The sequence below is a fragment of the Antrihabitans cavernicola genome (assembly GCF_008297975.1).
In the GTDB taxonomy this organism is placed as follows: domain Bacteria; phylum Actinomycetota; class Actinomycetes; order Mycobacteriales; family Mycobacteriaceae; genus Antrihabitans; species Antrihabitans cavernicola.
This window is the reverse complement of the sequence record NZ_VLNY01000006.1, coordinates 171,665-228,492: the sequence shown is the minus strand read 5'-3', so window position 1 is coordinate 228,492 and position 56,828 is coordinate 171,665. Positions and strand designations below refer to the sequence as shown.

Sequence of the window (56,828 nt, the reverse complement as noted above, 5' to 3'; positions counted from 1 at the left end):
TACCGTCATTCGTGGTCGCCAGGTGATGTCGTGATGTGGGACAACCGCTGCGTTCTGCACCGCGCCGACCACTCCGACGTGGTCGGAAACCGGCTCATGCACCGCGGAATGGTCGCCGACACATCACGGAGTGCGTGAGGTGTTCCAAGCGAAGACCATCGGCACCCTTGCCCTGCTGCAGGTGGTGCTGCCGCTGAATCTGGCACTGACGACATTCGCGTTGTTACGTGGCGTCTTTGTCGCTCCGCCACCCGTAGCCGTTGCGGCACAGCGCAAGACGATATTGGTCAGCGGCGGAAAGATGACGAAAGCACTTCAGCTGGCACGGTCGTTCCACGCAGCGGGGCATCGGGTCGTTCTCGTCGAGTCGAGCAAATACCGCTTCAACGGACATCGATTTTCGCGCGCAGTGGATCGGTTCTACACAGTGCCTGCACCTGATTCCGACAACTACGCGGTCGCATTGCTTGCCGTTGTTCGCGCCGAGGAAGTGGACGTCTATGTGCCGGTGTGCAGTCCGGTGGCGAGCTACTACGACGCACTCGCGAAAGATCAGCTGTCACCGCACTGCGAGGTTCTCCATTGCGATGCGGACATGGTGGCCCGCCTCGACGACAAATACGAATTCTTCGCTCTGGTCGCGTCTCTCGGATTGTCGACGCCAGAGACCCACCGCGTCACTGCGCCGGGGCAGGTCGAAGAGTTCGATTTCACCGGAACCGACTACATCCTCAAGAGCATCCCCTACGACCCCGTCCACCGTCGCGACATGACAACGGTGCCTCGGCCCACAGCAACCGAAACCACGACATACGCCCGGTCGAAGCCGATCACCGAGGCGACGCCGTGGATCATGCAGGAATTCGTTCGAGGACAGGAGTACTGCACCCACAGCCTTGTGAGAGACGGCGCGGTGCAGGTGTTCTGCTGTTGCGAATCATCGGCTTTCCAGATCAACTATCGGATGGTCGACAAGCCCGAGATCGAGGAGTGGGTCGGAGAATTCGCGCAACGGTTGAATCTCACCGGTCAAGTCAGCTTCGACTTCATCCAGGGTGATGACGGCCGGTTGCACGCGATCGAATGCAACCCGCGAACCCATTCGGCAATCACCATGTTCTACGACCATCCCGACCTGGCGAGGGCGTACCTGGAACGTGGTGTCCCCGTGGTGAAACCCCTGCCGCACAGCAAGCCCACCTACTGGATCTACCACGAACTCTGGCGGCTGGTGACTCAGCGCGGTGGCAGGGCTCACCGACTCGCCGTGATCGCACAGGGTAAGGACGCCATCTTCGACTGGGACGATCCGTTGCCGTTTCTGCTGGTTCACCATCTACAGATACCGTCGTTGCTGCTGTCGAATCTGCTGCGGCGCAAGGGATGGACAGGTATCGACTTCAATATCGGTAAGCTGATCGAGGCTGCGGGTGACTGACCGATGACCGTCCATGTTCTGCACCTGGCGGGTTCGGCATCTAGCGAATTTCTCTGCGATCTGTCCAGGCTGTACGCGGCCGATTGCGTGAAGGCAGCCGCCGACGAGGATCGGTACAAGTTCAGCATCGCCTATGTGACACCCGACGGCCTCTGGCGATTTCCGACCGATCTCGGGCGTGACGCAATAGACGCGGCCGATCCTTATGAGCCTGCCGACGCGGTTCGACAACTTGTGAATTCGAGAATCGATGTAGTTGTGCCGCAGATGTTCTGCGTTCCGGGAATGACCACCTACCGTGCACTCTTCGACCTTCTCGCCATCCCATACGTCGGCAACACGCCCGCCGTCATGGCCCTAGGCGCGAACAAGGCGTTGGCAAGAGCAGTGGTCGGTGCTGCCGGTGTCGATGTGCCGACGGGACAGGTGGTGACACGAGGAGAGCGTGTGTCGATTCCCGCACCTGCGGTGGTCAAGCCGGTGGACGGTGACAATTCGGTCGGGTTGGCATTTGTGGGGGACGCCGACGCATACGACGCCGCACTCGCCGCAGCATTCGAGTATTGCGACGATGTGCTCGTCGAATCGTATGTGGAACTCGGCCGGGAAGTGCGCTGCGGAATCGTCGTTCGCGACGGCGAGCTGCTGTGTCTACCGCTCGAGGAATACCGGGTCACGAAGCGCGTCCGTGACCATGAGGACAAGATCAGTCGAGACCGGAACGGCGACCTGTCGTTGGTAGCGAAAGTGCGTGACAGGGCGTGGATAGTCGACCCCCGCGATCCTGTGACGAAACGGGTATGGGAGGCAGCACGGAAGTGCCACGCCGCCTTGGGTTGTCGCGACTACAGCTTGTTCGACTTCCGGATCGACCCGACGGGCAATCCGTGGTTCCTCGAAGCCGGACTGTACTGCTCCTTCGCCGAGAACAGTGTGATCGCCATGATGGCGAGCGCGGCCGGGATTCCGTTGAATGCCCTGTTCGGGACGGCGATCGATGCAGCGCTACGGGGCCGTTCACCCCTCCGATGACCAGCTCGGTGCAACGGATTGTCGCTGTCGCAGCGCTGACTTCAGAGCAGCTCGGTCGTCGAACGGAGTCTCGACGTTGCCGTGTACCTGGACCGGGTCGTGCCCGCGTCCCGCGATCACCACCACGTCGCCGGGCGTGGCGCGCGCGACAGCTGTGGCAATAGCTTCGGCGCGATCTGCGACTGTCATCACCTCGGCGCTTCGTGCCCGGCGCGCACCGCTCGCAACTTCTTCACGCAGGTCGTACGCCGCGTCGAAATGCGGACTTTCGTCGGTCACGATGACCACATCGGCCTGTCGAGCTGCGTTGAAACCCAACGGGTCTCGCTTACCGGGGTCACGCTCGCCCGTCGCTCCCATCACGACGATCACCCGTCCGGACGTCAGCGAGCGGAGGTAGGGGAACAGTCGCCGCTGTCCCGCAGTGTTGTGAACGTAATCGACAAGGGCGACGAACGGCTGCCCTTCGTCGACGGGTTGAAGTCGTCCGGGTACGAGGTCCAACTTTTCGATGCCGTCGATCGCCGACGGCACGTCCACACCGCCCGCGTACAGCGCAGCGATTGCCGCGGCAGCGTTATCCGCCTGATGGTGGCCCAGCAATCGGAGCCGAACAGGAAGCGTGCCCAGATCGCAACGCAGAGTGAAGGAAGTACCTGCGCGGTCTGCTCGCACATCGTCGACGAAGAAGTCCGCGCCGGCGTCGGACGTCGAGAATGTCGTGCTGGGAACGTCGACCTCGGCCGCCAACCGACGCCCGAATTCGTCGTCCGTTCCGATGACGGCGCTATCGCATCGTCCCGGTGTGAAGAGGCTGGCTTTGGCCGAGTAATAGGCGTCCATGTCGGCATGAAAATCGAGATGATCTCGGTCGAGGTTGGTGAAGACCCCGACCCCGAAGTGCGTGCCCGCAGTGCGGTACAACGCCAGCGCGTGACTCGACACTTCCATCGCCACCGCAGAAAGGCGTTGTGCTGCAAAGGTTGCCAGTATTTGCTGGAGATCGGACGCCTCCGGGGTCGTGCGCACCGCCCGCCGCGGTTCGCCGCGTCCACGAACTTCGACGCCAGTGATCAACCCGCTGGTCACGCCCGCGGCTCGCAAACCGGCATCGATCAGGTAGGCGGTGCTCGTTTTCCCGTTGGTCCCCGTGACACCGTAGACATCGAGTGCGCGCGAAGGATGATGATGGAACCACGAAGCCAGCGGCCCGAGTACGCGTCGCGGATCCGCGACGACGATGGTGGGCAATGTATGCGAGTCACGGTCGCTCAATATGGCGACCGCACCGTTTCTCTTGGCTTCGTCTGCAAAATCGATTCCATGATGACGAGAGCCCGATAACGCAACGTACAGGTCGCCCGGCTGAGCCGTTCGCGAATCCTGGCTTATCCCAGTCAGACTCGATTCGATCTGGGAAACAAGCGAGCTGTCACCTAACAGAGCAGCGACTTCACGCACTGTCGTCATCCGCATTCGATCACCACCGGCCCCCAACGGCGCACATCGGCCCCACTGCTGACTCACTCGACTTCGTTCGGATCGGGGAGTTCTCGCGTGTGGGCGCTGCGCGCATCGAGGCGATGCAACACCCTGTCGGCGACAATGGCGTCTCCGCCAGGCTCGTCACGTGCCGAAACCACCTCCTGCCGAGCGGCTGTGAGCATTTCGGTTTCGAGCTCTTCGACTCTCCACGCGTGCCGCAACCGCGTGTGGGCGGTCCGATGATCGTCGTCCAGTGGCCCAGTTCCCAGCTTGCGCCACATGACAACCGCCGAATCCTGCACCTGATCGATCAGTTCGTCTTCGATGTCGCCATCGGCTCGGATCTCGCGAAGGCGGTGGAGACCGGCCTCTCGTGCGCGTTCGGCCAAAGCGCGTTCAGCGTCTCGCTCGTCGTTGCGCGACGCTAGGACACCGAGACGGCGAACCAGCGGGGGCAGGGTGAGCCCCTGAATAAGCATGGTGGCGAGCACGACGAAAAATGCGATGAACACCAACCTGTTCCGCTCAGGGAACCCGTCGGCCGCAGCAGGCAATCCAAGCGCTGCGGCCAATGTGACCACTCCGCGCATGCCGGACCAGGATGCGATAGCCATCTCCTGCCAGCCCACCGGTTCGGCTCGGTCGCCTCCTCGCTTGCGTACGTTCTCGTCGATCGAGGTCACAGCGAAGATCCATACGATTCGCACCACGATTACCAACGCGGTGATCGCAGCTCCCTGAACGATCGCAGTCCGTAGATCACCTGAAACATCGTGTGCGACCGCACGCAATTCGAGCCCGACGAAAGCGAAAGCCGCTCCGGTGACGAGTAGTTCGATGATCTCCCAGGTCGCGCCGGAGACCAACCTGGTTTGTGCGGATTCGGTGTCGGCATAGCGGCTGAGCGCAAGCGCCAGCGTGACGACCGCAAGAACTCCGCTGCCGTGGGCGTAGTCCGCGGCGGCGTAGGCAGCGAAGGGCACGACGAGAAGCAACGCTGTACCGGCCGGATGCGCGGGTAGCTTGCCGAGCAACCACCTCGTCACGAAAGCGACGGCCAAACCGACGACAATTCCGAGTGCTATCGCGAGAAGCAAGGTTCCGCCGGCTCGCCACGGCGAGAAGGCCCCGGTGACGGTGCTGGCAACGGCGACCTCGTAAAGAACCAGAGATGTCGCGTCGTTGGACAACCCTTCACCTTCGAGCACGGTTTTCAACCTGCGCGGTAAACGCAGCTCGCGAGCGACCACAGTTGCGACAACAGGATCCGGCGGTGCGACCATCGCACCGAGGGCGATGGCAGCCATCAGCGGCAGGCCTGGAACCAACGCCTGCAGAAGGACGCCGACGGCCGCTGCGGTGACCGCGACGAGCGCAACTGCGAGCAACCCGATAGCTCGGCGATTGTCGTAGAACTCGCGCCACGACGTTCGACGAGCGGCGGCGAACAGCAATGGCGGCAGAACCAGTGGCAGAATCAATTCGGGGGCGATGGTCGGCAAAGGGACGCCCGGCACGAATGCCACCGCCAAACCGAAGATCAAGAGCAGAACCGGATACGGCAGCTTCAATCGATCGGCGGTAGACGCGAGAACGATCGTCGCTGCAAACAACACGAGCAGCAGCGTCAGTTGCGCCAAGATGACCCCTTCCCGAAATGCCGAACGGATTCGGATACCCCTGGGGCAGTTGCTCAAACCGATACCGAACAGGACTACTCGGCATGTTTCGGCCGACGGCTCAGCGGTAACCACCTCGCGACCGGTTCGAACCCTGCTGCACAGAAAGAACTCGGAATGGGTGAGATGAATGTCGCGGTGACATTGTCGATGGAACCCGACACTGCGTGGAACATAGCGTCGGACCTGACTCGGCTCGACGAGTGGCTGACCATCTTCGATGGATGGAAGAGCGAGGTCCCGTCGACTGTCGAGAAGGGGACGCAGGTGTCCATCACCGTCAAGGTCGAGTCGTTCCGCAACGTCATCGACTGGCTGATCACCGAATACGATGCCCCCAGTCTCCTGAAGATGTCAGGCTCCGGGCGCGGCGGGGTGAAACTCGACCTGACCGTCCACGTAAGCCCTCACGACGGCGGTTCACTGCTCGAACTCCGCGCCGGTCTGCACGGTGGGCTGTTGGGTGGACCGATCGGGCGTCTGATCGCGCGCGTGCTGAAGTCCGATGCTCAGGACTCGATCGAGAATCTTGCCGCCCTCCGCTGATGCCTGCCTGCGTGCATAGGTGTCGTCGTGACGTGCAATGCCGGTTTGGAGTGAAACTCAGACGGGTACAAGCGATATCGAAGACACGTTCAATCGATCGGCAGGGATGATATGCAGAGCGCAAACGAAAAGGATGGCACGCTCACCGACGACACGAGAGCTGAACTCGAAGATGAGGTGCGCAGTCTTCGGCAGCGCCGCGACGAAATGCGTCGCGAACTCGATGAGAGCGACTCCGTGGGCGACGGTGCCGATCGGGCGGAAGTGCTGGAGCGCAGCGACGGACTCGCCGCGTTGGAGGATCGAATCAACTCGATCGACGACCGTCTTGCAAATCGTGTAACGACCGACGGCGATGCGCTGCCCGACGGCACTCAATTGACCGTGCAGGCGCCGGACGGGACACGAGAAGACGTCCACATCGTCAGCGTGGTGGAGCAGATCGGTGAGAACGACGAAGACGCTGTCACAGCGGACAGTCCGCTCGGCGCCGCACTGGCGGGGCGGAGTCCCGGCGACACGGTCACGTACACAACGCCGGACGGCGAGCGTGAGGTCGAGGTCGTCTCCGTCGAGATCCCTGAGTAAGGCATCGACTCAGTACGTCCGGCGGGAGGGGATCACCTTTTACGCATCGGGGTGCTTGGCGGCCAATGCGCGCCGACGCACTCGGCGTGCAGCCGCGACGAGGTTCCGCAGTGACGGCTCCAGCTGCCAGTAGTGCCGAGTCTTGAGCCCGCCGTCTGGGTTCGCCCACAGCCTGTCGAGATCGATGATCGCCGCCGCTTTGGACAGCAGCTCGTCCAGCTCGTCGATGTCCGGGATCCGAGCCGACCGACTTTCGTAGATGCCTGGGCCGACGCCGTGCGTCAGTCCGGCACCCTCGGACACGTCACCCTTCAGCGCGTCGATCACCCAGTCGATGGAACGGGTAGCGACGATCGCCGTGACGTCCGCGTCGAGTTCCTCGATGGCATCGACGACCAGCTGTTGGCCGGAATAGCTGATGTGCGTGTGGATTTGGGTTTCCGCCTTGACGCCCGAGGTCGCAAGCCGGAACGCTCCGACTGCCCAGCGGAGGTACTCCGCCCGCCCCTTGTCACGCAGCGGTAGCAGTTCACGGATAGCGGGTTCGTCCACCTGGATGATGCCGATACCCGCTCGTTCCAGGTCGACCACTTCGTCACGAATCGCCAACGCGACCTGATCCGCGGTGTCGAACAACGGCTGATCCTGGCGGACGAAGGAGCCTGCGATCATGGTCACCGGGCCGGTCACCATGCCCTTGACCGGCTTGTCCGTCAGCGACTGTGCGTACTTGACCCACTCGACCGAGATGGGTCCCGGCCGAGCGACATCGCCATAGAGAATCGGCGGCCGGACACACCGCGAACCGTAGATCTGCACCCAGCCGTTGTGAGTGGACGCGAAGCCCTCCAACATCTCTGCGAAGAACTGAACCATGTCGTTGCGCTCGTGCTCGCCGTGCACCAACACGTCGAGGCCGATGTCTTCCTGCAACCGGATGGTGCGTTCGATCTCGCCTTCGACCGCCACCTTGTAGTCGTCCCAGTCGAGGCGGCCCTGCCCCAACTCGTAGCGCGCCTGCCGCAGCTCGGTGCTCTGCGGGAACGACCCGAGGGTGGTGGCGGGAACCAACGGAAGACCGAGCTTCTCCTGCTGCGCGCGCTTGCGCACGTCGTACGGTTCGCGTGTCCGCATGTCGTCGGTGAGGGCGTAGACACGTTGGCGCACAGCATGTTTCTGTTTGAAATGCACTTCGGTGGGGCGCTGTCGCCACTTGTCCGACGGCCCTTCGGTAAGCGCCTTGGCCAGCGAAACCACTTCGCCGACTTTCTGTTTCGCGAAAGACAGGCGATCGGCGACGTTGCCGTCGATCTCGTACTCGACAAGCAGGTCGTAGGGAACATGCAACAGCGTCGTACCCGTCGAGACCACCAGGTCCGGGCAGACCTTCGCCAACTCGCTCAGGTAGGTCAACGTCATGCGGGGTTCCGCACGCCATACATTGCGGCCGTTGATCACACCGGCGTACAGGCGTTTTCGCCTGATACCGGGGATTTCGGCAAGGTCGTCGGGGCGGACGCGGTACGACGCAAGGTCGAGCCCGATCGCCTCCACCTTGCTCGCGGCGAGTATCCGTAGCGCCTCGCCGAAGTCGCCGTACTGGCCGGTGACCAGCAGACGCGGACGCAGGGCAGACGTCGAAAGTCGTTGGTACGCCTTCTCGAACGCGGCCAGCTCTTCCGGCACGCGATCGCTGGTGAACGACGGTTCGTCGAGCTGCACGCACGTCGCACCACGCTTGGCGAGGATCTCGAAAAGCGCCTCGTACTGCGGGAGCAGCTTGTCCAGCAGGTCGAGCGTGCCGAAGCCCTCGGCGACCTCGCCGGGAATCGAGCCGACCTTCGACAACAACAGCAGCGACACCGGGCCGATGACCACCGGCCGTAGCTCGATGCCGCGGGCCATCGCCCGATCGAACTCGTCGAGCAGATGCTCTGCGTGCAAAGAGAACTCGGTGAACTCATCCACTTCAGGCTGTCGGTAGAAATAGTTGGTGCCGAAGAACTTCACCAGTTCGAGCGGGTGGACGTCAGGTCGACCGCGACACATCGTGAAATAGAAGTCGAGCGGATCGAGCTGGTCCTGCAGCGGCGTGAATCGGGCCGGGACGGCGCCGAACAGCAACGCGTTGTCGAGCACGTGATCGTAGAACGAGAAGGTGTTGCCGGGTACCTGCGTCAAACCGGTCGCGGCGAGTTCGTCGAATGTTCGCTCTTGAATATCGCGACCGACCTGCAGCAGTTCTTCCTTGCTACTACTGCCGTGCCAGTAAGCCTCGAGTGCACGCTTGAGCTCGCGGTGCGGGCCGATCCTCGGGTAGCCGAGGACGCTGGATCCGTATCCGTCCGCGCTCTGAGCCATTGCGTCTCGACCTTTCGGACTGTTGCGCTACTTCGCTGCGCGTCCATTCTTGTCGGCGTACTGGTAGAAGCCTGCACCGGCCTTCTTTCCTACCAGCCCAGCCTCCACCATGCGCGAAAGCAGCGGCGGCGGTGAGTACAGCGGCTCCTTGAACTCTTCGTACATCGAATCGGCGATCGACTTGACCGTGTCGAGTCCAACCAGGTCGGTCAAAGCGAGCGGACCCATCGGGTGGGCCAGGCCGAGAACCGTTGCCTTGTCGATGTCTTCCTTGGTGGCGAAGCCCGATTCGACCATGCGGATAGCGGAGAGCAGGTACGGCACCAGCAGTGCGTTGACGACGAAGCCGGAGCGGTCGGCCGAGCGAACCACCTGCTTGCCGAGTACTTCGCCGGCGAATTGCTCTGCGCGCTGCGTCACCTCGGCGCTGGTTTTCAGGGTGGTGACCAGCTCGACCAGCGGGAGCACGGGCACCGGGTTGAAGAAGTGCATGCCGATCACGCGCTCGGGGGCCTTGGTCGCGATGCCGAGCTTCATGATGGGGATGGAAGAGGTGTTCGACGCCAGCACGGCGTTGGGGTCCGTCACCACCTCGTCGAGTTCCTTGAAGATCGCGGATTTGACCTTCTCGTCTTCGAGGACGGCTTCCACGACCAGCTGGCGGTCGGCGAAGTCGCCGAGATCGGAGGTGAAGCGGAGTCGCCATGCGGCCTGCTCACGCTCGCGCTCGGTAATCTTGCCACTGCTCACACCGCGGTCGAGGGATCGCAGAATGCGGGAGCGTCCGGCGGCCGCGAGTTCGCGGGTCTGCTCGAACACGAGCACGTCGATGTGGGCGCGAGCGCACACCTCGGCGATTCCGGCACCCATCTGACCAGCACCGATAATGCCAACACGTTGGATCTTCTCAGTCACAAGGACCACCTTGCCTTTTACTTTGGTGACAACAGATCAGGCGAGAAAATGGGTAACTCACCGGGAACGCCCAGGAGCTGATCGAAATAAGACAGGCGGCCCGCAACGCGAATCGCGGGCCGCCTGACTAGTGCGCTGAACCTCGGAGAGGCGGGACAGTTCCTAGTGGAACTGGCCTTCCTCCGTCGAGCCCTTGAGTGCTGCGGTCGAGGTGTTCGGGTCGACCGTGGTGGCGATGCTGTCAAAGTAGCCTGCGCCGACCTCACGCTGGTGCTTGACGGCGGTGAAGCCACGCTCTTCTGCAGCCTTGAACTCGCGCTCCTGCAGGTCGACGAACGCGGTCATGCCCTCGCGGGCGTAGCCGTGCGCCAAGTCGAACATGCCGTAGTTGAGCGAGTGGAAGCCTGCGAGGGTGATGAACTGGAACTTGAAGCCCATCGCGCCGAGCTCCTTCTGGAACTTCGCGATGGTCGCGTCGTCCAGGTGCGCCTTCCAGTTGAACGAAGGGGAGCAGTTGTAGGCCAGCAGCTGGTCCGGGAACTCGCTGCGAACCGACTCGGAGAAGTGCTTCGCAACCTCGAGATCCGGAACACCGGTCTCCATCCAGATGAGGTCGGCGTACGGGGCGTAGGCCTTGGCACGCGCGATGCAGGGCTCGACGCCGTTCTTGATGCCGTAGAAGCCTTCGGCCGTGCGGCTGCCGTCGAGGAACGGCTTGTCGCGGTCATCCACATCGGAGGTGATGAGGGTGGCGGCTTCGGCGTCGGTACGCGCGATGACGACGGTCGGGACGTCCGCGACGTCGGCCGCGAGGCGAGCCGAGGTCAGGGTGCGGATGTGCTGCTGGGTGGGGATGAGCACCTTGCCACCGAGGTGGCCGCACTTCTTCTCCGAGGCGAGCTGGTCTTCCCAGTGCGAACCGGCGACACCGGCGGCGATCATGGCCTTCTGCAGCTCGTAGACGTTGAGCGCGCCACCGAAGCCGGCCTCACCGTCAGCGACGATCGGGGCGAGCCAGTTGGCGACCGAGGTGTCACCCTCGACCTTGGCGATCTCGTCGGCGCGCAGCAGAGCGTTGTTGATGCGACGAACGACGTTCGGGACCGAGTTGGCCGGGTAGAGGCTCTGGTCCGGGTAGGTGTGACCCGACAGGTTCGCGTCACCGGCGACCTGCCAACCGGACAGGTAAATGGCCTTGAGGCCGGCGCGAACCTGCTGCACGGCCTGGTTGCCGGTAAGGGCACCGAGCGAGTTGATGTAGTCCTCGTTGTTCACGAGGTCCCACAGGATCTCCGAACCGCGACGAGCGAGGGTCGCCTCTTCGACGACGCTGCCCTGCAGCTTGACGACCTGATCGGCGGTGTAGCTACGGGTAAGACCCTTCCAGCGCGGATTGGTGTCCCAATCCTGCTGGATCTCAGCGGCGGTTTTCGGGGTGCCGGTAGTCGACATCTCAGCTCCACTCTTCTTTGTATTTTTCGCTCCGCCGGGGCCCGGCGGATCTTCGCAGCCTTGCGAGGCAGATGCTCTGTACTTCAAAACAATGACACAGACGAAAAGTGCCGTCTACCTGTTGCTAATGCCAATCTTCGCTAGCTTTTCAACACGGCTTGCTAAGGTTGCTAATTCTCAGATCGCCGCCGCGACGAGAAATGCGCGCTGGCCTCGCCGTTTACGACGACAAAATCGGACGCGCGTACTGCTGGATTTCGCGCCCCCAACCGAGCCCCCGAAGACCTTTGTGACAGCAATCACAATCGGAGCTGCGTTCCCTGTGCGTGAAGTTGGGTGTTCTGGCACCGAAGTTCGCGCACGGTTCCGCGTCTCATGTTTGGCAGTTGTCGGCCACGGGGTATCACTCCCGGTGACGGGGACACCTACCGCACCGACTCGCCCGAGGAGAACCGATGAAGCATCGCAAGACGAATATGGCCCGAGTCGCCGCAGTTGCCGCCGCTGCAGCGGCCGTCGGAATCGCCATGCCGTCGATTGCATCGGCTGCCCCGGCAGGGTTCAGTGTTTCCGGCAACCTGCAACCCATCGCCGGCTTCACCGCGTTGCATATCGTCGCGAACGGCCAAAGGGCCGCTGACGGCACGACCTCGGGTGCGTACCGCGCCAACGGCCAACTCCAGAACCTGTCGTTGCCGCTCGCAGTCGACGGACCGATCACGTGCTTGGAGGTGACCGGATCGACGGTCTCGTTCGTCTACCCGATCGAGCAGACCGAACCCGCCCTGGTTCCCGCGCCGCTCAGCAATGCCGCAGCGATTCAGATCACCGTGACGAAGGGCGCCGACGGGCAACCCAACCACGTCGGTCTCATCGGACCGATGGCAACCGGCGCGTTCAACGGCTGCGCACCCGGACCGACCCCATTCGTGTTCGATGGTGACGTCGATCTCCAGGGCGGCTGATTCGATCAGGCCCTGCGCGCTTGCGAATCGACTCCGACAAAGAGTGCGTTGCTGGAGTCGGGTCTCGGAGCCGTATCGGCAAGGATGCCGATTTCGCGGTCCGGGCGGGAATCATCATTGTCGCTGGGCTATCCGCAGGCTCCGGACCCGAGCGCTTTCACAAGATATGTCGCTCCAGAGATGTGCTGCGCGATCCCGAGCGGGTCGGGCGGCCTAGCGACATAGCCTGCCGACGCGTACATCCGGAGGTTCCGCTCGCTGCGACTTCCAGCGAACAGTTCGAGGCGCGTCGCAGCCAACGGCGCATTCCTCTCGGCCAGCTCGAGTAGCCACCGGCCGAGTCCGTACCCGCTGAGATCGGGAGCCACCATCAGTCTGCCGATCTGCCAGCCGCCGTCGACCAGCACGGCCCGCACCGAACCGACCAAACGACCGTCGACACGTACGACCCACACGCTCATGTCGTCGATCCAGCGTGCGACGGTCGCGAGATCTTCGTGCAGGGGCGGAACGGACAACGTGTCGTTGGCGATGGCCTCCGTCACCCAGCAGCAGCGCTGGAGAACCAGCAGTTCGGCGGCGTCGGCGTGCGTCGCGAGTTGGACGGTTGATCCCGAAAGTGGTGGGCAGGTCACGTCCGGATCGTGTCAGGAGGGGCGGCGGCGACGCCAATGGATTAGCGAACGCTACAGTCCCTGCCGTCCAGGACGGTGCGCGAGGACGCACGGCGGCCGGCGAGCGAGATCATCCACGACCTCCGCGCTGACACACGTCAGCTGTCGGGCGCCAACTCCGCGTCGTTGCGGAAGATCAACGAACCGCTGTCGAGCGCAATCGCCCAGCGCCGCTTGTGCGCCCAGTCGCGGCCGTACTCACTGTCGGCGGGATCGGCACCGTCGCCGAAGTCGTCGACTATGACTCCGCTGACAACTGGCCACTGCTCCGGCGCCAGATCGGTGTCGCGCGAGTGTCGGGTACGCACCCGTGCGCCCACCGACCACGCAACAGGTCGGCGATCGGCTGGTGTCGATGTCATTTCGTCATTGTGACCCGCAATCCCCGAGTCGGCACCTGTTCGGCGCAAGACGGCGAAAATAAAAGTCTCACAGATCGTTTCGGTCCCGACAACCATACCGGTCGCGCGCTTTTTACCGACGTGGCGACAGTCTCATTTGACGCTTCCCGCGGTCAGCCCACGCACCAAACGTCGCTCGATGATCGCGAACAGGATGACCACCGGCACGATGGACACAGTGGAGATGCCGAACACGAATTGCCATGCGGTGTCGTACTGCCCGACGAATTTGGTGAGTGCGACCGACAGCGGCTGATTCTTGTCCGTCGTCAGAATCACCAGGCTGGCAGCGAACTCGTTCCAGCAGGCGACGATCGTGAAGATGGTCGCGGTGATGACGCCGGGCCACACCAGCGGCAGGCTGATCTTCCGTAGCGTCTGCCAGCGCCCCAGCCCGTCCAGTTGCGCCGCCTCCTCGATCTCCACCGGAACCGAGGCGAAGAAGCTGTGCAGGATCCAGGTGGCGAACGACAGGTTGAACGCCGCGTTCACCAAGATCATGGCGAGCCAGGTGTCATTGATGCCGAGCGACAAAAATTCGCGAATCAAGCCGGTCGCCAACACGGTCGGCTGCAACATCTGCGTGATCAGCACCAACAGCAGAAAGGCCATGCGGCCCGGAAACCGCTTGCGCGCTGTGTAGTACGCAGCAGGCACAGCGACCAGTAGCACCAGCACGGTCGCCGACATCGAGATCACGACGGTGCTCACCATGTTGAACGGCAGCGGCGTCTCCGGCGTCGACCACATGTCGACGTAGTTCTCGGGATGCCACGATTTCGGCAGATACGTCGGCGGAATACGCAGAATTTCCGCCTGCGTCTTCAACGATCCCAACACCATCACGATGAACGGAATCAGAAACACCAGTGCCAGAACGACTCCGATGGCCGTCAAACCCCAGCGTTTGCGCGGGCGCGTGTTCCAGACCTGCTCGGTCATCGGTCGACCTCGTCCATCGGACGCACGGCCTTCACATAGATCGCGATGATCACCAGGATCAGCGCAAAGTTCAACACGCTCATCGCGGCGGCGGTATCGACCTGCCTGCTCTGCCGAATCAGTTTGAACGTCAACGTGGTTGTGGTGTCGGCGCGCACGCCCGCGATGCTGCCGGTGATCACCTGCAGAATCGGCAGCGAATTGAACACGTTGATGATGTTGATGATCGTCGCGACCGCGATGGCCGGACGCAGCTGCGGCAGCACGATGTAGCGGTAGCGCTGCCACGGACTCGCACCGTCGACTGCACCGGCTTCCACCACCTCCGTTGGAATCGACTGCAGCCCCGCCAACAGGGTGTACGTGGTGAACGGGATCGAGACGAACACCGCGACACAGATTGCCACGATGAACGCTTGGGTCGGCTGCTTGGTGAACCCGAAACCGCGGTCCAGCAAGCCGATGTCGACGAGCAGTCGGTTGGCGATGCCGACGTCCGGATCGAGCATGTAGTAGAAGATCGTCGTCGTCATCACCACCGACGCCGCCCACGGCACCAGGATCGCCAACCGCACCAGCTTGCGCCCGGGAAAGCTCTTGTCCAGGAACTGTGCAAGCGCCATCGAGAGCAGCAACGTGATGCCGACGACCGCGACCACCCAGATGATGGTGTTGATCAGAACCGTTGCAAGCCCGTCTAGTTGGAACAGTGTGTGGAAGTTCGACAGGCCGGCCGAACCACGATCGACACCGTAGGGCGACAGATCGCGCGTAGACGTCCACAACATGTAACCGGCAGGGAACAGCACGATTCCGGCGATCAGTACGATCGCGGGAGCTATCCATGGAAGCGCCGCAAGGCCACCCCGACTACGACGGCGTCGGGGGGCCCGCGGCGTGGTTGCCGCACTCGGCATCTCAGTTACCGCTGTTGGCAGCCTGGTTGATCTTGCCGATCACATCGGCCAGGCTGGCGCCTTGATCGATGGTTCCGATCGTCTGCTGGATCGCACCCTGTGCGGCAGGCCATTTCGGGTTGTTGCTCGGGTAGAACTTCGCGTTGGGCAGCGTCGCGAGGAAGGGCTTGGTGGTCGGCTCGTCCTTGAGCACCTCGGCCGCACTGCTGGTGATCGGGATGAAGCCTTCGGTCTTGACGAAGTTGGCGTAGACGTCGGGCGAGTAGAAGTAATCGAGGAACGACTTGACGGCGTCTTTTTTGGACCCGTCCTTCTTGAACGCCATCAGATGATCGGCAACGCCGAGCGTGACCGGATCACCTGTCTTGGTCGGGATCGGCGCTGTCGCATACTTCAAACCGGGGTTCTTCTGCGCAATCTGCGCGACCGTGGGCGGCAATCCCTCGATCATGCCGAGCTTGCCCTGGATGAACGTGTTGATCAGCGGCGTGCGATCGCTGGCACCGGGGTTCGGCTGGGTGGCCTTCTCGTCGATCATCCGCTTCATCGCCGTGACACCGTCGACGTTCTCCGGGGTATCGATGGTGAGATCGGTTCCGTTGCTCCAGTTTCCGCCTGCACCGAAGGTCCAGATGGACGTCTCCCCCTGTGCTTCCTCGGATCCGAGCGGCATGCCGTAGCCGGACACGCCATTACCGAGTGCGCTGATCTTCTTCGAGGTGTCGAGCAGCTCGTCCCAGGTCTTCGGCGGCGCCGTGATGCCGGCCTGGTTGAACAGATCCTGGTTGTAGAACAGGGTGCGCGTCGATGCGAAGAGAGGCAGCCCGAACTGAGTCCCATTGAGGGACGCGTTCTTCACGAATCCCGGCTGGAAGTCCTTCAGCACGCTGTCAGAAACGACGTCCTTGGCCTCGTAGAGCAGGTTGTCGGTGGCGAAGCTGGCGTACGCGTCGATGTTGAGGATGTCCGGGGTGGTGTCCTGCGACTGCAGCTTGGTGCGGACCACGTCGTTGATGTTGTCCCAGGACTGCATTTCCAGGTTGACATCGATGTTCGGGTTCTTGGCCTCGAAGTCCTTGATGATGCCGTCCCACAGCGCCTTGGTGCCGTCGGCGCCGTCGCGGTAGGTCGGAGCGAGGAAGCTGATCGTGGTCTTGCCGTTGGAACTCGACGAACTGTCGTCGCCGCCGAAGCCGCAGGCGGACAGTGCGAGGGCAGAGGTCATCAACACCGCACTCGCGGTGAGCGCTGTGCGGTGGAGTCCTCGCCTGGATTGCCGTTTCACGTGGCCGCCTTTCGTTTCGACTGCAGAGAGTTGTCAGCTGCAGAGCCCGTCAATAGTTGCGCAGACGTCGCGGCGTCGGGGTGAATTGCGCAAATTCGATAGCTGCTTTCGGAAGTTTGACACCGTTGCACGTGGTCAGCATTCTGTGAGCGTGACCAACTCGTTCCTGGCCGAGGAAATCGCGAGCCAACCCGACGACTGGACGGCCGCCGCGGACGTTGCGCGTAACTTTCGAGACCGGTTGCCCGCCGACGGCGAGCAGGTTGCGGTGATCGGCTGCGGTACGTCGTTGTTCATGGCTCGCGCGTTCGCCGCGCTGCGCGAGTTCGGCGGTCACGGCGTCACCGACGCCTGGTCGGCGAGCGAGATCCGGCGCAGCCGCGACTACGACAGATACCTCGTCATCTGTCGTTCCGGCACGACGACCGAAGTAGTCGACGCCATGCGTTCGCTGCCGGCAGGGGTGCCGCGGACAGTCATGTGCTCCAGTCCGGGTACCCCGGCACTCGAGTTGGCCGACCCGATTCTGATCGATCAGGTGGACGAGCGATCCGTGGTGCAGACCCGTTTCGCGACAACGACGTTGGCGATCTTGCGCTGGCATCTCGGCGAAGACTTGGCACCGGTGATCGAGCAGGCGCGGGCGGTCCTCGCCGAGGACGACCTGGAGGCAGTGCGCGCCGCTGAGCAGATCAGCTTTGTCGGCATGGGGCTCGGTGCTGCCTTGGCAGAAGAAGCGGCGCTGAAGCTCCGCGAATCGTGCCAGTCGTGGGCAGAGTCGTATCCGGCCACCGAGTACCGGCACGGGCCGATCAGCATCGCGGCACCCGGCCGCGCCGTCTGGTCGTTGGGACCGCTCGTCCCAGGTTTCGCGGACGACATCGCCGCGACCGGCGCACACCTCGAGCATCGCGACATCGACCCGATGGCCGAACTGGTGCGGGTGCACGGACTGTGCGTACTACGCTCGGCCGACCTAGGCCTCGACCCGGATCACCCGCGCAGCCTCAGCCGATCCGTCATTCTCGACGAGTGACGAATCCCGCAGGCCCCGTCCTCGGCATCGATGTCGGTGGCACCACCGTCAAGGGCGAGGTGACCGCAGTCGACGGGACGGTACTCGCGCAGTCGACGGTGGCAACCCCGCGCGGCGATGCTGCGATCGAGGCGATCGCCGAACTGGGCGCCGATCTGATCGCACGCAGTCCTGTCGAGCGCGCTGCCGTCCTGCTACCCGGCATCGTCGATGCGGACCGCGGAGTCGCCGTGTTCAGCGCCAACATCGGCTGGCGTGATCGTCCCGTACGGGATCTGCTCGAGGCGCGCTGGGGCATTCCCGTCGTCATCGACCACGATGTCGCAACGGCAGGCTGGGCGGAATGGCGCTTCGGTGCGGGACGCGGACACGACGACGTGTGTGTGCTGATCGTCGGCACCGGCATCAGCGGATCGTTGGCCGTCGGCGGCAGGCAGGTGCGCGGCGGTCGCGGTCAGCCCGGCGAATACGGCCACATCCCGGTGCGACCGGACGGGATCGCGTGCGCGTGCGGCAACGTCGGGTGCATGGAGACCGTGGCATCCGCGGCGGCGATCACCCGGGAGTACACCCGCAGGTCCGGCCGTGAGATCGACGGCTCGGCAGCTGTTTTCGCGGCGCTGGAGACAGATCCCGTTGCGCGCGAGGTGTGGTCGGACGCCGTCGAGGCGATGGCGGACGGCATGATCGGCGTGATCCATGCCGTGTCACCCGAGTTGTTGGTGCTGGCGGGCGGCCTCGCGGGCGCAGGATCTGCGGTCACCGAGCCCCTGCGACGCGCGCTCGATGCTCGGTTGACGGTGGTTCCTGCACCGGACGTCGTCGTGGGAAAATTCGGTGCCCGAGCAGGTTTGGTGGCCGCCGGTCTGCTCGCCCGGCTCGGCGAGAGGAGCGACACCGCATGAGTTTCGAGATTCGTGGTCGGATCGTGACACCGCACCGACTGATCGACGACGGGGTTCTCACCGTTTCCGACACCGCGATCACCGGTGTTCTATCGACTACCGAATGGTGCATCGAGAACCCCGGCACGGCTGTGCCCAAGCATTCCGGGACAGTCCTACCCGGACTGGTCGACGTGCACTGCCACGGTGGCGGCGGATACTCCTTCACGACGACCGATTCGGCGGAAGCGACAGCTGCGGCCCGACACCATCATGTACGAGGCACGACAACCCTGCTCGGCAGTCTGGTAACCGCGCCTGCCGCAACACTTCTGGATCAGGTGGCGGTGCTGCAGCCCTTGGTGACCGATGGCCTGCTCGCCGGCATTCACCTCGAAGGCCCGTTCCTCTCGCACGCCCGATGCGGAGCGCAGGATCCGCGGTATCTGATCGAACCCGATGTCGGCTTCACCGAACAATTGCTCGACGTGGGTGGTACTGCCATTCGGGTGATGACCCTGGCACCGGAACTGCCCGGCTATCGCGATGTCGCCGATCTCTTACTGCAGCACGGTGTTTCGATTGCATTGGGCCACAGCGACGCGTCGTACGAGGTCTTCCTGGAGGCGCTCGCGGACGCAGCTCTGGTGACGCACCTCGCCAACGGAATGCCGCCGCTACATCACCGCTCGGGCGGACCGGTGGCGGCCTCCCTTGTTGCCGCGGCGGCGGAATCGGTTGTGGTGGAACTGATCGCGGACGGTTCGCATATCGACACCGGCTTCTGCGCCATGGTCTTTGCAGCGGCTGCCGGTCAGGTTGCGCTGATCACCGACGCGATGTCCGCGGCTGGAATGCCCGACGGTGCGTACGTACTCGGGCCGCAGGAAGTCACGGTCTCGTCGGGGGTTGCCCGGCTGGCCAACGGATCCATCGCAGGCGGAACCAGCCATCTGCTCGACGTGGTGGCACGATCCGTGCACGAATCGAGGGTGGACCTGGTCGACGCCGTGCACGCCGCGAGTGCGACGCCTGCCGCGGCAGTCGGGCTGGGTGACGTGTGCGGATCGCTGCAACCGGGACGCTTCGCGGATGCCGTGATCGTCGACGACGACCTGCGCCTGCTCCGAGTATTGCGGCGAGGCACGTGGATCGAATGATCCTGACCGTCACCCTCAATCCGGCGTACGACGTGACCTATCGCGTCGAGCGGCTGATTCCGGGCGAGGTGCATCGCGTCTCGTCGGTCGAGGAACGGCACGGCGGAAAGGGCGTCAACGTCTCGCGGGTACTCACACAGCTCGGTATACCGACGTGCGTGATGGGATTCGCGGATGCATCGTTCGCGAACACCGTCGGATTGCCGCACGATTTGGTGCCTGCGCTCCCCCACGTTCGGCGCACCGTGGTGATCCACGCCGACACGGCGACCTCTTTCTGGGAGCCAGGGCCGGTCGCTGCGGCGGGCAGTGCGCATGCGCTGCTCGACCGGCTGACGGCACGATTGCCGTCGGCTACCGGCGTCGTGATCTCCGGAAGTCTCCCCGGCGGAATCGATTCCGACCTCCCTGCGCGCATTGCTCGTGTCGCGGTGGACGCGGGCCTGCCGGTCGTCTGCGATCTGGACGGAGACGCACTGCGCTGTGCCGCAGATGTTTCCGGTGTGGTGTTGATGCCCAACAGCGACGAGTTCGGTCGACTCGGGCGGTCGGTCGAGGATTTGATCGCGGGCGGTGTGCGCGCTGTAGTCGCTACGGCGGGACCCGAGGGCATGACCGTCACGACTGTCGAGGGTGCATGGTCGGCGAACGTGCCGGAACCGTTGACGGGCAATGCAACCGGTGCAGGCGATGCCGCTGCGGCCGCGGTGATCACAGGCCTTGCCGCGGGCGTGTCGTGGCCGTCGTTGCTCGTCGACGCCGTTGCCACCGCCGCGGCTGCAGTCGTTCGACCGGTCGCCGGAGAGATCGACCTGGACTTTCGCGACCGCTTGCTCCCGACCGTCGTGGTTCGATAGAAGACCGTGCTTCGATAGGAGTCATAGTGCCGCTTGTTCCGATGTCCGCCGCTGTCGCCGCTGCCCGACCGGGCGGGCTCGGCGCGTTCAACGTGATCGTGCTCGAGCAGGCGGAGGCGATCGTTGCCGGCGCGGAGAACGCGAACCGTCCTGTTGTACTTCAGATTTCGCAGAACACCGCCGTGTATCACCGCGGAATGAAACCACTGGCTGTGGCGTGTTTGCAGATCGCCGCCGACAGCGGTGCGGACGTCGTCGTTCATCTCGATCACGCCACCTCCGCCGAATTGATCCACGAGGCAGTCGATCTGGGCATCCGTTCGGTGATGTTCGACGCATCGGTGCTCGCCCACCAGGACAACATCGACGCAACGGCTGTCATCGCGAACTGGTGTCACGATCGTGGTGCCGAAGTCGAGGCGGAGTTGGGTGAGGTCGGCGGCAAGGACGGCGTGCATGCGCCGGGCGTGAGGACCGACCCGGACGAGGCCGCGGCCTATGTCGCCGCCACCGGAGTCGATGCGCTCGCGGTCGCCGTCGGTTCGTCCCATGCGATGCTCACCCGCGACGCTGTCCTGGACGACGAGTTGATAGCCCGATTGGCCGCCGCGGTATCGGTGCCGCTCGTGCTGCACGGTTCGTCCGGCGTCGCCGATTCCGGTCTGGTGTCGGCCGTGCAGCACGGTATGCAGAAGATCAACATCGCGACGCACCTGAACAAGGTGATGGCAGGCGCTGTGCGCTCGGCGCTTGCCGACGAGAACGTCGTCGATCCGCGAAAGTACTTGGGGCCTGGTAGGTCTCGGGTCGAGGCCGAGGTAGAGCGGCTGCTCAGGTTGCTCTCGCGCTGACGGCCTCTATAGTAGGTGCCCTACACAGATCCGGGGGGGGTTCTCATGATGAAGCGTGTGACGTTGGGGTTGTTCGGGGCGTGGCTGCTGCACGACGCCGAGGAATGGTTCACTCTCGCTCCGTTTTCGGCGCGCAAAGCAGCGTCCGGCGGCGGGCAGGTCGGACTGCCGTGGATGCGCCGCGAGATCTCGGAAGCGCACGCGCACACCGCCGTTGCGTTGGTGGGTGTGGTCATTGCTGCAGCCAGTGCACGCGGTTATCGGACCGAGGGGCGATCGCGTTTCTATCAAGCCGCCTTGGCGGGTTTCGGTCTGCACGGGTTCAGCCATCTGGGGATGACGGTGGCCGAACGCGGCTACACGCCGGGTGTCGTGACCGCGCCGATCGTCGTGCTGCCGTTCGGCTATTACGCGCACCGCGAACTTGCGCGCACGGGTGTCGCACGTCCGGGCTTGCGGACCGCGCTGGAAGGGATCGCCGTCGCGGGTGGCGCGTTGGCGGCGTCGCACGCGCTCGCCGGAATGCTGCATCCCGCTACTTCGGCAGCAACGCCCTGACCGCGTCGATGGTGTCTGCGTCGGCGGCGTCCTTGTCCGGCCGGTAGCGTAGTACGCGCGCAAATCGCAACGCGACACCGCCGGGATAGCGGGTGCTGACCTGCACGCCGTCGAGTTCGATCTCCACCACCAGTTCGGGTTTCAGGTAGACGGTGTGCTCATCGCGATCACGTTCGTGCAGAGGGAATTCCGCGGTTTGCCATTCCAGCAGCTTGTCGGTGAGACCCTTGAAGGTCTTGCCGACCATGATCGGATCGCCGCCGTCGGGATCGCGGGCACCGAGGTGCAGGTTGGACAGATAGCCGGTGCGGCGGCCGTAGCCCCACTCGGCGCCGAGGACGACGAGGTCGAGGGTGTGCTCGGGCTTGATCTTCTGCCAGGACTTGCCGCGGCGGCCCGCCGCATACGGTGAGGTCAGCGACTTCACCATGATGCCCTCGTGACCCTCCGCCAACGCCGAATCGAACTGTGCCGCAGCATCGTCGGCGCTCGGGCGCAGCAGAGCCGGGATGCGGTGTTGCGGCGCAACGCGATCCAGGGCAGCAAGACGTTCTTCGAGGGGCGAGTCGAGCAGGTCGTGGCCGTCGAGGTGCAGGCAGTCGAAGAAGTAGGGGTGCAGCAGCAGGTCGCGCTCGGATTCGGCACCGAAGCGGCTCATCGTTTCCTGGAACGGGCGCGGCCTGCCCGAATCGGTAAGCGCCAGCGTTTCACCGTCGAGAACCACGCTGGTGCACGGCAATTCGGCCACCAACTGCACGAGTTCCGGCACGCTGCCGGTGATTTCGCGCAAGGTCCGGGTGAAGATGTGGACGTCGTCGCAGTTGCGGTGGACCTGAATGCGGGCACCGTCGAGCTTGTACTCGACGCTGACATCCCTGCCGAGATCGGCGAGCGCGGCCTCGAGCGATTCGCCCGGCGACGCCAACATCGGGCGGATCGGGCGGCCGACTTCGAGGCGGAACGCGGTCAGGAGATCGACTCCCCCATCGAGTGCGGCCACCGCCGTCGCCGGCAACCGGCCGGAAAGCATGAACGCGCGGCGAACTGGATCGACAGGGATTCCCGCGGCCTTGGCGATCGCCTCGGTCATCACACCCTCCAGCGCGCCCTGGCGAAGTTCGCCGGTGAGCAGGCGGATCAGGAATTCTTGCTCGTCGTGGGTGGCGGCACCGAGCAAGTCGGCGAGCAGGTCCCGGCGTCTGCCTGCTGAACCGGACCCCGAAGTCCCCACCAGCTCGGTGAGGGTCGCATCGATGCCTGCAACGGTGAGCGTGGGATCAGCGGCGGGCGTCGAACGCGCCGCAACGAGCGTGCGCCAACCGGTCCCCGTCCGGCCCTGCAGTGGCTCGCCGGAAAGCCAGGCGACGACGGCAGCGACCTCGGCGGGTTCGACGGCGGCGATCAGCTCGGCGAGCGCCTCGGTCTTCGCCTTGCGGGAGCGGGTAGCGCCGACCGCGTGCGATACCTCGACCACTTTCGACAACAGCACAATCGAACGCTAGTCGTAGCGACCGACACTTCCCCGCTCGATGGAGTGAACGGACCGTTCGTCGCGTCAGGCGACGGTCAGGTTCTCGAAGATGGTTGCGTTGGCCATGCCGCCGCCCTCGCACATGGTCTGCAGCCCGTAGCGAAGGCCTTCGGTGCGCATGTGGTGAACCAGGGTCGTCGCCAATCGTGCGCCGGATCCGCCGAGCGGATGACCCAGCGCAATGGCACCACCGAGGGCGTTCACGCGCGAATCCGCGACGCCGGTCGCCCGCAGCCACGCGCCGACGACGCTGGCGAAGGCCTCGTTGACCTCGAATGCGCCGATATCGTCGAGCGTCAGATGTGCCCGCTCCAGCACTTTCGCGGTGGCGGGAACCGGACCTTCCAACATGGTGACCGGATCGCAGCCGACGACGGTCGCTGCGTGGACTCGCGCGATCGGGTTCAGCCCCAGTTGCCGCGCACGTTCGCTCGACATCACCAGCAGTGCTGCGGCACCGTCGGAGATCTGCGATGCGTTGCCCGCAGTGACGCGCCCGTTCTCGGGGACGATCGGGTCCAACTGACCCAACTTGTCCAGGGTCGTGGCCCGACGGATTCCCTCGTCGAATTCGAGCTTCGCCCCGTTCGGCAGTGCGACCGGAACGATCTCGCCGGTGAACCGGCCGTCGTCCACGGCTGCCGCGGCACGCTCGTGCGAACGCAAGCTGTATTCGTCGAGCCACGTGCGGCTCAGGTCGTATTTGGTGGCGAGGACTTCGGCGCCACGAATCTGATTGAACTCGATGCCCTCGTAGCGCTGCTTGATCGCGTCGCTGTTCGGATCGCCGAGGCCGACGCGACGGGCCGATCCCATCGGAATGCGGTTCATCGACTCGACACCACCTGCGACGGCGATGTCGTACTGCCCCGAAATGACGCCCGCAGCTGCGAAGTGCAACGCCTGCTGGCTGGATCCGCACTGCCGCTCGATAGTGGTGCCCGGCACCGATTCCGGCCAACCCGCGGCAAGAACGGCGTTGCGCGCGATGTTGCCCGCCTGCTCCCCCACCTGGCCGACGCAACCCCACACGACGTCGTCGACGACGCCTGGTTCGACGCCCACTCGATCGAGCAGCGCGTTCAGAACGGTCGCGGACAGATCGACCGGGTGGACTGCTGCCAGGCCGCCCTTCCGTCGCCCGATCGGGCTCCGAACGGCTTCGACGATGACTGCGTCACGCATGATGTTCCTGTTCTTTCGGTCTGGTTGGTTACGTCGCGGTCCACACGGGGGCACGGCGTTCGGTGAACGCAGCCGCACCTTCGCGGGCATCGTTGGAACCGAATACCGGCATCACGATCTGGCGAGTTCGCTCGAAGGCCTCGGCCGCAGCCCAACCCGGCGATTCGTCGATCACCCTCTTGCTGGCTTGCACGGCCAGCGGACCGTTTGCTGCGATTTCCGTGGCAAGTTCGATCGACGTCGCCAGCACCGCACCTTCCGGCGCGAGCCTGTTGACGAACCCGTGCTGGTGCAGTCGATCCGCCGTCATCGCCTTGCCGGTGAGCACCATCTCCAACGCGATGCCGCGCGGAAGTCGGACCGGGAGCCTGGTCAGGCCACCCGCAGCGGCGACGAGGCCTCGACGAACCTCGGGGAGACCGAAGGTGGCGGACGGCGCGGCAACGACCATGTCGGCCGCAAGGACGATCTCGAAACCACCGGCAACGGCAGCACCGTCCACAGCTGCGATCAGCGGTTTCACCGGCGGCTTCTCGACCAGCCCGGCAAATCCGCGCCCTTCGATGTTGGGACTCTCGCCGCGGAGAAACGCCTTGAGATCCATTCCGGCGCAGAAGTTTCCACCCGCACCGGCGAGCACGCCTACCAACAGATCGGGATCGGAGTCGAGCAGCTCCACCGCAGTAGCCAGGGATTGGGCAACCTTCCGGTCGACCGCATTGCGCACCTGCGGACGGTTGAGCGTGATCACCAGCACCGGCCCCACCCGCTCGGTCAGCACCACCGCCTCGTCGCTCACCGGGGCGCCATCCGGATTGCGCCGTCGAGTCGGATGGTTTCGCCGTTGAGCATGCCGTTCTCGATGATGTGGGTTGCGAGGGAGGCGAATTCGGACGGATCGCCCAGACGCTGCGGGTGCGGCACCGACGCGGCCAACGCATCGCGAATGTCGTCGCGGGCGTTGAGCAGCAGCGGCGTCGCGAAAACGCCGGGAGCGATGGTGCAGACTCGGATTCCGACGCCGGCCAGGTCGCGCGCCGCAGGCAGAGTCATACCGACAACACCGGCCTTGGACGTCGCGTAGTTGATCTGTCCGATCTGGCCCTCGTACGCCGCAACGGATGCGGTCAGCACGCACACGCCGCGGTCGCCGTCGACGATCTCGTTGCGCGCCATCGCTTCTGCTGCGTAGCGCAGCACGTTGAAGGTGCCGATGACGTTGAGCCGGATCACCGACTCGAACGGCTCCAGATCGGCTGCCTTGCCTTCTTTGGTGAGGATGCGCATCGGCCGACCACGACCGGCACAGTGCACGACCGCACGCACCGGGCCGCGTTCGGCAGCTGCGGTGAACGCCGCCGCGACCGCGTCTTCGTCGATCACGTCGGTCGGTACGAAGCGGGCTGCCCCGCCGAGCGCCTCGGCCTGCTCAGCGCCGGGCGAGTTGGGGAGATCGAGCAAGGTGACGGTGGCGCCGGCCTCGACAAGTCGGGTTGCGGTGGCGAGCCCGAGACCGGAAGCGCCGCCGGTGATTACGGTGTTGATGCCTTTGATCTGCACGTCTAGAGTCCCATCGACTTGGAGATGACGCTCTTCATGACCTCGCTGGTGCCGCCGAAGATGCGAGTGACGCGGGCGTCGGCGTACAGCCGCGCGATCGGGTACTCGCTCATGTAGCCGTAGCCGCCGTGCACCTGCAGGCACTTGTCGATCACGCGCGCCTGCACCTCCGTGCAGAACAGCTTGACCCTGGCCGCGTCCGCGGGAGTGAGAGTGCCTGCGTCCAACGCGATGAGCGCCTGATCGATCAGCGCCTGCCCGGCCTGAATTTCCGTCGAGCACTCGGCGAGAACGAATTTGGTGTTCTGGAAATCGGCCAGCGGCTTGCCGAAGACCTGTCGTTCCTTGGCATAGTCGATGGCGAGATTCACTGCGGCAGTGGCGGTTGCAATGCCGGTGATCGCGATCGAGAGCCGTTCCTGCGGCAGGTTGTGCGCGAGCATGCCGAAGGCCGCACCCTCCGCACCGAGCAGATTTCGCACAGGCACACGGACGTTGTCGAAGGTCAATTCGGCTGTGTCGGAGGACTTCATACCGATCTTGTGCAGGTTGCGGCCACGGATGAATCCGGCCATGTCACCTTCGACGACCAACAGCGACAAGCCTTTACGACGATTTTCGGGATCCTTCGACGTCCGCGCGACCACGATCACCAGGTCGGCATTGATGCCGCCGGTGATGAAGGTCTTGTTCCCGTTGAGAACGTAGTCGTCACCGTCGCGCACTGCGGCGGTGGTGGTGACGCCGGCAAGATCGGAGCCGATGCCGGGCTCGGTCATCGCAATGGCGCTGACCAGTCCACCGTCGGCGAAGCTGGGGAACCAACGACGACGCTGCTCGTCATTGCAGTACTCCAGGAAGTAGGGCAACACAGTGTTGAGGTGCACCTGGAAACCACCGAGCGACGCTGCGGCGTAACCGATCTCCTCGTAGACGACGGTGTTGAACAGGAAGCTGTCGATACCGCCGCCCCCGTATTCCTCGGGCACCTGTAGCCCATTGATGCCGATCTCGGCTGTTTTCTTGTAGAAGTCGCGAGGGATGAAGCCCTGGGCCTCCCACTCGGGCAGATTCGGGGTGATCTCCTTGGCGATGAACTGGCGAACCGAGTCCCGGAAAGCGTCGTGGTCTTCGGTGAAGATGGTGCGTTGCATGGTGTTTCCTTAGTGCGTGCGTGAAGTTGATCGCTAGCGGACGCCGACGACCTTGTCGGCCGTCAGTGCATCGACTGCGGCGCTCGAGTAGCCGAGCTCTGCCAAAACGTCGGCGGTGTGTTGACCGAGGGCAGGGTCACCCTGGCTGGAGAACTTGGGCAGGCTGCCGAGATGCCACGGTGACCCGAGGGTCGTGGTCGACATCCCGTCCGTGTCGTTGACCTCGATGAACAGACCCGTTGCCTCGACATCGGCGCTGCGCATGACCTCGGGGTAGGTGTTGATCTTTCCCGCGACCACCCCGTTGGTCGTCAGCAACGTCATGGCCTCGTCGCTGGTCATCGTCGAGAAGGCGGCGCGCAACTCTGCAAGCATCGCCGGCCGGTTCTGCACGCGCAGCGCATTGTTCGCGAATCGCGGATCTTCCGCGACGTCCGGGCGACCGATGAGTCGGCACAGCCGGACGAAATGCACGTCCGAGTAGGCCGACAACACCAGACTGCCGTCTTTGGTCGTCATCACATCCGCGGCGGGCGCAATGGCCGCCTGGCCGTTGCCCTTTCGCATCGGCTCCTTGCCGGTGATCAAGTACTGACCCCAATTGGTGGCCTGCAGATGGATCGCGACCTCGAGCAGCGACACCTCGACGGTGTCACCTTCGCCGGTCCGCAGCCGACGGATGTACGCAGCGAGAATTGCCTGAGCACAGACGTAACCGCTTGCGGCGTCGACGATCTGAGATCCCACCTTCTGCGGTTCGCCGTCGGCTTCGCCGGTGACCCACATCATTCCGCTCTCCGCCTGGGCCGCGATGTCGAGCCCGGGACGCAACTTCGACGGGCCGTGCAGGCCGAAGCCACTGACGGTCGCGTAGACCATCCAGGGATGCTCTGCCAGGACCTCGTCGGCACCGAGCCCGAAGGACTCCATCACGCCGGGACGCATGTTCTGGACGACGACGTCCGCACTCGCGATCAGCTTGCGAGCGATCTCCTGCGCCTTAGGATCCTTGAGATCCAGTGCGATGGCACGCTTTCCGCGGTTGTAGTTCTGGAGCATGGCCTCGCCGGCCGGGCCGATGCCGCGGGCGGACTCACCGTGCAGCGGCTCCACCTTGATGACGTCGGCACCGAGATCCGCGAGGACCTGGGTTGCTGCGGGGGCGGCGATGAACTGACCGAAGTCGACGACGCGAACACCGTCGAGTGGCTTGTCGATGATCATGCCGACACCGCGACCTGGTCACGAACGTGGGCGATATCGCGGTCGGGGTCGATAATGAATCCGGCAACCACACTGCCGACGACCATCAGGACGCCGCTGATCAGGAAGCCTGTCCCGTAGCCCGCAGCGGCACCGGCAGCACCGCCGACGCAGAAGCCCAACAGCAGCGGGGCGACCATACCGGACACACTTGCGACGGCACCGAGACCACCGAGAATCATTCCCCGCTTACGCGATTGGACGACATCTGCGACCGCAGAGAGCGCTACGCCGTAGGCGGCGGTGTTCAGCGAGAAGGCCAGCGAGATCGTGATGATCTGCAGTGCTCCGCCCTGCATGACTGTGAACGCCGCCATGCAGACACCTGCGCCGGCTACGAGCGCGGTGGAGAGGTAGCCACGCGCGACTCGGCGGGAAATCCCCCGTGCGAGCATGCGATTCGATGCCCAACCGGCTGCGATTGCACCGACAGCTGCAAGGCCGTACGGAATCATGACGAGTCGGCCGGTTGTGATCGTGCTGTAGTGCAGACCGTCGGTGAGGTACACCGGCAACCACGCCACCTTCAACGCTGTCGACCAGTACGAGCAGAACATCAGCAGCGCGATTCCGATGACCGTTCCGGTCTTCAGGATCACTCGGTACGGTGCGTCGACCGACTGCTGGACCGTTGTCGGCGCACTTGCGACTGTCTCGTCCGGGCCGCCACGTCCCAGCACCAGCCAGGCGACCGTCCAGACGAGGCCCAAGGCGATCAGTGCGTAGAAGGCTGCGTGCCAGGTCCAGGTCACGATGATCCAGGTGATCACCGGTGCTGCAAGGAGCGTGCCCACCGACGCACCCGCGGAGACGACGCCACCTGCCAAGGCGCGCTTCTCGGCCGGAAACCAGGAGTGGACAGCGTGATTGGCCAAGGCGAACGCCGGCCCTTCGGCGAAACCGAGAACCACCCTGCACGTCAGCAGCACACCGAATCCGACGGTGCCGAGGAGTGGAATCATGGTCAGCACCCAGGTGAGCATGAGGCCGGCGAGCAACCACCGGGTGCTCACTCGTGACGAGAGAGCACCGAAGATGAGAGCGCCCGCGGCGAACAACCAGAAGAAACCGCTCTGGATCACGCCGAACTGCTCGGGCGAGATGCCCAAATCCCTTTGGATCTGCACACCGCCGAAGGCGATGACCGTCTTGTCGGCGTTGTTGATGAGCATGAACACGACGAGCAGGCCGGTGACGATCCAGGCACGTCGCATCCGTGCCGGCCGCACAGGTCGCATCGACCTGTCCGTCTGCACAGCTGTCTGAGTCATGGTGGTTCCTTCGGTGACGAGAACGGGACACCGGCGTGGGTGGCGAGCAGGTCGACGGCCGAGAAACCGACTGTGATGGATCCGACGTGCACCCTGGCGATGTGATGGGGTACACACCATTCAAGTGAAACGAACCCATTGGGTCAAAGACTAAAAAGGTTGCAGAAATACTGCAATTACCTATGCATCTCTCGCGTGAGCTCCCGCATCACACGATCGCCCTCGTCGCGAGTGACCTTCGCGGCGTCGACGAGCGACAAACCCTGCTTCATGTAGTCGTCGACGGATCGTGCGAAGTCCGCGATGGAAGCCTTTGCGCAACTGACGAACTCGGCCGAGGCAACCGTGATCCGGCCCGGCCGGTGGACCACTCCCATGCTTCGGGTCAATCCGGGCGCGAGTTCACGCACCACACCACCACGCATCATCGCGTCGAGACCGCTGCGCAGCGCGACGATCGACACCCCGCCGCCCGCGAGGACGATCGGCAGCACTGCACCGCGTTGGCGGACCTCGACCGCGATCTCGGGTTCGATTCCACGCTCACGCAAGGATTGCTCGATGAAATCTCTTGTTGCCGTACCTCGTTCGCCCATCACGAACTGCACTCGCGAGAGACTTTCGATCGGTACCGGACTCGGCCAGCGCTCTTCCGTTCCGGGTGGACACACCAGCACCAATTGCTGATCGATCAGCGCCTCGCCCTCGAGTTCGTCGGTGGGCAACGGCAACGACAGGATGCCCAGCTCGCAGGCTCCGGAACGGACGAGCGACACGACGTCGGACATCTCGTCGCGATCTTCGATTCGGAAGCGGACGTCCGGGTACCGCTGGCGAAACTTGGCGACCCAGACCGACAACGGATCCGACGACAAGTCGGACAGAGATGCGATGTCGATGCTGCCACCGCGCATCGCGCCGACGTTGCGCACCGCGTTCTCGGCGGACTCGACGTCGCGCAGGATTGCCCGCGCAGGGCCGACGAGCGCCTCGCCCGCGGGCGACAGTACCAACCCACGTCCGACCCGATGGAACAATTCGGTGCCGAGACTCTTCTCGAGCTTGCGGACCGCCTGCGACAACGACGGTTGCGCCACCTGGAGGTGCGCCGCAGCACGAGTGACTCCCCCGCAGTCGACGACCGCGAGGAAGTACTCCATCTGGCGCAGATCCATGACTCGAACTTAGTTTGCTAATGCTGCAAATCTACTGTTGCGAACGTCGACAACCGGACCTAGCGTTGACCTGTGTCCAAGACCTTCGTCGGTGCCCGATTGCGCCAATTGCGGACCGAACGCGGGATGAGCCAGGTCGCTCTCGCGCAGTCGCTGGAAATCTCGGCGAGTTATCTGAACCAGATCGAGCACGACGTGCGTCCACTGTCCGTTCCGGTCCTACTCAGGATCAGCGAGGTGTTCGGCGTCGACACCACGTTCTTCTCGTCGCAGGACGACACCCGGCTGATCGCCGAGCTGCAGGAGGTCGCGCTCGATCAGGAGATGGGCATCTCCTCCGACGCGCAGGAAATCGCCGAGATGGTGTCGTCGCACCCCACGATGGCGCGCGCAATCGTCAACATGCACCGTCGCTATCACAACACCACCGCTCAGCTGGCTGCTGCGACCGAGGAACGCTTCGCCGATGGCAGCGGCAGTGGGTCCATCAGCAGGCCGCACGAGGAAGTCCGCGACTACTTCTACCAGCGCCAGAACTACTTGCACGAATTGGACACGGCGGCAGAAGATCTGACAACCCGGCTACGGTTCCACCGAGGCGATATCGCCGGCGAGATCGCGAAGCGCCTGCGCTCGGTGCACGACGTGCAGATCGTACAGCGTATCGACATGGGCGAGTCCGTGCTGCACCGATACGACCCGGACGAGCGGGTTCTCGAGATCTCACCACACCTGTCCGGCGGGCAGAAGTTGTTCAAGTTCGCTGCCGAACTCGCCTACCTCGAGTACGGCGACCTGCTCCAGCGACTGGTCGACGAGGGCAACTTCGCATCCGAGGCCTCCCGCAGGTTGGCGTTGCTCGGACTGGCCAACTACTTCGCCGCCGCCACTGTGCTTCCGTACGGCCAATTCCACGAGGTGGCAGAGGATTTCAAGTACGACATCGAGCGACTCTCCGCCTCGTTCGCACAGAGCTACGAGACGATCTGTCACCGACTGTCCACGTTGCAACGACCGAAGCTACGTGGCGTGCCGTTCTCGTTCGTTCGCGTCGATCGCGCAGGCAACATGTCGAAACGCCAGTCGGCCACAGGTTTTCATTTTTCGTCGAGCGGCGGCACATGCCCGCTCTGGAACGTGTACGAGACGTTCGCTTATCCCGGCAAGATCATGACGCAGATCGCGCAGATGCCCGACGGTCGCAAGTACCTCTGGGTGGCAAGGACCGTCGAGCGGCGCGCCGCGCGATACGGCCAGCCGGGCAAGACATTTGCGATCGGACTCGGTTGCGAACTGCGGCACGCCGGTCGGGTCGTCTACGCCGACGGCCTCGACCTCGACGACGCCGCAGCCACACCGATCGGTGCAGGCTGCCGCGTCTGCGAGCGCGCCAACTGCCCGCAGCGAGCCTTTCCGCCGCTAGGCAGGGAGCTCGACATCAGCGAGCACCGAAGCTCGGTGTCCCCCTACGTATTGGGGACCTAGCGGGCTCCGGTCTACTTCGGGGCCGGGGCAGGCGCGAACGGTGCGTTCACCGCGCTGAAGTACTGGAACGCCGACACAGCGACGATCGGCGCACCGACCACGATCGCACCCGCAATCGTCCCGACCGGACCAAGCAGCACCGCGCCGGCAGCACACCCGGCGATCGGACCCGCTCCCAACAACGCAGCCAGTGGAATGGTCGCCGCAGTCAACGCCGTCGCACCCAACAGGCATCCGGTCACGCCGCCGACAACGGTGCCGATCATCGCACCCAACGCCGCCGCCAACGTGGTCTGTTGCACCAACGTCGTGAAGGCCGCCGCATTGCGGGCGTCCACGGACGGATACTGCTGCGCGACCGGATGCACCTGTGCCGCAACCGGAGTCGCGCTCGGCGTCAACGTGACGGTATTCCCCGAGATCTGCGCGGCAATCGGAAAGTCCTGCTGGTCCATCCGGTACGTCAACGGAACGCCGGCAACAAGGTCACCGTTCGCACCGAGGATCTCGAACTGGCCGTCGCGAGTGGTCAACCTTCCCGCGTCCGTCGTCACAACTACCGAGTGATCGACAATGCTTGCGGTGTAATGGATTCCAGGCAGCAGATCGGTGCTGATGGTGGTCCCATCGTTGGCCCCGCCGTCGACCGGAGCCGCGTTGGCTGTGCCGGACACGATGCCCAGCGCCGCAATCGCCGCAACCGCGACGACACTCAGTTGTGTGACCTTCATGAATCTGTCCTTCGATTTCGTGTCGATGCGTGCCACCCACAAACAGACACGGTAGATGCGACTTACCTCACATGCTTTACTTGACGAGACACACGACACATCATTTCGGGACATTGGGCAGGAGGTAGAAGCGTGAAGCCGCTGGGTCGATACGCGGCGTTGAACCGATACGTCGAGCTCTGCGAGTCGGTCGGCCTGGACGCGGCGTCGCTGATGCAGGAGGTCGGCCTGAGTCCGGCGGGCTTGGCCGTCCAAGATCGATGGATCGCCGCGACGTCCATCGCCCGACTCTTGGAACTCTCTGCGGCGGCCTGTGGCCGTGAGGATTTCGGCATCCGGATGGCCGAGCTCCGCCGACTTGCCAACATCGGTCCGCTCAGCCTGGTGATCCGGGAAGAACCCACAGTCCGCAGCGCGCTCGACATATTGATTCGATACGAACGCACCTACAACGAGGCGCTCCGGATCCGCCTCACCGAAGCGAATGGACTGGCTACTCTGCGCATCGGTCTCGATCACGGCGAACCGGTCGCGGATCGACAGGCCATCGAGCTCGCTGTCGGTGCCACTCATCAGATTCTGCAAAGCTTCCTCGGTCGGCGATGGCAGCCTGCATCGGTTGTGTTTGCGCATTCGGCACCCGCGGATACGACGACGCACCGGCGGATTTTCGGCAACACAGCGGTCTTCGACGGCGAATTCACCGGGATCGTCTTCTATTCGAGCGATCTGGATGCGCACAACAAACTGGCGGACGAGCTGCTGCGTCCCTACACCCGCCAGATCCTCGACTCGCTTCCCAACTCGGTCGGCGCGACGATGCCGGCTCGGACCCGTGAGCTGATCGAGGCGTTGCTCCCCACAGGACGGTGTTCGGTGGAGCAGGTCGCGCGCAGCCTCGGCATCGACCGCCGAACGGTGCATCGCCAGCTCGCCGAATCCGGTGAAACCTTCACCTCGGTACTGAACTCGGTGCGCGTCGCTTTCGCCGAACGATTCGTGGCGAACGAGCGGTACTCGTTGACGGAGGTCGCAAACCTGCTGGGCTTCTCGTCGCTCGGCAGCTTCTCGCGCTGGTTCCGAAGCCAGTTCGATCAAGCTCCGAGCGCGTGGCGCACTAGAACGCTGCTTCGTCCAGATCCATGACGTCGGTATCGATGGTGGTGATGATGCCTCGCGTCGCCGTCAACTTCGGAAGCACGTTCTTCGCGAAGAACGACGCAACCGCAACCTTGCCCTCGTAGAAGGGTTTGTCCTTCGCAGTCGGCGAACCCGCCAGCGCGGCGCCTGCAACCTCGGCCTGGACCAGCAGCCGCCAGCCGATCACCAAATCGCCTACGGCATAGAGGAATCGGACCGACGCAAGCCCCACCTTGTACAGCTCCGTCGGTGTCTGCTGCGCCGCCATCAGGTAGCCGGTGAGCGCCGCAGCCATGGCTTGCACGTCGTCGAGCGCGGTTCCGAGAAGCGCACGTTCCGCCGTGAAGCCACCCTCACCCTCGACCGTCGCCTTGATCGCAGTCGCCACATGCGCCAAGGCCACGCCGCGATCGCGCGCGATCTTGCGAAAGAAGAAGTCCTGCGCCTGAATTGCCGTCGTGCCCTCGTACAGGGTGTCGATCTTGGCGTCGCGAATGTACTGCTCGATCGGATAGTCCTGCAAATAGCCGGACCCGCCGAGCGTCTGCAGGCTTTCCGTCAGCAACTCGTAAGCACGTTCGGAGCCAACACCTTTCACGATCGGCAGCAGCAGATCGTTGACCCGCTCCGCCAAGTCGGAATCGGCGCCGGACACCAACTGGGCAACGTCGGCGTTCTGGTGTGCCGCGGTGTAGAGGTAGACGGCTCGCAGGCCTTCGGAATAGGCCTTCTGCATCATCAAGCTACGACGCACATCCGGATGGTGGGTGATGGTCACGCGCGGCGCCGCTTTGTCGGTCATATGTGTCAGGTCGGCACCCTGCACGCGAATCTTTGCGTACTCCAACGCATTCAGGTAGCCGGTGGACAACGTTCCGGTTGCCTTGGTCCCCACCATCATTCGGGCGTTCTCGATGACCTTGAACATCTGAGCGATGCCGTCGTGCACACCGCCGACCAGCCAGCCGACGGCGGGAACGTCGGTGCCACCGAACGTCACCTCACACGTCGGCGACGACTTGAGGCCCATCTTGTGCTCGACGCCGGTGACGTATGCACCGTTGCGCTCACCGATTTCCATCGTCTCCGGGTCGAAATGGAACTTGGGGACGTAGAACAGGCTCAGGCCCTTGGTGCCTGGCCCGGCACCTTCCGGCCGTGCCAGCACCAGATGAAAAAGGTTTTCCGCCGTGTCACCGACGTCGCCGCCCGAAATGAACCGCTTGACGCCTTCGATGTGCCAGGTGCCGTCATCCTGCTGGATCGCCTTGGTGCGGCCCGCCCCGACGTCGGATCCCGCGTCCGGCTCGGTGAGGACCATGGTGCCTGCCCAGCCGCGGTCGTAGCCCTCTTTGGCCCAATGTTTCTGCTGATCGTCACCGACGCCGTAGAGCACGTTCCCCATCACCGGGCCCAGGTTGAAGAAGCTCAACGCGGGGTTGGCGACGACGATCATTTCGGCGATGCTCCACACGATCACCGACGGGGCGGGCACGCCGCCCATGCCCTCGTACATGCCGACGCGCGACCAGTCGCCGTCCTGGACGGCGCGGAGCGTCTTGCGGAGTTCGTCGGGCACGGTGATCTCGTGGGTGGCCGAGTCGAACCCGACCGGGTGACGATCCGCCTCGGCGAAGGTCTCCGCGATCGGACCTTCGGCGAGCCGAGCGACCTCCGCCAGCATCTCGCGTGCGGTGTCGGTATCGAGGTCTCCGTAGGCGCCGCCGTCGAGCAACGCCCCGACACCGAACACCTCGAAGATGTTGAACTCGAGATCGCGGACAGCGCTCTTGTAGTGCCCCACAGGACTCCTTCGCGAAAGGCAGATTTCCGCGAGCTTGCACCATCGTTGAATCAATACGCAACCGTAGGTTGGCGATGGCCTGCGTTAGCCTCGAATCATGACCCGCTCACCGCGCATCACGCCAGGCCGATTCAAAGATTTGGGACCGATCAACTGGGCCATCACCCGGGTGGTCGCCAAGGTCGGCCGCGTCGACGACGCGCATCTGTTCAGCACCCTGGCCCGCACTGGGCTCCAGTTCACCGGCTGGCTGCACTACAGCTCCACCCTGATGCCGGGCGGCAAGTTGTCGCGGCTCGACACCGAGCTGACCATCCTCCGGGTTGCCCACCTGCGCACATGCGACTACGAGATGGACCACCACATTCGCATCAGTCGCCACGTCGGCGTGACGAGAGAGATGCTGGAACAGGTACGTCAGGGTCCGACCGACCCAGCCTGGTCGGATCGCCACCGCGCGCTGCTCACCGCCGTCGACCAGCTGGTTCAGACCAAGGACCTCGACGATGTGGGGTGGAAGGCGCTGGCCGAGCACTACACCGAGCGCGAGTTGGTCGAGTTCTGTCTCATCGTCACGCAATACGACGGCTTGGCCACCACGATCGGCGTCCTCGGCATCGAACGAGACTTCGACCGGTAGCGATGCCGTCGTCGTATGTCGAATGGCGAGTTCCAGGATGGCGACACGTCGCCGTTCTGTGGCAGCAAAGCGTCGACAACGACCACGACCAGCTGGTGCTGCCCGACGCGTGCGCGGACATCATCGGCTACGACGATGGAACCGCCCAGCTGGTCGGGCCGACGATGACGCCGGAAGTCGCACACCTGGCTGCGGGTACGACGATCCACGGCCTGCGCCTGCGACCCGGTTCGGTCCGCGCCGCCCTCGGAATTCCGGCGAACGAGCTGCGCGGCCAGGTGCTGCCACTTGACGACGTAGTGGACCGAGCAGCGTCGGAGCTGTTGACCCGAGCCGCTTTTCGTAATCGGAGGGCTGCGGCGGCCTTGCAGAATCGATGGGCCGACTCCGATCGGCGCATCGACGGTGTCATCGCGGACCTCGGCCGAGACGACGCACCAGACATCGACGACGTCGCCTCGGCGGCCGGGCTGTCGGGTCGGCAGTTACGACGATTGGTCGTCGAGCATGCGGGTGTCGGGCCCAAGGAACTCCAGCGCGTCCAGCGATTGCACCGATTTCTCCGAGCGGCCGCGAGCTCCGACTCGTCACTCGCCGACCTCGCGGCACAGCTGGGATACGCCGATCAAGCGCACCTCACCCGCGATGTGAAGCGGCTGACCGGACTGACTCCTGCCGCACTCTTGCACGCCCGTTCCGGCTGATGGCCGAAAAGGTCAAGACCGCAGGCCACGGGATCTCGCAGACTGAGCCCATGCCCATCGACCTACGCGCCGCGACCGATTTCATGACTACCCATGCCCGCATGATCGACCGGCGCAGATTCGACCATGTGCTCGGTCGTGGCGATGTCGACGCCACCCTCGCAGCGGTCGACGCCTATCGCAATTCGGACGGCGGCTACGGATGGGGACTCGAACCCGACCTGCGCGCGAAGGAAAGCCAGCCCGGCGGTGCGCTGCACGCCTTCGAGGTCTTCGCCGAGATCGCACCCGCCCTCACCCCACGTGCCGCGCAACTGTGCGACTGGCTCGAATCGGTGACGCTGCCCGACGGCGGGCTGCCGTTCGCGCTACCCATCGCCGAGCCCGCAGGCTGTGCGCCGTTCTGGGCTCAGGCCGATCCGACGACGTCGTCGTTGCAGATCACGTCGGTGATCGCGGCCAACGCCCACCGCGTCGCCGCAGTCGATCCGGCAGTCGCCGACCACCCCTGGTTGCAACGGGCCACCGAGTACTCGTTGCAGGCCTGCCGCAGCGTCGACGAGCACACGCACGCAATCGAATTGGCGTTCGCCGTGCAATTCGTCAGTGTCGTCCACGACACCTATCCGGAGGCGCCGGAGATCCTGGCGCACCTCGGATCGTTCGTACCCGGCGACGGCATCAAGCAGGTGGCGGGCGGCGCCGCCGACGAGGTGATGCGCGCACTCGACTTCGCACCGATGCCAGGACCGGGCCGCAAGCTTTTCGCGCCTGCCGTGATCGACACCGAATTGCGGCGGCTCGCCGACCAGCAGCAAGACGACGGCGGGTGGGAAGTCGATTTCGGCAGCTTCTCCCCTGCCGCAGCACTGGAGTGGCGCGGTTACGCGACAGTAAGGGCCGTACGATCCCTGCAATGAGTTCCGTACCCACCATTCACGGCGACGTCGCGCCGGGCTTCGAAGGAGTCGCGGACGAATTTCGACGCAACTTCGCCAGGCGCGGCGAAATCGGCGCGTCTGTCGCCGTCTACCGCGGGGCAGAGCCGCTCGTCGACCTGTGGGCCGGAACGCGCAACACCGCGACGCGCGCACCCTGGGAGCGCGACACCACCGTCATCGTCTACTCGACGAGCAAGGGCATCGCGGGGCTCGCCATCGCCGCGGCGGTCTCGGCGGGCGTCCTCGACTACGACGCGCCCGTCGCGCAGTACTGGCCCGAATTCGCCTCGCACGGCAAGGCGTCGATCACCGTTCGCCAGCTGATCGACAACCAATGCGGCCTGCACCATCTGCGCGGTCGCAAGATTCGGACGGCGGACCTGTCCGACCACGACTTGGTCGACAGTGTTCTCGCCGAACAGGTTCCGGCATGGGAGCCGGGGACGCGGCAGGGCTATCAGGCCATCTCTGTCGGACTGTACGAGGACGCGCTGTTTCGTCGAGTCGATCCGAAAGGTCGCTCGCTCGGCGCCTTCGTGCGAGAAGAGTTCGCTACACCGTTGGGAGTCGACTTCGGCTACGGCCTCGCGGCTGATCGCGACATCGAGGAGGTCGCGCATCCCTACATGTCGAAGCCGCTCGGCGTCCTGTTGCACGAGCGCAGCATTGCGTGGCCGATCGTCATCGGAACCGTGACGGGGCGCCATCCGTTCATCGACGCCACCAGCAACCCGCCGATGGGCCCGGCGTGGACGATCCGCCGACGTTCGGTGCTCGACCAGGAGATTCCGAGCATCAACGGCGTCACCAACGCCCGTGCCCTGGCGCGGATCTACGGTGCGGCGGCCGCCGATACCGGGGAGTTGCCCATCTCGACGCGGGTCCTCGAGCTCATCACCGGTGACGCGCCGCCGCCCCGTCGCGACGCCGTACTCGGCATCGACACCCGCTACCACCTCGGCCTGCGGCGATCGTCGCCGCGGTTGCAGTTCGGGTCGCCCGACGGCCGAGCCTTCGGCACCCCTGGCCTCGGCGGTTCACTTGCCTTCGGCGACCCGAGCACCGGAATCGGCTTTGGGTACACGGTGAACCGCCTCAGCCTGGCCCTCGAAGACGAGTACCGCTGCAAGAAACTGCAAGCCGCGGTCGACGAGGCTCTTACAGCGCAGCCAGGAACTACAGGGCAGCCCGGAACACGTCGGCCACCGGCGTAGACGGCCTGCCGATCAGCCGCTGCAGGTCACCGCTCGTAACGTCGAGGGCGCCGACCGCGATGCCGGCATCCGAGTCGGCGAGCACGGCCGCGTAGTCGGCGGGAAGACCGGCTTCCTGCAAGACATTCGCGTAGGCGTCCTTCGGCAGATCCCGGTATTCCACGGTCTTGCCTGCGACTGCGGAAAGCTGTTCGGCCAGTTCGGTATACGTCAGTCGCTGATCGCCGCCGAGCTCGTAGGTCTTGCCCTCGTGCCCGTCGGTGGTGAGCACGGTTGCCGCGGCGTCGGCGTAGTCGCGGCGAGCGGCGGCGGCAACCCTGCCGTCGCGCGCGCTGCCTGCCAGCACACCTCGCTCGACGGTTCCCGCCAAGTCGCCTGTGTAGTTCTCCCAGTACCAGCCGTTGCGCAACAGCGTGGTCGGCAGCCCGGACTCGGCGAGCAGTTGCTCGGTCGCCTTGTGCTCACCGGCGAGCAGCAGCGGCGTGGTGGTCGCGTCCGGAATGCTCGTGTACGCAATGTGCCCGACGCCCGCGTCCTTGGCTGCGGCGATCACGTTGCCGTGCTGCGCCACGCGCTTGCCCATCTCGTTGCCGGAAACCAACAGCACTCGGTCGACGCCGGCGAGCGCCTCGGTCAGCGCTGCTCGATCGTCGTAGCTCGCGGTGCGGACGACGACGCCACGAGCCGCGAGATCGTCGATCTTGGCTGGTGTGCGCACGATGGCAACGATGTCGCTGGGCGTGACACCGCGATCCAGCAGTGATTCCACCACCAGTCGTCCCAGCTGGCCGCTTGCTCCGGTGATTGCGATGCTCATGTGCGCTCCTGAATCGTGGTCGATTAGCTTCCGTTTCAACATACACTTACTTTTAGTAAGTGCAATAGAAACAGGTAGTACCCTGGTCACATGGAAGAACCGACGCCCGAGGACGACACCGCTCTCGCCTTCAGCGTATTCGGAAGCGCATGCACGTCGCGGCAGGCGCTGCAGAACGTCACCGGACGGTGGGGCGTATTGGCTATCGCCGCGCTCAGCGACGGGCCCTATCGGTTCAACGCGCTACGACGCCGCGTCGAGGGCGTGAGCGAACGCATGCTCTCGCAGACGCTGCAGGCACTCGAGCGGGACGGAATGGTCGATCGTGCAGTGCTGGAAGCGATTCCACCGAAAGTCGAATACAGCCTCACCGAACTGGGCACCGAAGTCGCGGTCGCTCTCCGCGCATTGATCGACGTCGTCGAAGCCGGCATGCCCACTGTTACAGCGGCGCAGGAGGAGTACGACTGCAACCGTGCGTGATCTTCGGTGTTGGGGCACTGAAAATCACGCACGGGCGGCGAAGCCGCACCTACAGGTTGATCATGTGGCCCGCGAGGCCGTGGATCGCTTCCTGCAGCGCTTCGCTGAGCGTCGGGTGGGTGTGGACGTTGCGGGCGAGCTCGTTGACCGTCAGGTCCCACTTCTGGGCGAGCGTGAGCTCGGGCAGCAGTTCGGAGACATCGGGGCCGATCAGGTGGCCACCGATCAGCTCGCCGTACTTCTGATCCGAAATCAGCTTCACGAAACCGGTGGGATCGCCGAGGCCGTGCGCCTTGCCGTTGGCCATCATCGGGAAGGTGGCGACCTTGACGTCGTAGCCCTCGTCGCGGGCCTGCTGCTCGGTCAGACCGAAGCTTGCGACCTGCGGCTGACAGAACGTGGCACGCGGCATCATCCGGTAGTCGTCGATGGGCAGCGTCTCGGCGCCGCCGATCGTCTCCGATGCAACGACACCCTGCGCTTCGGCGACGTGCGCCAACTGCAGCTTCATCGTCACATCGCCGATCGCGTAGATGTGCGGGACGTTGGTGCGCATCTGGTTGTCGATGGCGATGCCGCCACGATCGCTGAATTCGACGCCGGTGTTCTCGAGCCCGTAGCCCTGCACGCGCGGCGCGAACCCGACGGACTGCATCACCTTGTCGACCGTGACCGTCTCGATGTCGCCGGACTTGTTGTCCTTGATCGACACCGACACCTTGGAGCCGTCGTCTTCGATGCTCTGCACCGCGGCGCCGGTCTTGATCTTGACGCCCAGCTTCTTGTACTGCTTCTCGATTTCTTTCGAGACGTCCGCGTCCTCGTTGGGCAGCGCGCGATCGAGGAACTCGACGATCGTGACATCGACACCGTAGTTGGTCAGCACGTAGCCGAACTCCATGCCGATCGCGCCTGCGCCGACGATGATGATCGACCCGGGCAGCTCACGGGTCATGATCTGTTCTTCGTAGGTAACCACGTTGTCGCTGAGCTGCGTGCCCGGCAGCAGCTTGGTGGTGCTGCCCGTCGCGATGATGACGTTGTCGAACGTGATCGTCTCGGTGCCACCGCTCGTGAGCTCGACGTTCAAGGTGTTCGCGTCGGTGAACGAACCCTTGCCCTCGTACTCGGTGACCTTGTTCTTCTTCATCAGGAAGTGCACGCCCTTGACGCGACCCTCGGCCACCTTGCGGCTGCGGTCGTAGGCGGCACCGAAATCGAACGACGCCTCACCGGAGATGCCGAAGGTCTTCGCTTCCTTGGTGAAGAGGTGCGCCAACTCGGCGTTGCGGAGCAGCGCCTTCGACGGGATGCAGCCGACGTTGAGGCACACGCCGCCCCAATATTTCGGCTCGACAATGGCGGTGCTCAGCCCGAGTTGGGCCGCTCGCACGGCGGCAACATATCCGCCGGGGCCTGCACCGAGAACAACGACGTCATAGTGAGAAGTCACGTCGCTCAGGGTAGTCGACGGGAATCTGCCGATGCGGGCGGATCGGCGCATCGCGGCACCCATTTACCCCTACCAGCGAGTAACAACGCCGACGCCGATCAGCGCCACACCGCACGCGCGACCCGCTCGAAGTTGCCGCGCAGCACAGCGGCAACCGACGCATCGTCGAATCCCCTGCCGCGCAGCACATTCCCGAGCGTCAGCACATCTTCTGGAGGCACCCATCGCAGCGGACCCCACGCCGTGTACGCCGCCGAGAACGCCTGTGGATTCAGTGCGATTTCGGCGTTGAATTCTTCGTTGTCGAACGAGTAGTCCGAACCGACACCTACGTGGTCCACCCCGACCAGATCGACCCCGTACTCGATGTGATCGGCCATTGCTTCGACACGCTCACGCTGCTGCTCCGGGCCGTTGATTCCGAGAAAGATTCCGACGCCGTTGACGCCGATCACGCCACCGGTTTCGGCGCAGGCTCGCGCTTGCTCGTCGGTGATGTTGCGCGGATGCGGGTACAGGGCGGCGAAGTTGCTGTGGCTGTAGATCATCGGCAGTGAACTTGCCGCCGACAGGTCCAGTCCTGTCTGCATCGAGCAGTGCGATCCGTCGACGAACATACCCACCGCGTTCATCTCGCGCACCAGATCGCGACCGTAAGCGGTGAGGCCGGTGTCGTTGAAATCGAGACAACCGCAGCCGGCGGCGTTGGCGTGGTTGTACGACGGCAACATCGATCGCACACCGAGGTCGTAGAAGTGCGCGACGTTGCCCAAGTCGCCCTCCAACGGCCCGGAGTCCTCCAGGTCGAAGGCGAGCGCAATGCGATCGGTCACGTCGATGTCGTCGATGCTCCGGACAAGTCGAAATCGACCGTCTGCCGTCGCAGCGTCGCGAAACGTTTCGGCCAACGCGGTCGACTCCGCCGACGACTGCGGCGAATAGCCGATGTTGATCGACAGGTAGCTGCCCAATGGATATCGCGCGAGTTCGGTGATGTCCGCCTGGTGGTGCAGCGGCAGGCAGCAATGCTGTTCCCACAGGCGATCGCGCATCGGGCAACGATAAGCCGGGCGCTCGTCGTTGCATCGCCGCACGCGCTGACCAGTCTGAATTCGTGACTGATCCGAAGCACAGGTATGACGACTGTGACCGATCGACCAACGCGAACGCGTCATCGCTTCATCGCGCGTGCGGTGTCGGGTGTCATTGCCGCGGCGTCGGTGATCGGCTTCGGCGAGTTGATCGCCGCACCTATCCAGCCGAACAGCTCGCCGTTCTTCGCCGTCGGTACGACGACAGTGGATCGCGCGCCGGAGTGGGCTCGCGAGTTCGCCATTCACACCTTCGGCACCAACGACAAGCCTGCGCTGTTCATCGGCATGAGCATCGCGATGGTGCTGATCGGCGCCCTCGCCGGTCTGGTCGAGCGTCCGCGTCGCCCGATCGGCAGCGCGATCCTCGTCGTGCTGAGCCTGGTGTCGATCTACGCCGCGATGCAGCGGATCGGCGCCGACTGGACTTATGCGCTGCCCACCGTCGGCGGTCTGATCGTCGGCGTCGCGGTGCTACGACTGCTCAACGCCAATCTCTTCGGCACGCAAGCCGAGCAACCACGGATCGACAACTCCTTTCTACCGCGCCGCAAATTTTTGGTGCTCGCCGCAAGTGCCGCGGCCGCAGCGGCTGCCGCGGGTGCAGCAGGCCGCTACATCGGTCAGCGCATCGCAGGCATCGTGGAGGACCGCGCCAACTTCCGACTTCCGCGTGTGACCGACCGGGCAAAGGCGATCCCTGCGGGGACCGATATCGGTGTCCCCGGCAGCACGTCGTTCGTCACTCCCAACGACACCTTCTATCGGATCGACACCGCGCTGCAGGTCCCGCAACTCACCACCGGCGACTGGCAGCTGCACATCCACGGGATGGTGGACCGTGAGATCACCATCGACTGGAACGACCTGATGGGCCGCGAACCGATCGAACGAGTGATCACGCTGACCTGCGTTTCCAACGAGGTGGGCGGTCCGCTCGCTGGCAACGCCACCTGGATCGGCTACCGCATCAAGGACCTGCTCGACGAGGCAGGCGTGCATCCAGACGCCGATATGTTGCTCTCCACCAGCGTCGACGGGTTCACGTCCGGCACACCGGTCGAGGTGCTGCGCGACGGGCGTGACGCCATTCTCGCTGTGTCGATGAATGCGCAACCCCTGCCGCTCGAGCACGGCTACCCCGTTCGCCAGGTAGTGCCTGGTCTGTACGGCTTCGTCTCGGCCTGCAAGTGGGTGGTCGATTGGGAACTCACCCGGTTCGACAAGGCGCAGGCGTACTGGACGAAGCGCGGGTGGGGCGACAAGGCCCCGATCAAGACGGCGTCACGGATCGATGTCCCCGCAGCACTCGCGCCGATGCAGCCGGGTCCGATCGTCATCGCCGGAACGGCCTGGGCGCAGCATCGTGGAATCGAGAAGGTAGAGGTGCGCATCGGCGACGACGAGTGGAAGCCTGCCACCCTCGCGCCCGAGTACTCGATCGACACCTGGCGGCAGTGGACGTGGGAATGGGACGCACCGACCGGCAACCACATCGCCCAGGTTCGTGCGACCGATCTGGACGGCAACGTGCAGGTGGAGGAGCGCACACCGCCCATTCCCGGTGGTTCGACCGGTTGGCATACGCGCACCTTCATAGTCCGCTGATTTTCCGCTCGGCCACAATGGGCTGGTGAGCGATCCTTATCTGTGGTTGGAAGATGTCACCGACGAGTCCGCGCTGGACTGGGCGCGCGAACGCAACGAACGCACTGTTGCGGCTCTTGCGTCGAGCGAGCGCTTCACGACTCTCGAGAAGCAGATCCTCGACATTCTCGACACGGACGCGCGAATCCCCTATCCGGGCCGACGCGGTCAGTACTGGTACAACTTCTGGCGCGACGCCGAGCACCCGCGCGGGTTGTGGCGGCGCACCACGCTCGACCAGTACCGGCTCGACAAGCCGGAGTGGGACGTTCTGCTCGACCTGGACGCTCTCGCCACCGCGGAGGACGAGAACTGGGTGTGGGGCGGTGCATCGGTTCTTCGCCCCGGCCAGCAGCACGCCCTGATCAGCTTGTCGCGCGGCGGAGCGGATGCCGGGGTCGATCGCGAATTCGATATGGAAACAAGGACTTTCGTCGAAGACGGCTATTTCGTGCCGGAGGCAAAGACGTCGCTGAGTTGGATCGACGCCGACACCGTCTATGTCGGAACGGATTTCGGTGAGGGATCGCTGACCGACTCCGGCTACCCGCGCATCGTCAAGCGCTGGCGTCGCGGCACCCCGCTCGAAGCTGCCGAAACCGTGTTCGAGGGCGAGACCTCCGACATATCGATCGGCGCCGGCTACGACCGGACCCCAGGTTACGAGCGGCATTTCGTGCGTCGCGGCACCGACTTCTTCAACACCGAGAAGTATTTGCTCGCCGACGACGGATCACTGACGTCGATCGACGCACCCACCGATGCATCCGTCAGCTGCTACAAGGACTGGCTGCTGATTCGGACCAACAGCCCGTGGACGGTCGAGGGCGTCGTGTATCCGGCCGGCGCGTTGCTGGCCACGAATTTTCCCGCGTTCCTCACCGGCGCAAGACAATTCGACGTGCTGTTCGAGCCGGACGCGCACACGTCCCTGCACCAGTACGGCTGGACCGAGAACCACCTGCTGCTGGTCACGCTGTCGGATGTCCAGACCAAGTTGTATTCGATGACTCCCACCGACGCGGGCTGGACCACTGCGCCGCTCGCCGACGCACCGTCGATGGCGACCACCGAGGTGATGTCGGTCGATCCGCTCGAGAACGGCGACGAGTTCCTGCTGGCGTCCAGCGGATTCACCACTCCGGCGTCCTTGCTCTACGGGGCGGTGGGCAAACCGATCGAGTTGCTCAAGCAGTCGCCCGCGTTCTTCGATGCCAGCGGCATGGTCACCGAGCAGTTCTTCGCGACGTCGCTGGACGGGACTCAGGTGCCTTATTTCGTCGTACGCAAGGAAGGCGCGACCGGGCCGACGGTGTTGTCCGGCTACGGCGGTTTCGAGAATTCGATGACCCCCGGCTACGGCAGTGTCAGCGGCGTGGCGTGGCTCGACGACGGCGGCATCTCGGTGACGGCGAACATCCGCGGCGGCGGCGAATACGGGCCGGACTGGCATACCCAGGCGCAGAAGGCAGGCCGCCACAAGGTGCACGAGGACTTTGCCGCTGTCGCACAGGATTTGGTGACGCGCGGCATCACAACGCCCAAGCAGCTCGGTGCGGTCGGCGGCAGCAACGGCGGACTGTTGATGGGCATCATGCTCACCAAGTACCCAGAGCTGTTCGGCGCGTTGGTCTGCCGGGTGCCGCTGCTGGACATGAAGCGCTATCACCTGCTGCTCGCGGGCGCGTCCTGGGTTGCGGAGTACGGCGATCCCGACGACGCCGAACAGTGGGCCTACATCGAGCAGTACTCGCCGTATCAGAACACCAGCGCCGACGCGTCGTACCCGCCGATCCTGTTCACCACGTCCGCGCGCGACGACCGGGTCCACCCCGGCCACGCCCGCAAGATGGTCGCCCGCCTGGAAGAAGAAGGCCACCAACAGGTTTGGTACTACGAGAACATCGAGGGCGGCCACGGCGGTGCCGCGGACAACAAGCAGGCCGCATTCCAGACCGCACTCGCCTACGAATTCTTCAACGAGCACCTGCGCGGAGGCGTTTGGCACTGATCTTTCGAGCCCGCAGCACCGCGTCGTGGATGACGATCTCCTCGTCGTGCACGTGGGCGGGTCGGGGTGCGGCGGTGTTGGTCACCACCTCCCATTCCGTCGGATCGAGCAGGGCGACGATGTCGTCGCCGGTGAAGAAGAGGTCGGGAACATTGGGCCGCTTCATCAAGGTCTCCATGTCCGACGGATGATGCCCCACGATCAGCAACGTTCCGTTCGGTGCCACCGCAGCCGCCAACGTCCGGAACAATCTGGTCCGCTCGACCGTCGGCAGGTGCATGTACTGAGCCGAGATCAGGTCGTAGGTGTGCGGCGGATCCCACGGCTGCATCAGATCGGCCTGCAGCCAGTCGATGCCGGTGACGCCTGCCTGCTCGGCATGGTCGCCTGCCCGCTGGAGCGCCACCGTCGAGATATCGGTTCCCGTTACCCGCCAACCACGTTGAGCCAGCCAGATTGCATCCGCACCTTCACCGCTCCCGACCTCCAGAGCGGTTCCCGGCGCAAGATCGGAGGCCTCGGCCACCAGGTTGACGTTCGGTTTGCCGCTCCAGATCGCAGGCTGGGAACCGTAGCGATCGTCCCAGAATTCCTTGTCGAACTGCTCAGACATCGAGTGCTCCCTTGCGTCGGTATTGGGCCACAGCCAATTGTGTGTCCTCGTTCATCAGATCGGCGTTCACCACGGCGCCCGCCCGAGCACCCGCCGCGGCCGCGGCACCGACCTGCAGCATCGGGTCGGCGACATTTCCAGCCGCCCACACGCCGGGTACGACCGTGGAACCTGTTGCGTCGGTGACGATGTAGTCGCCGATACCCATCTCGTGCGGGGTGGGTACCAGTCCGAGCTCGGTGAGAAATGCCGCGCGTACCGCCACCCGTGGCATGACCGCGAGCGCGGTGATCTCCAGGCGGGTGCCATCGTCGAGTAGCGCCGCTGCCAACGCGTCGTCGTCGATCTCCAGCGCCGCGACCTTGCCTTCCACTACCGCAATACCCCGGGCAGCGAACTGCTCGGCCTCTTCTGCGCTGGGCTGATACGCGTCGTTCAGCAGCAGCGTGATGGTCGGGCTCCACTGACGGAACATCAGCGCCTGATGCACGCCGAACGGACCGGTTGCCAGGATGCCGATCGCCTGATCGCGAACCTCCCACCCATGGCAGTACGGGCAGTGCAGCACGTCGCGTCCGAACCGCTCGGCGAGGCCGGTGACGTCCGGCAGCTCGTCGACAAGGCCGGTGGTCACCAGCAGTCGGCGAGCTCCGAACGTGACGCCGTCGTCGAGCACGACGACGAACCGGTCCGCGTCTCGCCGCACTGTGTGGACCGATCCCGAGACGATGGTCCCGCCGTACCCGCGCACCTCGTCCTGCCCGATCCGCACCAGCTCTGCGGGCTTGATGCCGTCGCGAGTGATGAAGCCGTGCACGCCATCTGCCGGCGCATTGCGGGGTTCACCGGCATCGATCACGACTACCGAGCGCCGAGCGCGCGCCAGCATGAGTGCACCGTTGAGGCCGGCGGCGCCACCGCCGATGACCGCAACGTCGTAGTTCTGTGTCTTTTCGTTCATGAGATCACCATGCCTGCCCGCATTCAGTTTTGGCAAACATTGTTGCCGATATGGCAAACTAGCGTCATGGACGAACTCGATGATGTGCTCACCGCCGTCGGCCCACGACTGCGTGCGTTGCGCCAACAGCGGGATGTCACCCTCACCGACCTCGCCGCGGAAACGGGAATCTCGGTCAGCACGCTGTCCCGCCTCGAAGCGGGGCAACGCAAACCGAACCTGGAGCTACTGCTCCCGCTCGCGAAGGCATATGGCGTACCCCTCGACGAGTTGGTCGGCGCGCCGGACACCGGCGACCCCCGCATCCACCTGCGACCGATCCACCACCACGGCCGAACCTTCGTCCCTCTGACCCGCCGCGCGGGTGGTATCCAGGCGTTCAAGCAAGTGATCCCCGGCAGCACTGGCACCGAGGTCCCGGACCCGCGGACACACGAAGGCTACGAGTGGGTCTACGTGCTCAACGGACGGTTGCGGCTGATACTCGGCGAGCAGGACCTGGTGCTGCTGCCCGGCGAGGCAGCTGAGTTCGACACTCATGTGCCGCACTGGTTCGGCGGGGCGGACAGCGAGCCGGTCGAATTTCTCTGCCTCTTCGGCAAGCAGGGCGAACGGGCTCATGTCAGGGCGAAGCCGAGTGAGTAACCCCCGAGCTGATCACGAGCAAATGGTCGAGAAAGGCGCGAATACGCGACCGCATGCTCGTCATCAGCGGCAATATTCCAGCTCATAGGGGTGTTTTTCGCATCTCGTACGTGCGTATAGTTGAAATGTGTCTCGTCGATCAGCAAACGGTAAGCCAACTCTGAGCAAGGATGCCGTAGTCGAGGCCGCCTTGGACATCGCACACCGAAACGGCGTGGCGAAAGTGACCATCCGCAAGCTTGCGGACACCCTCGATGTGTCACCGATGGCGATCTACTGGCATGTCGAGAACAAGGACGAATTGTTCGAAGCGATGGGCGATCGCGTGTGCCGCGATTTCGTGCTCGCGAACGATCCCGCGGCCCCGTGGCACGAACAGTTGCGCACGATCTACACCGACCTGCTCGACGTGCTCACGCGCTATCCCGGCGCGGCCGCGATCGTCGTTCCGCGAATGCTCTACTCGGAAAACGGGCGCGCGATGACGGAAACGTCGCTGGCCCTGATGCGTTCGGCCGGATTCGACGTTCGCGAAGCAACCCAACTCGCCCGCCACGGCACGCGCGTGGTGATCGGATTGGTGGTCGAACCGTTGTTCACGGACACCACCATCGAAGCGGTACGGCGTGCACAGATTCTGGACGGGTACGAGAAGATGCTGAAGACGTTGCCGCACGACAAGTATCCACACATCGTCGAATCTGCGGCCGTGATCGCAAAGGTCGAAGACCGCGAAGAGTTCAACAGTCTCGGTATCGACACCTACATCAACGGGCTGATCGCACTTGCGGAGAAGAAGGCGATCAGCGATCGTGCAGCCACGCCTCGATTCGGTCGACCGTAGTCACCGGTTTACGAATCCAGCCGTTGTGCCCCAACGGTTCCGGCTGCAGCCAGGTGGTGACATCCGCGTCCGGGAGCTTCTCGACGAGGTGGTCGGCGGAACCACTGGGAGCGACGTCGTCGCCGTCGATGGTGATCGACAGGACGGGAAGTTTCAACCGGGCAATCCGCTCCTCGTAGTCGATGTCCGCTCCGTCGGGATCGAACTTGCCTGTTCGCGCCAAGCGTGACCAATCGGAGATCAGCACCTTGGACTGCCTTCCGAATCCCCCGATGCCGATGCGATCGCCAGGCCAGAACCCCGCGATGTTCGCCGTCAAGGACATGGCTGCGGATCCCACCAGCAGACCGGGCGACTTGACACCGGCGAAGCCGCGGTAGTACGGCGTGCCGGACGCGACAAGGATGAGCCCACCGAGTCGACCCCGGATCCGCGCGGCGTACAGCACTCCCAACTGCCCACCCATGCTGTGCCCCAACAGGTATGGCGTGCTGTCCGGGAAGCGTTCGCGGACCACCTCGAACATCGCGGGGAAATCGACGGACACCAGCTCGTGGTAGCCGAAGCGACTCTCCGCACTGGGCCGTGGCCTGCTGTCTCCTTGGCCGCGCAATTCCCCTATGGCAGCGTCGAATCCGCGAGCGGACAATTCCTTCGCGAACAGGTCGTAGTAGCCGCCGGGAATACCGAGGCCGGGCACGATCACCACGACCGGGCGGGGTGCGTCGGGCGTCGCCTTTCGGCTACGAGCCTCGTCGGCCGGAATCAGTCGGACGGGCGAGGTGCTGCCGTCGGGCATCTGGATCGGAACCGTCTCCACAGGAGTGGAGATTACGCCGTCGCCGGTGCAATTCTTTCTCTTGGCAAACTTGTTTCGTTGATTAGCTGAGGCTAACCTACTTTGCGTGACAGCCGAGCTAAGCGAAGCGCCCAGCAAGCGCCCGCCGACCCGACGACGGGTCCGTAAACGCCCGCTTCGACGCGCATGGGACTACACCCACCGCTGGTCGGCGCTGATCCTCGGAATGTTCCTTGTGGTGGAGACGACGTCCGGCGCGATCCTGCTGTACAACGCGGAACTCTTCCGGGCAACGCACTCGACGTTCTATCAGCACACCGCGAGCACCACGCCGATGGACGCCGAGCAAGCGATGCAAGTTGTGCAGCGCGCCCACCCCGACTTTCCGGCAGGGTGGGTGAGCCCCGACGGCGGAATTCTCGCCGTGGGTTCGGCGGACTACTCCTCCGCCTACGCCGTTGACCCCGGCACAGGCCACATCAACGGGTTTGCCGACTTGAACGGTGGCGTGCTCGGCTTCTTGGTCAACATGCACGACTGCGCCTTCACATGCGCGGGCAGTCCCGGCACCGTCGGCACGCTTTCCCATCCTGTGCCTACGCTCGGCACCACCTGGCTCAACGGGATCACCTGGGGGGCACTGATTCTCGGCACGCTCGGACTGTTCATGGTGCTGCTCGGCATCTCCGGGATCATTCTGTGGTGGCCCACGTTCGCCCGCTTCTCACACGGCTTCCGGCTGCGTCTGAAGAAAGGACGCTATGCCCGAGATCTGGACCTGCACAACGTGATCGGCATCGTGTCCATCCCCTTTCTCCTGATGTGGGGCATCACCGGCGCCGCCTTCGAATTGCCGGTTGTGGAAAAGGCATGGCTGGCGATGACCGGCGGTAACTCCACCGTCGACGAATCGCGATTCACCTTCACACCGCGGGAAGGAGCGGCGGACCGGCCGACGCTCTCGGTCACGGAGGCCGCCGACGTCGCGCTCTCCCATGCCGCAGGACGGGTCAGCTATCTGACCGTCCCAACCCCGGATGCCGACTACTACTCGGTGGCGGTCGCAGGCGACTACGCGCCGTACGGCGGACGCGCGTTCTACAGCGGGGACGTGATGGTCTACATAAACCCGCACGACCGCGACGATGTCAAGGTCACCGACGCCAGCCACGATCAGCCGCTGGCAAACACGTTCTACGACAAAGTGTTCGAGCCCGCGCACTTCGGTTGGCTGGTGAGCGGTTGGTGGCGCTCCATCTGGTTCGGCTTCGGCATGACGCCGCTGATACTCATGGTGACCGGTGTGTCCACGTGGTTGTTCAAACGCGGCGTCGCCAAGCGGCGCAGGGCCGCCACCCGATGACCGACCGACTCGGTTTCCTGGTGACGACGGCCTGCTTGATCGGAGCCCTGTGCGTCGTCGCGCGCAGCCGGACGTTGCCGATCGTGATCGGCGTGGAAGTACTACTGGCAACGCTTGCCACCGTCGATCTGATCGCCATGGCGGCGGGTCATCGTCCCATCGAACCAGCGACACACGCGGCCTACCTGGCGACGCCGGTGCTGGTGCTGCCGGTCGCAATGACCCGAGTCGGCAAGGACGACGGGCGCTGGGCGCGACTGTTGCTCGGGGCCGCCTTCGTCGTCTGCGCCGTTGTTGTCGTGCGCATGACTGCGACGGGGCGGTGAAACGGCTGGGCCCGGGCGACGTCCTGCTGTTCTGCTACGGCGTGTTCGTCATCGCCGCGGCATCACGGAGCATCGTCCAGCTTGCCCTGCACGCGTCGCATGCCCCTGTCGCATACGCCTTTTCGGCGCTGGCCGCCGTCGTCTACGGAGTCGGATACGCGGCGCTGCGAGCGGCATCGCGAGATCCCACCGCCGTGCCGCTCGCGCGTACGTGGTGCGCGATCGAACTGGTCGCCGTTGTTGCGGTGGGCACCCTGAGCGTCCTGTGGTCGGAGCTGTTTCCCGACGACACCGTCTGGTCGGGATACGGCCATGGCTACGGATTCGTTCCGCTCGCGCTACCGGTGCTGTCGCTGGTCTGGCTGCGCGGCGTCGGCGCGGAGGACTAGTCGTCCAGGATGTCGCGGCCGCGCGCGAGGATCCGCGGATCGGTCTGGCCGACCAGCTCGTGATCCTTGTTGTCGTACTCGAACAGTCCGAGCACGTGACGCATCGCGTTGATCCGGGCGCGCTTCTTGTCGTTGCTCTTCACGACCGTCCACGGCGCGTGATCGGTGTCGGTGGCGCGAAAGTTCTCTTCCTTCGCCGCCGTGTACCGGTCCCACTTGTCAAGGGACGCAAGGTCCATCGGCGACAGCTTCCACTGCCGAACCGGGTCCACCTGGCGGATCGCGAAACGGGTCCGCTGCTCCAAGGGGGACACCGAGAACCAGAACTTCACCAGATCCACTCCGTCGTCGACGAGCATCTGCTCGAAGAGCGGGACCTGCCGCAAGAAACGCTCGTGCTGCTCGTCGGTGCAGAAGCCCATGACGCGTTCGACACCCGCACGGTTGTACCAAGACCGATCGAAGAACACCATCTCGCCTGCCGCGGGCAAGTGGTCGATGTAGCGCTGGAAGTACCACTGCGTCGATTCGCGCACCGAAGGCTTCACCAGTGCGACGACGCGGGCGCCGCGCGGATTCAGGTGCTCCATGAATCGCTTGATGGTGCCGCCCTTACCTGCTGCGTCGCGGCCTTCGAAGACGAGCACGATCCGACGACCGGTCGACTTGGTCCAGTTCTGCAACTTCAGCAGCTCGATCTGCAGCAGGCGCTTGGTCATCTCGTACTCGGCGCGCGACATCCGCTCGTCGTACGGGTAGCCCTCGCGCCAGGTGTCGACGATGTGACCGTCGGGAACGGTGAGCAGCACCGGATCGTCGTCGTCGCTGTCGTCGACGGTGAAGCCCGACGTGTCTCGAAGGTCCACCGCGGTGTGCAGATCCGTTATGGCGCTGAGGAATGCTGGGCTGTCATCGATGCTGGTCACCCGGCGAAAACTAGCCCCCGAAGATGGCGACGCGGTGACGCGAGGGTGAACGCGGGGCGCTGCGAGGGCGGGCGAAGATCAGGGTAGAGATCGGGGAAGATCCCGATGTGCCGAGGGCCGCGCTCCGACAACACTGAGCGACATGACAATTCATTCCGACGCAGTAACCGAACCCACCCGATCGTTCGCCCGCTCCAAGTCCGACTCCATCGTCGGCGGTGTCTGTGGCGGCATCGCCGAGTACTTCGACTGGGACGTGAACCTGGTTCGGGCACTCACCGTCGTCGGCGCGTTCGTCTCCTTCGGCACCGTCGCGCTGGTGTATCTGGCGGCCTTGATGTTGCTGCCGCAGGAGTAGACCGAACCGATATCCGCGCCTTACGACGCCCGCGGATTCCGTCCGCCCATCGCGCCGATCAAGGTCTGCCCGAGAACGCGGATCACATCGTCCATGGGGGGCCGCGGATCGGCGATGGTCCAGTCGTAGACCACGTAGTTGACCGCGCCGAGCACGGCGGTGACCCGCATCTGGTAGTCGCCGGCAGGGATGTCGCCGTGCGTTGCGGCATCCTCGGCGACCGCCTGGAGGAGGCCGGCCCACAGCCTGCGCTGCTGAAGCCGGTACTTCTCCATCGTCGGGCTGGCACCGATCGCCTCGACCAAGCACACGCGAGCTCGACGCGGATCGGACCCGACTGACTCGATGTACGCGCGGGTGCACGCCTCGATCATTTGCGCGAACCCGAGCTCGCCGGCCGCCGTCAAAGCGTTGGAGACGGCCTCGCGGGAGTCGCGTTCGATGAGGTCGAAGAGTTCGACGAGCAATGCTTCACGCCCGTTGAACTCCTCGTAGAACTGCCGAGACGAGAGTCCGGCGTCCTTGCAGATGGCCCCGACCGAGCTGCTTGCGTACCCGTCACGGGCGAAGACGGTCAGCCCGGACTCGACAAAGCGCGCACGTCGTTCTCGCTGTCGGTCCTCGACCGACTGACCGGCGTAGGTGCGACCACCTGAGTCCTGTGACATAACGCTGCCGACAGTACTCGAGAGGACGCGGTCGGTCGCGTTCGGGCCGCGCATGGCGCAGGGTCGTTACGCGGAGCCCGAGCCCAGCGAGGTGAACAGCAGGAGGAGGTTCGTGATCGTGTCGATATCCATGGGACCAGAGCGTATTGGTGCCTTCGCGAAAACCCGTAATCAGCCGCCGACTGTTCACTGTCCGTTCACCGCATACCGAAAGGCCCGATCCGCCGAGGGGGCGGATCGGGCCTTCTTCTCGCGTACTGCGGCGGCTCGCTCGCTGCGGCACCGCTGAGCGCGGGGTCCCGCTTGGTGTCGGTTACTTGGTGCCGGATGAGCCCGAGTTGCCGAGAGCCGTAAAGAGGTCGAGGAGGGCCGACAGCACGCTGAGGTCCGAACTACCCATGGAATTGCTCCATTTCTTCGAATTGTTCATTCAGGGGGTTTTTATTACGACCGAAAGCCGCACTTCCGAAGTTACAAAGTGCGGCCACACACTTCCAGCAATAAAGAGAAGTTTTTTAGTATTTTATGGCGCGGTAAACGGTGACTTCCAAGATCATTTTCAAGGCTTACGACCGGCGAGTGTGCAGTGCCGACCGACCGCAACCGGACCATCGCCGCGAATTGATGCGATAAACCCGACCGAGTACCCGAGAAACAGCACAAAGGCCGACCCGCCTGAGCGGATCGGCCTTTGCAGTACCAGGTGAAGCAGGGGCGGGACTTAGAAGTCCATGCCGCCCATGCCGCCGGTCGGATCGCCCGCGGGCGCTCCGGCCTTCTCCGGCTTGTCGGCGACAACGGCCTCGGTGGTCAGGAACAGAGCCGCGATGGACGCTGCGTTCTGCAGTGCCGAGCGGGTGACCTTGACCGGGTCGTTGATGCCTGCAGCGAGCAGGTCCTCGTACTCGTTGGTCTGCGCGTTGAGACCGTGACCTGCGGGCAGGTTACGGACCTTCTCGGCAACCACGCCGGGCTCGAGGCCGGCGTTGAAGGCGATCTGCTTGAGCGGAGCTTCGAGCGCGACGCGAACGATGTTCGCACCGGTGGCCTCGTCACCCTCGACCTTCAGATCGTCGAGTGCAGGCGATGCCTGCAGCAGAGCTACGCCACCACCGGCGACGATGCCCTCTTCGACGGCTGCCTTGGCGTTGCGCACGGCATCTTCGATGCGGTGCTTGCGCTCCTTGAGCTCCACCTCGGTGGCAGCTCCGGCCTTGATGACTGCAACGCCACCGGCCAGCTTGGCCAGACGCTCCTGCAGCTTCTCGCGGTCGTAATCGGAGTCGCTGTTCTCGATCTCGGCACGGATCTGGCTCACGCGACCGGCGATGGCATCGGAATCGCCCGAGCCCTCGACGATGGTGGTCTCGTCCTTGGTGACGACGACCTTGCGGGCCTTACCGAGCAGCTCGAGGCCTGCGGTCTCCAAGGAGAGGCCCACCTCTTCGCTGATGACCTCGCCACCGGTGAGGATGGCGATGTCGGCGAGCTGCGCCTTGCGACGGTCACCGAAGCCGGGGGCCTTGATGGCAACCGACTTGAAGGTGCCACGGATCTTGTTGACCACCAGGGTGGACAGGGCTTCGCCCTCGACGTCCTCCGCAATGATG

Annotated in this window: 56 protein-coding genes (2 of these 56 running past the window's edge); 27 read left to right on the top strand and 29 right to left on the bottom strand. The window is 64.3% G+C overall.

Going from position 1 to position 56,828, the window contains the following annotated elements:
• The 3 genes in view from FOY51_RS14950 to FOY51_RS14940 are tightly spaced (at most 3 nt apart) and all read left to right on the top strand, a layout consistent with a single transcriptional unit that may run on beyond the window.
• Nucleotides 1–138, top strand: the 3' end of a protein-coding gene (locus tag FOY51_RS14950; RefSeq protein WP_149431034.1) for a TauD/TfdA dioxygenase family protein. The gene continues 642 nt to the left of window position 1, outside the view; 138 of the gene's 780 nt are visible here — the last part of the coding sequence; its start codon lies beyond the left edge, outside the window; the stop codon is at nt 136–138.
• A complete protein-coding gene (locus FOY51_RS14945) occupies nt 131–1,438 on the top strand; it encodes an ATP-grasp domain-containing protein (protein WP_149431033.1) in 1,308 nt (435 codons plus the stop codon). The genes FOY51_RS14950 and FOY51_RS14945 overlap by 8 nt, the downstream gene beginning before the upstream one ends.
• A gap of 3 nt (nt 1,439–1,441) precedes the next feature.
• The gene (locus FOY51_RS14940; protein ID WP_149431032.1) at nt 1,442–2,470 is read left to right on the top strand and encodes a D-alanine--D-alanine ligase family protein; all 1,029 of its coding nucleotides are present in this window, start codon (nt 1,442–1,444) and stop codon (nt 2,468–2,470) included.
• On the opposite strand, the gene FOY51_RS14935 is transcribed toward FOY51_RS14940, so the two are convergent.
• Nucleotides 2,456–3,940, bottom strand: a complete 1,485-nt coding sequence (locus FOY51_RS14935; protein ID WP_235916357.1) for a UDP-N-acetylmuramoyl-L-alanyl-D-glutamate--2,6-diaminopimelate ligase — start codon at nt 3,938–3,940, stop codon at nt 2,456–2,458. The genes FOY51_RS14940 and FOY51_RS14935 overlap by 15 nt on opposite strands.
• Before the next feature lie 53 nt (nt 3,941–3,993).
• Nucleotides 3,994–5,595, bottom strand: a complete 1,602-nt coding sequence (locus tag FOY51_RS14930) for a Na+/H+ antiporter (RefSeq protein WP_149431030.1) — start codon at nt 5,593–5,595, stop codon at nt 3,994–3,996.
• Nucleotides 5,596–5,751: 156 nt separating this feature from the next.
• Between FOY51_RS14930 and FOY51_RS14925 the strand changes: the two genes are divergently transcribed.
• The gene (locus FOY51_RS14925) at nt 5,752–6,180 is read left to right on the top strand and encodes a type II toxin-antitoxin system Rv0910 family toxin (RefSeq protein ID WP_149431029.1); all 429 of its coding nucleotides are present in this window, start codon (nt 5,752–5,754) and stop codon (nt 6,178–6,180) included.
• Between the two features lie 111 nt (nt 6,181–6,291).
• Nucleotides 6,292–6,768 carry a GreA/GreB family elongation factor gene (locus tag FOY51_RS14920; protein WP_149431028.1) on the top strand — a complete coding sequence of 159 codons (477 nt, stop codon included), beginning with the start codon at nt 6,292–6,294 and terminating at the stop codon, nt 6,766–6,768.
• Nucleotides 6,769–6,807: 39 nt separating this feature from the next.
• Here the strand turns inward: FOY51_RS14920 and metE are convergent, their stop codons facing one another.
• From metE to aceA, 3 genes are all read right to left on the bottom strand, one after another.
• Nucleotides 6,808–9,129 (bottom strand): 5-methyltetrahydropteroyltriglutamate--homocysteine S-methyltransferase, encoded by a 2,322-nt coding sequence (gene metE, locus FOY51_RS14915; protein WP_149431027.1) that lies wholly within the window; start codon nt 9,127–9,129, stop codon nt 6,808–6,810.
• Nucleotides 9,130–9,156: 27 nt separating this feature from the next.
• A complete protein-coding gene (locus tag FOY51_RS14910) occupies nt 9,157–10,053 on the bottom strand; it encodes a 3-hydroxybutyryl-CoA dehydrogenase (RefSeq protein WP_290367894.1) in 897 nt (298 codons plus the stop codon).
• A gap of 153 nt (nt 10,054–10,206) precedes the next feature.
• A complete protein-coding gene (gene aceA, locus FOY51_RS14905) occupies nt 10,207–11,496 on the bottom strand; it encodes an isocitrate lyase (RefSeq protein WP_149431026.1) in 1,290 nt (429 codons plus the stop codon).
• 455 nt (nt 11,497–11,951) lie between these two features.
• On the opposite strand from aceA, the gene FOY51_RS14895 reads away from it, so the two are divergent.
• Nucleotides 11,952–12,461: a hypothetical protein gene (locus FOY51_RS14895; protein WP_235916355.1), complete on the top strand. Its 510-nt coding sequence runs from the start codon at nt 11,952–11,954 to the stop codon at nt 12,459–12,461.
• A 128-nt stretch (nt 12,462–12,589) separates the two neighbouring features.
• Here the strand turns inward: FOY51_RS14895 and FOY51_RS14890 are convergent, their stop codons facing one another.
• The 5 genes from FOY51_RS14890 to FOY51_RS14870 form a co-directional block, all read right to left on the bottom strand.
• Nucleotides 12,590–13,096, bottom strand: a complete 507-nt coding sequence (locus FOY51_RS14890) for a GNAT family N-acetyltransferase (protein ID WP_149431023.1) — start codon at nt 13,094–13,096, stop codon at nt 12,590–12,592.
• Between the two features lie 137 nt (nt 13,097–13,233).
• Nucleotides 13,234–13,497, bottom strand: a complete 264-nt coding sequence (locus FOY51_RS14885; RefSeq protein ID WP_149431022.1) for a hypothetical protein — start codon at nt 13,495–13,497, stop codon at nt 13,234–13,236.
• A 132-nt stretch (nt 13,498–13,629) separates the two neighbouring features.
• Nucleotides 13,630–14,478, bottom strand: coding sequence for a carbohydrate ABC transporter permease (locus FOY51_RS14880; protein ID WP_149431021.1), 849 nt, complete (start codon nt 14,476–14,478; stop codon nt 13,630–13,632).
• Nucleotides 14,475–15,395, bottom strand: coding sequence for a carbohydrate ABC transporter permease (locus FOY51_RS14875; RefSeq protein WP_149431020.1), 921 nt, complete (start codon nt 15,393–15,395; stop codon nt 14,475–14,477). The genes FOY51_RS14880 and FOY51_RS14875 overlap by 4 nt, the downstream gene beginning before the upstream one ends.
• 1 nt (nt 15,396) lies before the next feature.
• Entirely contained in the window at nt 15,397–16,680 is a 1,284-nt protein-coding gene (locus FOY51_RS14870; RefSeq protein WP_235916353.1) for an extracellular solute-binding protein, read from the bottom strand.
• A 151-nt stretch (nt 16,681–16,831) separates the two neighbouring features.
• On the opposite strand from FOY51_RS14870, the gene FOY51_RS14865 reads away from it, so the two are divergent.
• The 6 genes from FOY51_RS14865 to FOY51_RS14840 are packed head-to-tail and all read left to right on the top strand — an operon-like array spanning nt 16,832 to nt 22,026.
• Nucleotides 16,832–17,716, top strand: coding sequence for an SIS domain-containing protein (locus FOY51_RS14865; RefSeq protein WP_149431019.1), 885 nt, complete (start codon nt 16,832–16,834; stop codon nt 17,714–17,716).
• Nucleotides 17,713–18,621, top strand: coding sequence for an ROK family protein (locus FOY51_RS14860; RefSeq protein ID WP_235916351.1), 909 nt, complete (start codon nt 17,713–17,715; stop codon nt 18,619–18,621). The genes FOY51_RS14865 and FOY51_RS14860 overlap by 4 nt, the downstream gene beginning before the upstream one ends.
• Nucleotides 18,618–19,760 (top strand): N-acetylglucosamine-6-phosphate deacetylase, encoded by a 1,143-nt coding sequence (locus FOY51_RS14855; protein ID WP_149431017.1) that lies wholly within the window; start codon nt 18,618–18,620, stop codon nt 19,758–19,760. Before FOY51_RS14860 ends, FOY51_RS14855 begins: the two co-directional genes overlap by 4 nt.
• Nucleotides 19,757–20,617: a 1-phosphofructokinase family hexose kinase gene (locus tag FOY51_RS14850; protein WP_149431153.1), complete on the top strand. Its 861-nt coding sequence runs from the start codon at nt 19,757–19,759 to the stop codon at nt 20,615–20,617. Before FOY51_RS14855 ends, FOY51_RS14850 begins: the two co-directional genes overlap by 4 nt.
• A 26-nt stretch (nt 20,618–20,643) precedes the next feature.
• Nucleotides 20,644–21,468, top strand: a complete 825-nt coding sequence (locus FOY51_RS14845) for a class II fructose-bisphosphate aldolase (protein ID WP_235916349.1) — start codon at nt 20,644–20,646, stop codon at nt 21,466–21,468.
• A gap of 45 nt (nt 21,469–21,513) precedes the next feature.
• Entirely contained in the window at nt 21,514–22,026 is a 513-nt protein-coding gene (locus tag FOY51_RS14840; protein WP_149431016.1) for an HXXEE domain-containing protein, read from the top strand.
• Here the strand turns inward: FOY51_RS14840 and FOY51_RS14835 are convergent.
• The 8 genes from FOY51_RS14835 to FOY51_RS14800 form a co-directional block, all read right to left on the bottom strand.
• Nucleotides 22,004–23,515, bottom strand: coding sequence for an ATP-dependent DNA ligase (locus FOY51_RS14835; RefSeq protein WP_149431015.1), 1,512 nt, complete (start codon nt 23,513–23,515; stop codon nt 22,004–22,006). The two genes, FOY51_RS14840 and FOY51_RS14835, sit on opposite strands and share 23 nt — an antisense overlap.
• A gap of 66 nt (nt 23,516–23,581) precedes the next feature.
• Entirely contained in the window at nt 23,582–24,742 is a 1,161-nt protein-coding gene (locus FOY51_RS14830; RefSeq protein WP_149431014.1) for a thiolase family protein, read from the bottom strand.
• Between the two features lie 28 nt (nt 24,743–24,770).
• Nucleotides 24,771–25,541, bottom strand: a complete 771-nt coding sequence (locus tag FOY51_RS14825) for a crotonase/enoyl-CoA hydratase family protein (protein ID WP_149431013.1) — start codon at nt 25,539–25,541, stop codon at nt 24,771–24,773.
• Nucleotides 25,538–26,302, bottom strand: a complete 765-nt coding sequence (locus tag FOY51_RS14820) for an SDR family NAD(P)-dependent oxidoreductase (RefSeq protein ID WP_149431012.1) — start codon at nt 26,300–26,302, stop codon at nt 25,538–25,540. Before FOY51_RS14820 ends, FOY51_RS14825 begins: the two co-directional genes overlap by 4 nt.
• A 2-nt stretch (nt 26,303–26,304) precedes the next feature.
• A complete protein-coding gene (locus FOY51_RS14815) occupies nt 26,305–27,456 on the bottom strand; it encodes an acyl-CoA dehydrogenase family protein (RefSeq protein ID WP_149431011.1) in 1,152 nt (383 codons plus the stop codon).
• 33 nt (nt 27,457–27,489) lie between these two features.
• Nucleotides 27,490–28,680: a CaiB/BaiF CoA transferase family protein gene (locus FOY51_RS14810; protein ID WP_149431010.1), complete on the bottom strand. Its 1,191-nt coding sequence runs from the start codon at nt 28,678–28,680 to the stop codon at nt 27,490–27,492.
• Nucleotides 28,677–29,990: an MFS transporter gene (locus FOY51_RS14805; protein ID WP_235916347.1), complete on the bottom strand. Its 1,314-nt coding sequence runs from the start codon at nt 29,988–29,990 to the stop codon at nt 28,677–28,679. The genes FOY51_RS14810 and FOY51_RS14805 overlap by 4 nt, the downstream gene beginning before the upstream one ends.
• Before the next feature lie 176 nt (nt 29,991–30,166).
• Nucleotides 30,167–31,165: a LysR family transcriptional regulator gene (locus tag FOY51_RS14800; RefSeq protein ID WP_187776329.1), complete on the bottom strand. Its 999-nt coding sequence runs from the start codon at nt 31,163–31,165 to the stop codon at nt 30,167–30,169.
• A gap of 72 nt (nt 31,166–31,237) precedes the next feature.
• Between FOY51_RS14800 and ramB the strand changes: the two genes are divergently transcribed.
• The gene (gene ramB, locus FOY51_RS14795) at nt 31,238–32,650 is read left to right on the top strand and encodes an acetate metabolism transcriptional regulator RamB (protein WP_149431009.1); all 1,413 of its coding nucleotides are present in this window, start codon (nt 31,238–31,240) and stop codon (nt 32,648–32,650) included.
• An 11-nt stretch (nt 32,651–32,661) separates the two neighbouring features.
• Here ramB and FOY51_RS14790 read toward each other — a convergent pair whose 3' ends face one another.
• Nucleotides 32,662–33,381 carry a DUF8020 domain-containing protein gene (locus FOY51_RS14790; RefSeq protein WP_149431008.1) on the bottom strand — a complete coding sequence of 240 codons (720 nt, stop codon included), beginning with the start codon at nt 33,379–33,381 and terminating at the stop codon, nt 32,662–32,664.
• 132 nt (nt 33,382–33,513) lie between these two features.
• Between FOY51_RS14790 and FOY51_RS14785 the strand changes: the two genes are divergently transcribed.
• The gene (locus FOY51_RS14785; RefSeq protein WP_149431007.1) at nt 33,514–34,527 is read left to right on the top strand and encodes an AraC family transcriptional regulator; all 1,014 of its coding nucleotides are present in this window, start codon (nt 33,514–33,516) and stop codon (nt 34,525–34,527) included.
• On the opposite strand, the gene FOY51_RS14780 is transcribed toward FOY51_RS14785, so the two are convergent.
• Entirely contained in the window at nt 34,499–36,325 is a 1,827-nt protein-coding gene (locus tag FOY51_RS14780) for an acyl-CoA dehydrogenase (protein ID WP_149431006.1), read from the bottom strand. The genes FOY51_RS14785 and FOY51_RS14780 overlap by 29 nt on opposite strands.
• A gap of 97 nt (nt 36,326–36,422) precedes the next feature.
• On the opposite strand from FOY51_RS14780, the gene FOY51_RS14775 reads away from it, so the two are divergent.
• The 4 genes from FOY51_RS14775 to FOY51_RS14760 are packed head-to-tail and all read left to right on the top strand — an operon-like array spanning nt 36,423 to nt 39,824.
• The gene (locus tag FOY51_RS14775; protein WP_149431005.1) at nt 36,423–36,965 is read left to right on the top strand and encodes a carboxymuconolactone decarboxylase family protein; all 543 of its coding nucleotides are present in this window, start codon (nt 36,423–36,425) and stop codon (nt 36,963–36,965) included.
• Nucleotides 36,966–36,967: 2 nt separating this feature from the next.
• Nucleotides 36,968–37,669: a helix-turn-helix transcriptional regulator gene (locus tag FOY51_RS14770; protein ID WP_149431004.1), complete on the top strand. Its 702-nt coding sequence runs from the start codon at nt 36,968–36,970 to the stop codon at nt 37,667–37,669.
• 50 nt (nt 37,670–37,719) lie between these two features.
• On the top strand, nt 37,720–38,589 hold the full coding sequence (locus tag FOY51_RS14765) for a hypothetical protein (RefSeq protein ID WP_149431003.1): 870 nt from the start codon (nt 37,720–37,722) through the stop codon (nt 38,587–38,589).
• The gene (locus FOY51_RS14760; RefSeq protein WP_149431002.1) at nt 38,586–39,824 is read left to right on the top strand and encodes a serine hydrolase domain-containing protein; all 1,239 of its coding nucleotides are present in this window, start codon (nt 38,586–38,588) and stop codon (nt 39,822–39,824) included. Before FOY51_RS14765 ends, FOY51_RS14760 begins: the two co-directional genes overlap by 4 nt.
• Here FOY51_RS14760 and FOY51_RS14755 read toward each other — a convergent pair.
• On the bottom strand, nt 39,787–40,641 hold the full coding sequence (locus FOY51_RS14755; RefSeq protein ID WP_149431001.1) for an SDR family oxidoreductase: 855 nt from the start codon (nt 40,639–40,641) through the stop codon (nt 39,787–39,789). The genes FOY51_RS14760 and FOY51_RS14755 overlap by 38 nt on opposite strands.
• Nucleotides 40,642–40,731: 90 nt before the next feature.
• On the opposite strand from FOY51_RS14755, the gene FOY51_RS14750 reads away from it, so the two are divergent.
• Nucleotides 40,732–41,124, top strand: coding sequence for a winged helix-turn-helix transcriptional regulator (locus FOY51_RS14750; protein ID WP_149431000.1), 393 nt, complete (start codon nt 40,732–40,734; stop codon nt 41,122–41,124).
• 49 nt (nt 41,125–41,173) lie between these two features.
• On the opposite strand, the gene lpdA is transcribed toward FOY51_RS14750, so the two are convergent.
• On the bottom strand, nt 41,174–42,577 hold the full coding sequence (lpdA, locus tag FOY51_RS14745) for a dihydrolipoyl dehydrogenase (RefSeq protein ID WP_149430999.1): 1,404 nt from the start codon (nt 42,575–42,577) through the stop codon (nt 41,174–41,176).
• Between the two features lie 98 nt (nt 42,578–42,675).
• A complete protein-coding gene (locus FOY51_RS14740; RefSeq protein ID WP_149430998.1) occupies nt 42,676–43,629 on the bottom strand; it encodes a dipeptidase in 954 nt (317 codons plus the stop codon).
• Between the two features lie 84 nt (nt 43,630–43,713).
• Here FOY51_RS14740 and FOY51_RS14735 point away from each other — a divergent pair, with 84 nt between their 5' ends.
• Nucleotides 43,714–45,276, top strand: a complete 1,563-nt coding sequence (locus tag FOY51_RS14735) for a molybdopterin-dependent oxidoreductase (protein WP_149430997.1) — start codon at nt 43,714–43,716, stop codon at nt 45,274–45,276.
• A 25-nt stretch (nt 45,277–45,301) separates the two neighbouring features.
• Nucleotides 45,302–47,326 (top strand): prolyl oligopeptidase family serine peptidase, encoded by a 2,025-nt coding sequence (locus tag FOY51_RS14730; RefSeq protein WP_149430996.1) that lies wholly within the window; start codon nt 45,302–45,304, stop codon nt 47,324–47,326.
• Here FOY51_RS14730 and FOY51_RS14725 read toward each other — a convergent pair.
• Both FOY51_RS14725 and FOY51_RS14720 read right to left on the bottom strand, forming a co-directional pair.
• Nucleotides 47,292–47,939 (bottom strand): class I SAM-dependent methyltransferase, encoded by a 648-nt coding sequence (locus tag FOY51_RS14725; protein WP_149430995.1) that lies wholly within the window; start codon nt 47,937–47,939, stop codon nt 47,292–47,294. The two genes, FOY51_RS14730 and FOY51_RS14725, sit on opposite strands and share 35 nt — an antisense overlap.
• Nucleotides 47,932–48,900 (bottom strand): NAD(P)/FAD-dependent oxidoreductase, encoded by a 969-nt coding sequence (locus FOY51_RS14720; RefSeq protein WP_149430994.1) that lies wholly within the window; start codon nt 48,898–48,900, stop codon nt 47,932–47,934. The genes FOY51_RS14725 and FOY51_RS14720 overlap by 8 nt, the downstream gene beginning before the upstream one ends.
• Before the next feature lie 66 nt (nt 48,901–48,966).
• On the opposite strand from FOY51_RS14720, the gene FOY51_RS14715 reads away from it, so the two are divergent.
• Together FOY51_RS14715 and FOY51_RS14710 are read left to right on the top strand one after the other, a co-directional pair.
• Nucleotides 48,967–49,545 (top strand): helix-turn-helix domain-containing protein, encoded by a 579-nt coding sequence (locus FOY51_RS14715; protein ID WP_149430993.1) that lies wholly within the window; start codon nt 48,967–48,969, stop codon nt 49,543–49,545.
• A gap of 127 nt (nt 49,546–49,672) precedes the next feature.
• Nucleotides 49,673–50,389, top strand: a complete 717-nt coding sequence (locus FOY51_RS14710) for a TetR/AcrR family transcriptional regulator (protein ID WP_149430992.1) — start codon at nt 49,673–49,675, stop codon at nt 50,387–50,389.
• Here FOY51_RS14710 and FOY51_RS14705 read toward each other — a convergent pair.
• Nucleotides 50,349–51,209 carry an alpha/beta hydrolase family protein gene (locus tag FOY51_RS14705; protein WP_149430991.1) on the bottom strand — a complete coding sequence of 287 codons (861 nt, stop codon included), beginning with the start codon at nt 51,207–51,209 and terminating at the stop codon, nt 50,349–50,351. The two genes, FOY51_RS14710 and FOY51_RS14705, sit on opposite strands and share 41 nt — an antisense overlap.
• Before the next feature lie 85 nt (nt 51,210–51,294).
• Here FOY51_RS14705 and FOY51_RS14700 point away from each other — a divergent pair, with 85 nt between their 5' ends.
• From FOY51_RS14700 to FOY51_RS14690, 3 genes are read left to right on the top strand one after another with little or no spacing between them, the layout of a single operon-like run.
• Nucleotides 51,295–52,551, top strand: coding sequence for a PepSY-associated TM helix domain-containing protein (locus tag FOY51_RS14700; RefSeq protein ID WP_149430990.1), 1,257 nt, complete (start codon nt 51,295–51,297; stop codon nt 52,549–52,551).
• The gene (locus tag FOY51_RS14695) at nt 52,548–52,877 is read left to right on the top strand and encodes a hypothetical protein (protein WP_149430989.1); all 330 of its coding nucleotides are present in this window, start codon (nt 52,548–52,550) and stop codon (nt 52,875–52,877) included. Before FOY51_RS14700 ends, FOY51_RS14695 begins: the two co-directional genes overlap by 4 nt.
• Nucleotides 52,874–53,266: a hypothetical protein gene (locus FOY51_RS14690; protein WP_149430988.1), complete on the top strand. Its 393-nt coding sequence runs from the start codon at nt 52,874–52,876 to the stop codon at nt 53,264–53,266. The genes FOY51_RS14695 and FOY51_RS14690 overlap by 4 nt, the downstream gene beginning before the upstream one ends.
• Here the strand turns inward: FOY51_RS14690 and ppk2 are convergent.
• Nucleotides 53,263–54,192: a polyphosphate kinase 2 gene (gene ppk2, locus FOY51_RS14685; protein WP_187776328.1), complete on the bottom strand. Its 930-nt coding sequence runs from the start codon at nt 54,190–54,192 to the stop codon at nt 53,263–53,265. The two genes, FOY51_RS14690 and ppk2, sit on opposite strands and share 4 nt — an antisense overlap.
• 142 nt (nt 54,193–54,334) lie before the next feature.
• Between ppk2 and FOY51_RS14680 the strand changes: the two genes are divergently transcribed.
• Entirely contained in the window at nt 54,335–54,550 is a 216-nt protein-coding gene (locus FOY51_RS14680; RefSeq protein WP_149430987.1) for a PspC domain-containing protein, read from the top strand.
• Nucleotides 54,551–54,570: 20 nt separating this feature from the next.
• On the opposite strand, the gene FOY51_RS14675 is transcribed toward FOY51_RS14680, so the two are convergent.
• Together FOY51_RS14675 and groL are read right to left on the bottom strand one after the other, a co-directional pair.
• On the bottom strand, nt 54,571–55,218 hold the full coding sequence (locus FOY51_RS14675; RefSeq protein ID WP_149430986.1) for a TetR/AcrR family transcriptional regulator: 648 nt from the start codon (nt 55,216–55,218) through the stop codon (nt 54,571–54,573).
• Between the two features lie 721 nt (nt 55,219–55,939).
• On the bottom strand, nt 55,940–56,828 hold the 3' portion of the coding sequence (gene groL, locus FOY51_RS14670; RefSeq protein ID WP_149430985.1) for a chaperonin GroEL. Its footprint extends 737 nt past the window's final position; only the last 889 of its 1,626 coding nucleotides appear in the window; the start codon falls outside the window, past its right edge — the gene reads right to left on this strand; its stop codon occupies nt 55,940–55,942.

What these genes read in the sequence shown, in the direction of transcription:
- FOY51_RS14760 (WP_149431002.1), top strand. Translation starts at nt 38,586, where the DNA reads ATGAGTTCCGTACCCACCATTCACGGCGACGTCGCGCCGGGCTTCGAA.
- FOY51_RS14815 (WP_149431011.1), bottom strand. Translation starts at nt 27,456, where the DNA reads ATGCAACGCACCATCTTCACCGAAGACCACGACGCTTTCCGGGACTCG.
- FOY51_RS14940 (WP_149431032.1), top strand. Translation starts at nt 1,442, where the DNA reads ATGACCGTCCATGTTCTGCACCTGGCGGGTTCGGCATCTAGCGAATTT.
- FOY51_RS14770 (WP_149431004.1), top strand. Translation starts at nt 36,968, where the DNA reads ATGCCGTCGTCGTATGTCGAATGGCGAGTTCCAGGATGGCGACACGTC.
- FOY51_RS14855 (WP_149431017.1), top strand. Translation starts at nt 18,618, where the DNA reads ATGAGTTTCGAGATTCGTGGTCGGATCGTGACACCGCACCGACTGATC.
- FOY51_RS14880 (WP_149431021.1), bottom strand. Translation starts at nt 14,478, where the DNA reads ATGACCGAGCAGGTCTGGAACACGCGCCCGCGCAAACGCTGGGGTTTG.
- FOY51_RS14775 (WP_149431005.1), top strand. Translation starts at nt 36,423, where the DNA reads ATGACCCGCTCACCGCGCATCACGCCAGGCCGATTCAAAGATTTGGGA.
- FOY51_RS14695 (WP_149430989.1), top strand. Translation starts at nt 52,548, where the DNA reads ATGACCGACCGACTCGGTTTCCTGGTGACGACGGCCTGCTTGATCGGA.
- FOY51_RS14680 (WP_149430987.1), top strand. Translation starts at nt 54,335, where the DNA reads ATGACAATTCATTCCGACGCAGTAACCGAACCCACCCGATCGTTCGCC.
- FOY51_RS14735 (WP_149430997.1), top strand. Translation starts at nt 43,714, where the DNA reads ATGACGACTGTGACCGATCGACCAACGCGAACGCGTCATCGCTTCATC.
- FOY51_RS14790 (WP_149431008.1), bottom strand. Translation starts at nt 33,381, where the DNA reads ATGAAGGTCACACAACTGAGTGTCGTCGCGGTTGCGGCGATTGCGGCG.
- FOY51_RS14765 (WP_149431003.1), top strand. Translation starts at nt 37,720, where the DNA reads ATGCCCATCGACCTACGCGCCGCGACCGATTTCATGACTACCCATGCC.
- FOY51_RS14715 (WP_149430993.1), top strand. Translation starts at nt 48,967, where the DNA reads ATGGACGAACTCGATGATGTGCTCACCGCCGTCGGCCCACGACTGCGT.
- FOY51_RS14925 (WP_149431029.1), top strand. Translation starts at nt 5,752, where the DNA reads ATGGGTGAGATGAATGTCGCGGTGACATTGTCGATGGAACCCGACACT.
- FOY51_RS14895 (WP_235916355.1), top strand. Translation starts at nt 11,952, where the DNA reads ATGAAGCATCGCAAGACGAATATGGCCCGAGTCGCCGCAGTTGCCGCC.
- FOY51_RS14720 (WP_149430994.1), bottom strand. Translation starts at nt 48,900, where the DNA reads ATGAACGAAAAGACACAGAACTACGACGTTGCGGTCATCGGCGGTGGC.
- FOY51_RS14805 (WP_235916347.1), bottom strand. Translation starts at nt 29,990, where the DNA reads ATGACTCAGACAGCTGTGCAGACGGACAGGTCGATGCGACCTGTGCGG.
- FOY51_RS14755 (WP_149431001.1), bottom strand. Translation starts at nt 40,641, where the DNA reads ATGAGCATCGCAATCACCGGAGCAAGCGGCCAGCTGGGACGACTGGTG.
- metE (WP_149431027.1), bottom strand. Translation starts at nt 9,129, where the DNA reads ATGGCTCAGAGCGCGGACGGATACGGATCCAGCGTCCTCGGCTACCCG.
- FOY51_RS14935 (WP_235916357.1), bottom strand. Translation starts at nt 3,940, where the DNA reads ATGACGACAGTGCGTGAAGTCGCTGCTCTGTTAGGTGACAGCTCGCTT.
- FOY51_RS14875 (WP_149431020.1), bottom strand. Translation starts at nt 15,395, where the DNA reads ATGCCGAGTGCGGCAACCACGCCGCGGGCCCCCCGACGCCGTCGTAGT.
- FOY51_RS14675 (WP_149430986.1), bottom strand. Translation starts at nt 55,218, where the DNA reads ATGTCACAGGACTCAGGTGGTCGCACCTACGCCGGTCAGTCGGTCGAG.
- FOY51_RS14725 (WP_149430995.1), bottom strand. Translation starts at nt 47,939, where the DNA reads ATGTCTGAGCAGTTCGACAAGGAATTCTGGGACGATCGCTACGGTTCC.
- FOY51_RS14840 (WP_149431016.1), top strand. Translation starts at nt 21,514, where the DNA reads ATGATGAAGCGTGTGACGTTGGGGTTGTTCGGGGCGTGGCTGCTGCAC.
- FOY51_RS14740 (WP_149430998.1), bottom strand. Translation starts at nt 43,629, where the DNA reads ATGCGCGATCGCCTGTGGGAACAGCATTGCTGCCTGCCGCTGCACCAC.
- FOY51_RS14850 (WP_149431153.1), top strand. Translation starts at nt 19,757, where the DNA reads ATGATCCTGACCGTCACCCTCAATCCGGCGTACGACGTGACCTATCGC.
- FOY51_RS14750 (WP_149431000.1), top strand. Translation starts at nt 40,732, where the DNA reads ATGGAAGAACCGACGCCCGAGGACGACACCGCTCTCGCCTTCAGCGTA.
- aceA (WP_149431026.1), bottom strand. Translation starts at nt 11,496, where the DNA reads ATGTCGACTACCGGCACCCCGAAAACCGCCGCTGAGATCCAGCAGGAT.
- FOY51_RS14800 (WP_187776329.1), bottom strand. Translation starts at nt 31,165, where the DNA reads ATGGATCTGCGCCAGATGGAGTACTTCCTCGCGGTCGTCGACTGCGGG.
- FOY51_RS14885 (WP_149431022.1), bottom strand. Translation starts at nt 13,497, where the DNA reads ATGACATCGACACCAGCCGATCGCCGACCTGTTGCGTGGTCGGTGGGC.
- FOY51_RS14920 (WP_149431028.1), top strand. Translation starts at nt 6,292, where the DNA reads ATGCAGAGCGCAAACGAAAAGGATGGCACGCTCACCGACGACACGAGA.
- FOY51_RS14830 (WP_149431014.1), bottom strand. Translation starts at nt 24,742, where the DNA reads ATGCGTGACGCAGTCATCGTCGAAGCCGTTCGGAGCCCGATCGGGCGA.
- FOY51_RS14810 (WP_149431010.1), bottom strand. Translation starts at nt 28,680, where the DNA reads ATGATCATCGACAAGCCACTCGACGGTGTTCGCGTCGTCGACTTCGGT.